Source organism: Angustibacter aerolatus (genome assembly GCF_054776675.1).
Genome location: NZ_BAAHBM010000002.1, coordinates 1 through 55,835, shown reverse-complemented (window position 1 = coordinate 55,835; position 55,835 = coordinate 1). Strand labels below are relative to the sequence as shown.

Here is a 55,835-nt window from a genome sequence, read left to right as displayed (position 1 = left end):
AGCACCAGCACCCGCGCCGTCCGCGACACGCCGTCGCCGGCCATCGCCGCCGGCGAGGAGACGCACAGCGAGAAGAGCTCCTCGGCGGGCTCGAAGAGCTGGCCGTGCCCCAGCACGGTGGCCACCGCCATCGCGGCGCTGAGGTCGTCGTACCGCGCCGGCCGGTGCCCCTCGACCAGCCCGTACGCCTCAGCCAAGGCGTCGACGGCCCGCGACGCCTGACCCAGCCGCAGGTTCGCGTCGCCGAGCAGCGACAGCCCCTTGGCCCGCCAGGCCCGGTCGCCGCCGTCGATGGTGCCCAGCAGCTGCTGGGCGACGTCGGCGGCCTCCTGCCAGCGCTTCACCTCGATCAGCGCGACGCCCCGCGTGTAGAGCAGGTAGCGCAGCGTCTGCCGGTCGCCGGCCGCCTCGGCCAGGCAGGCGGCCTCGGCCGCCGCCTGCACCGCCCGCTCGGAGAAGCCGTCGAGGTAGTGCTCGTGCGCGACGTCGGAGAGCAGGTCGAACGGCCCGAACGGGCTGGTCACCGCCACGACGGACTGCTGGTCGAGCACGCTCACGCGCCGCCTCCCGGGAGTCCGTTGTCTGGACCGGCGCACATTGTGCACCACCCGGCCGGGAGCGCGATGACCTGCCCGTGACCCGGTCGTGGTGCGGCGCTGACCCGAGGACGGGTCAGGCGGCGTCCCGCGCGGCCCGGTTGACCGCCGAGACGACCGCCTTGAGCGAGGCGGTGACGATGTTCGAGTCGATGCCGACGCCCCACAGCACCCGGCCGCCCACCGCGCACTCGACGTACGCCGCGGCGCTGGCGTCCTCGCCCGAGCTCAGCGCGTGCTCGTGGTAGTCGAGCACCCGCACGTCGACGTCGACGCCGGACAGCGCGGCCGAGAACGCGTCGAGCGGGCCGTTGCCGGCGCCCTCGAGCGTGGTGGGCGAACCGTCGACCACGACGTCGGCCTCGAGCCGGTGCTCGCCGGCGGACGTCGACAGCCGGGTGCCCTCGAGCGCGAACCGGCCCCACGGACGGGTCGGGTCGGGCAGGTACTCGTCGCTGAACGCCGACCACAGCTGGGCGGCCGACACCTCACCGCCCTCGTCGTCGGTGTGCCGCTGCACGACGCCGCTGAACTCCACCTGCAGCCGGCGCGGCAGGTCGAGGTGGTGCTCGGTCTTCATCAGGTAGGCGACGCCGCCCTTGCCGGACTGGCTGTTGACGCGGATGACCGCCTCGTAGCTGCGCCCGACGTCGCGCGGGTCGATCGGCAGGTAGGGCACGGCCCACTCAGCCTCGGCGACCGGCTGCCCCGCCGCGGCCGCCTCGCGCGCCATCGCGTCGAAGCCCTTCTTGATGGCGTCCTGGTGCGAGCCGCTGAACGCGGTGTAGACGAGGTCGCCGCCGTAGGGGTGCCGCTCGGGCACCGGCAGCTGGTTGCAGTACTCGACCGTGCGGCGGACGCCGTCGATGTCGCTGAAGTCGATCTGCGGGTCGATGCCCTGGCTGAAGAGGTTCAGGCCGAGCGTCACCAGGCAGACGTTGCCGGTGCGCTCGCCGTTGCCGAACAGGCACCCCTCGATGCGGTCGGCGCCGGCGAGGAAGCCCAGCTCGGCGGCGGCCACGCCGGTGCCGCGGTCGTTGTGCGGGTGCAGGCTCAGCACCACGCTGTCGCGGCGCGGCAGGTTGCGGCTCATCCACTCGATGGAGTCGGCGTAGACGTTGGGCGTCGCCATCTCGACGGTCGCCGGGAGGTTGATGATCAGCGGCCGGTCGGGGGTCGGGTCGATGACCTCGATCACCTTGCTGCACACCTCGACGGCGTACTCGAGCTCGGTGCCGGTGTACGACTCGGGCGAGTACTCGTAGAGGATCTCGGTGTCGGGCGTGATCGTCTCGGCGTACTTCAGCGCCAGCCGCGCCCCCGACGTCGCGATGTCGGTGATGCCGTCGCGGTCGAGCCCGAACACCACGCGCCGCTGCAGGGTCGACGTCGAGTTGTAGAAGTGCACGATCGCCCGCTTGGCACCCACCAGCGACTCGAAGGTGCGCTCGATGAGGTGCTCGCGGCACTGGGTGAGCACCTGCACCGTGACGTCGTCGGGCACGTGCCCGCCCTCGATGAGCTGCCGCACGAAGTCGAAGTCGGTCTGGCTCGCGCTCGGGAACCCGACCTCGATCTCCTTGTAGCCCATGCGCACCAGCAGCTGGAACATCGCCAGCTTGCGGGCCGGGCTCATCGGGTCGATCAGCGCCTGGTTGCCGTCGCGCAGGTCGACGGCGCACCAGCGCGGTGCCGCCGTCATCTGCCGCGTCGGCCACTCGCGGTCGGGCAGGTCGACGTCGAACGTCTCGTGGTACGGGCGGTACCGGTGCACCGGCATGCCCGAGGCACGCTGTGCGGTGGTGTTCCAGAAGGGGCGATGGGCCTGCTGCGTCATGGTCGTCCTCGCGTTCGCTCGAGCGGTGCTCGAAGGGGTGCGACCGGCACGCGGGACCACCGCGGCAGGGGGGCCGGCCTGGCTAGAGGTCCCCGCCGCGGCGAGCAAGAAGCAGTCGCTGCGCCATCGCCTGAACCCTAGCGCAACGCCCCGGTCAGCCGCCGAAGCGCTGGGTGAGCAGCGCCTCGGCGATCTGGACGGCGTTCAGCGCGGCACCCTTGCGCAGGTTGTCGTTCGACACGAAGAAGACCAGACCTCGGCCGTCGTCGACCGACTGGTCGGCGCGGATGCGGCCCACCAGGCTCGGGTCGCGGCCGGCGGCGTCGAGCGGCGTCGGGACGTCGGACAGCTCGACGCCGGGCGCGCCCTGCAGCAGCTCGGTGGCCTGCTCGGGCGAGATCGGCCGCTCGAACTCGGCGTGCACCGCCATGCTGTGCCCGGTGAAGACCGGCACCCGCACGCAGGTCGCCGACACCCGCAGGTCGGGCACGTGCAGGATCTTGCGGCTCTCGTTGCGGAGCTTCTGCTCCTCGTCGGTCTCCAGCGACCCGTCGTCGACGATCGAGCCGGCGAGCGGCAGCACGTTGAACGCGATGGGCTTCACGTAGAGGTTCGGCGCGGGCAGCTCGACGGCGCGGCCGTCGAACGCCAGGGCGGACGCCGAGTCGGCGACCTTGCGCACCTGCTCGTCGAGCTCGGCCACGCCCTTGCCGCCGCTGCCGGAGACGGCCTGGTAGCTGGCGACGCGCAGGTGGGTCAGGCCGGCGGCGCGGTGCAGCGGTGCGAGCACGGGCATCGCGGCCATGGTGGTGCAGTTCGGGTTGGCGACGATGCCCTTGGGCAGGTCGGCCAGGTCGGCGGCGTTCACCTCGCTCACGACGAGCGGCACCTGCGGGTCCATCCGCCACGCGCTGGAGTTGTCGACGACGACCGCGCCCAGGGCGGCGACCTTCGGCGCCAGCTCCTTCGAGGCACCCTTGCCGTTGCTGAACAATGCGATGTCGATGCCCGACAGGTCGGCCGCGGCCGAGTCCTCGACCTCGATCTCACCGCCGGCGAAGGGCAGCCGCGTGCCCGCCGACCGCGCCGAGGCGAAGAAGCGCACGTCGTCGAGCGGGAAGGACCGCTCCGTGAGCAGGGTGCGCATGACCCCGCCGACCTGACCGGTTGCTCCGAAGACCCCTACGCGCATGGCCCCAGTCTACGGGGCCCGGCGCGACGGGCCGGTGACCCGCTCAGAACCCGAGACGCTGCAGCTGCTTGGGGTCGCGCTGCCAGTCCTTGGCGACCTTCACGTGCAGGTCGAGGTAGACCTTCTGCCCGAGGAGGGCCTCGATCGCCCGGCGCGACCGGATGCCGACGTCCTTGAGCCGGGCGCCCTTGTGCCCGATGACGATCGCCTTCTGGCTGGGGCGCTCGACGAAGACGTTGACGCGGATGTCGAGCATCGGGTCGTGCTCGGGGCGGTCGTCGCGCGGCGTCATCTCGTCGACGACGACGGCGAGGCTGTGCGGCAGCTCGTCGCGCACGCCCTCGAGCGCCGCCTCGCGGATCAGCTCGGCGACCATGACGGCCTCGGGCTCGTCGGTCAGCTCGCCGGTCGGGTAGAGCGGCGGGCCGGGCGGCAGGTGCCCCACGAGCAGGTCGGCGACGACGTCGACCTGCTCGCCGCGCACCGCCGAGACCGGCACCACGTCGTCCCACTGCCCGAGCGCGTCGACCGCGAGCAGGTGCTCCATCAGCCGGCCGCGGTCGACGGCGTCCGACTTGGTGGCGATGGCCACGACGGGCGTGCCCCGCCCCTCCTTGCGCACCGCGGCGAGCTCCGCGGCGATGTAGCGGTCGCCCGGGCCGGGCTTCTGGTCGGCGGGCAGGCAGAAGCCGATGACGTCGACCTCGGTGAGCGTGCCGCGCACGACGTCGTTGAGCCGCTGGCCGAGCAGCGTGCGCGGACGGTGCAGCCCGGGGGTGTCGACCAGCACCAGCTGCGCGTCGGCGCGCGAGACGATGCCGCGGATGGCGTGCCGCGTGGTCTGCGGCTTGCTGGAGGTGATGGCGACCTTCTGCCCCACCAGCGCGTTGGTCAGCGTCGACTTGCCGGCGTTCGGCCGCCCGACGATGCAGGCGAACCCGGAGCGGTGCGGTGCGGCGGTCGGCTCAGGCATCCCGTGATCCTCCCACCGCGTCGGCGTGCGCGGGCTCGCCCACCCGGACGTCGCGGTCGTCCCGGTCGTCCCGGTCCTCGCGGTCGTCGCCCGGCTGGTCGGAGGGCACGAGCCGGACGACCACGGAGGTCAGCCGGTGCCGGCGTCCGGTGAACCGGTCGGCCACCAGCTCGACGCCCCCGACCACGGCCGTCGAGCCGGGGATCGGCACCCGGCCGAGGGCCTTGGCCAGCAGGCCGCCGACGGTGTCGACGTCGTCGTCGTCGAGGTCGCGGCCGAACAGCTCGCCGAGGTCGTCGACGTGCAGGTTCGAGCGCACCCGGTAGCTGCCGTCGCCCAGCGGCTCGACCGGGTCGTCCTCGCGGTCGTACTCGTCGGTGATCTCCCCGACGATCTCCTCCAGCACGTCCTCGATGGTCACCAGCCCGGCGGTGCCGCCGTACTCGTCGACCACGACGGCGACGTGGTTCTGGTCGCGCTGCATCTCGCGCAGCAGGTCGTCGACCGGCTTGCTCTCCGGCACGAAGTGCACCGGTCGCATGACCTCGCGCACCGGCACGGTCTGCTCGGAGCTGGCCTCGCGGAAGACCCGCCGCGTCACGTCCTTGAGGTACAGCACGCCGAGCACGTCGTCCGGCCCGTCGTCGACGACGGGGATGCGGGAGAACCCGGAGCGCAGGAACAGCGACAGCGCCTGCCGCAGCACCTTGTCGTGGTCGATCGTCACCATGTCGGTGCGCGGCACCATGACCTCGCGGACGATCGTGTCGCCCAGGTCGAACACCGAGTGCAGCATCTGCTGCTCGTCGGCCTCGATGACGGCGTGCTCCCCCGCCAGGTCGAGCAGCTCGCGCAGCTCGGACTCGTCGCTGAACGGGCCGTCGCGGTAGCCCTTGCCCGGGGTGACCGCGTTGCCCAGCAGCACCAGCAGCCGGGCGACCGGGCCGAGCACCCGGGCCAGCCACACCAGCACGGGCGCGCCGGCCAGCGCGACCCCCTCGGCGTGCTGCCGGCCCAGGGTGCGGGGGCTGACGCCCACCAGCACGAACGACACGACGACCATCACGGCCGCGGCGACGACGAGGGCCAGCCAGTCGCGCGCCACGAGGTGCACGCAGGCGATGGTGACGACGACGGCGGCGAACGACTCGCAGACGACGCGGACGAAGGTCGCGACGGAGACGTAGCGCGAGCTGTCGCCCGAGACCTGCAGCAGCGCGACGGAGCCGCGGCGGCGCTCCTCGGCCAGCTGGGCGGCGCGCCCGCGCGTGGTGCGCTGCACGGCGGACTCGGCTGCGGCGAGCAGTGCGGCGAGGACCACCAGCACCACCGCGAGCAGCACGAGCTGAGGGACCGAGGAGCTCATGGAGCGGTGACCGCCACGCGTCGCGTCATGGGGCGAGTCTAGGTGCTGTCGAGCGGGCCGCCCGGTGCCAGGATCGCGCTGTGGACGACGGACCGGTGACCACCCTGCACCCTGTGGACGACGCGACGCGCGAGGTCGTCGAGCGCCTGTGGCAGCTCTTCCAGGCCGACCTGTCGGCGTTCCGCGGGTCGTTGCCGGACGACACCGGGCGGTACCGGGACGAGCGGCTGCGCGAGTCGGTCGCCCGCGGCGACCTCGGTTACCTGGTGCGCACCGACGGGCGAGTGGCCGGCTTCGTGCTGGTGCGGCGCACCGACGACGGCGTCCACCGGCTGCCCGCCTTCTGGGTCGCCAGGGCGGTGCGGCGCAGCGGCGTGGGCCTGGCCGCCGTCCGGCTGCTGCTCGCCCGCCATCGCGGGCGCTGGGAGATCGCGTTCCAGGAGGACAACCCCGCGGCCGCTGCGTTCTGGCGGCAGGTCGGGCGCGACGCCGTCGGCGACGCGTCGACGGTCGAGCAGCGCCCGGTGCCGGGCCGCCCTGACGCGCCGCCCGACAGCTGGCTGTGCCTGACGGTCGGCTAGCTGCGACTAGGCCCGGGAGGCCAGGAACGTCAGCAGCAGCCGGCGCTGCAGCTCGAACATCTCGCGCTCCTCGTCGGGTTCGGCGTGGTCGTACCCGAGCAGGTGCAGGATGCCGTGGGTCGTGAGCAGCAGCAGCTCCTCGGTGGTGGTGTGCCCGGCCTCGGCGGCCTGCCGCTCGGCCACCGTCGGGCACAGCACGACGTCGCCGAGCAGCCCCGGCTCGGGCTCCTCGTCGTCGCGGCCGGGCCGCAGCTCGTCCATCGGGAAGCTCATGACGTCGGTCGGACCCGGCAGGTCCATCCACTGGACGTGCAGCCGCTCCATGGCGGGCTCGTCGACCAGCAGCACCGACAGCTCCGCCTGCGGGTGCACCCGCATCGCGTCGAGCACCGAGCGGGCCAGCGCGGCCAGCTCGTGCTCGTCGACCGCGAAGGTCGTCTCGTTGTTGACCTCGATGCTCACGTGCTCACCGGCGGGTCGTGGCCCGGCGGGCCGCGCGGTTCGGCGCGACCAGCGTCGGGTCGTGCGCGGCGTCCCACTCGGCGTAGGCGTCGACGATCTGACCGACCAGCCGGTGCCGCACGACGTCGTGGCTGGTGAGCTGGGCGAAGTGCACGTCGTCGACGTCACCCAGGATGTCCTGCACCACGCGCAGCCCGGACGTCGTGCCGGACGGCAGGTCGACCTGCGTGACGTCGCCGGTGACGACGATCTTCGCGCCGAAGCCGAGGCGGGTGAGGAACATCTTCATCTGCTCGGCGGAGGTGTTCTGCGCCTCGTCGAGGATGATGAACGCGTCGTTCAGCGTGCGGCCGCGCATGTACGCCAGCGGCGCCACCTCGATCGTGCCCGCCGCCATCAGCCGCGGGATCGAGTCGGGGTCGAGCATGTCGTGCAGCGCGTCGTAGAGCGGGCGCAGGTAGGGGTCGATCTTCTCGGTGAGCGAGCCGGGCAGGAACCCGAGCCGCTCCCCCGCCTCGACCGCGGGCCGGGTGAGGATGATCCGGTTGACCCGCTTGGCCTGCAGCGCCTGCACGGCCTTCGCCATCGCCAGGTACGTCTTGCCGGTGCCGGCGGGGCCGATGCCGAAGACGATCGTGTTGTCGTCGATCGCGTCGACGTAGCGCTTCTGGTTCAGCGTCTTCGGCCGGATCTTCTTGCCGCGGTTCGACAGGATGTTCATCGTCAGCACGTCGGCCGGGTGCTCGGTGGTCTGCTGGCGCAGCATCGAGATCGAGCGGTCGACGGCGTCGCGGCTCAGCGGCTGACCGGCGGCCACGACGACGAGCAGCTCGTCGACCAGGCGCTCGATGAGCGCGACGTCGGCGGGCGAGCCGGTGAGCGTGACCTCGTTGCCGCGCACGTGCACGTCGACCCGCGGGAAGGCGCGCTCGATGGTGCGCAGCAGCTCGTCACCGGGGCCGAGCAGCTGCACCATCGGCACGGCGGGGTCGATGACGATCGTGTGGGGCGTGCGCGCGTCGCCTGCGCGCGGGGCGTCGGGTGCGGTCGTGTCTGACATGAGCGGCCCTTGCGGCCTCGTCGCCCTCCGGATCGGTGCTGGGAACACGCCCATCGTAGACCTCGGGTGCGACACCACCCAGTGGGAAACGGTGCGCTAGCGGCCGAACGGCAGCGGCGCCCGGGTCACCGGGTACGTCGCCCAGTACAGCCGGTCGCCCGCGACCCGCAGCACCTCGCCCTGCTCGCGACCGCTGACCACCCGCCAGCGGCCGGCGCCGTCGCGGCGCAGCACCGACGGCGGGGCGGACGCCGGGGCGCCGACCGCGCGCAGCGCGACGTGCTCGCCCTCGTCGACGACGACGTCCGGGTCGTCGGTCGCGTCGCGCACGCCCGGGCCGGCCGGCACGCTGCGCCACGACAGCACGAACTCCGTGCCCTCCGTCCACCAGTGGCCGAGCAGCGGCTCGACGTCGGCGGGCACCGGGCGGCCGGGTCGCCAGGGCGCGGGCTCGTCGGGCGCGGCGTCGAGCACCGCGTCGGCGAGGTCGAGCGCGAGGGCGTCGGGTGCCGCGACCCGGCTGGTGCTGGTGAGCACCACGACGCCGAGCCCGCTGTCGCGGTGCACGACCATGCAGGCCAGGAAGCCCGGCATGGCGCCGTCGTGCCCGACGTACATCCGCTCGGAGCGGCGGTGCAGCATCAGGCCGAGGCCCCAGCCGAGCGTCCACTGACGCAGGTCGGTCATCGCGTGCAGGTGGGTCATCTCGGTGACCGTGGCGGGCGCGAGCACGGCCGGGTCGGGGTCGGCCCAGAACGACGCCCAGCGCGCGAGGTCGGTGCTCGTCGTCCACAGCTCGGCGGCCGGACCGAAGGCGTCGCCGGGGAACAGCGGCTCGGGCTGCAGCCGGTCGGCCCAGGGGTCGACGAAGTAGCCGCGGGCGACCGGCGCGGTGGGCGCGGTCGTGGTGCGGTGCATGCCGAGCGGCTCGAGCACCCGCTCGCGCAGCGCCTGCTCCCACGTCGTGCCGCGCACCTGCGCGACGACCTGGCCGAGCAGCGCGAACGCGAGGTTGGAGTAGTGCCAGCGCTCGCGCGGCGCCAGCACCTGCTCGGCGTCGGCCAGCCCGGCGATCATCGTCGCGAGGTCGGGACCGTGCAGCGACTCCCACACCTCGCCGACCGGTTCGCGCTGCAGGCCGGACACGTGCGCGAGCATCCGCCGCAGGGTCAGCCCGCCGTGCGCCGGCAGGTCGAGGTGGTCGCCGACCCGGTCGTCGAGGTCGAGCAGCCCGTCGTCGCGCGCCTGCAGCACCAGCGCCGCGGTGAACGTCTTGGTGATCGACCCCATCCGGTACTGGACGTCGGGGCCGGCGGCCAGCAGCGGCGGGTCGGCGAGGCCGTCGGGCCCGAGGTCGGCCGCGCCGGCGGCGACGTCGAGCTGCACCTCGCCGCGGCGCACCACCCGCACCACGACGGACGGCGCGCGCCACTCGCGCTGCGCCTCGAGCACCTTGCGCCGCAACGACTCCGCGTCGGGCAGCGGCGGCACGCTCACCCGGGCGGCCAGGTGAGATCGCGCCCGCCCAGCACGTGACCGTGCACGTGGAAGACGCTCTGGTGCGCGCTGGCCCCGTTGTTGAAGACCAGCCGGAAATCGCCCTGCGCCTCGTCCTGCGCGATGCGGGCGCCGAGCCGCACGACAGCGCCCAGCGCGTCGGGGTCGGCCACCGACAGGGCCGCGACGTCGCGGTGGTGCGCGCGCGGCACGACCAGCACGTGCAGCGGCGCCTGCGGGTCGAGGTCGCGGAACGCCACCGCCTGCTCGTCCTGGCCGACCACCTCGGCCGGGACGTCGCCGGAGACGATGCGGCAGAAGAGGCAGTCGGGGTCGCGCGGGCCCTCGGTGGACCGGTCGGCGGCGCCCTCGGGCGGGCTGAGCGTCATGCCGGCGAGGCTACAGACCGCAAGCAGGGTCAGGCACCCGCAGCCGTCGGCGGTGCAGGCTGGACGTCGTGGACGAGACGACGGGCGACAGCGGCCCCGACCGGCTGCGGGGCATCCTCGAGCTGGTCGAGCAGAGCCTCGACGAGCCGGAGCTGACCGGCGAGGAGCTGGCCGGGCGCGCGCACCTGTCGCGGTTCCACTTCGACCGGCTGGTGCGGGCCGCCCTCGGCGAACCGCCCGGCGCCTTCCGGCGGCGGCTGCTGCTCGAGCGCTCCGCCCACGTGCTGGCCCGCGGGGCCGGCACCGTCACCGACAGCGCCTGGGCGGCGGGCTACGGCTCGCCCGAGGCCTTCAGCCGGGCCTTCGCGCGAGCCTTCGGCGTGCCGCCGTCCGGCTACCGGGCGACCGGTCGCCGCGTGTACGACCTGCCCGCGGCGTCGGGCGTCCACTTCCACCCACCGGGCGGCCTGCGGCTGCCCAGCACCAGGAGGAGCACCGCCATGGACCTGCTGCAGCGCATGACCGACCACCACCTCTGGCTGGTCGGCGAGATCGTCGACCGCACCGCGCGGCTCGACGACGCCGTGCTCGACCGGCCGATCGAGCTGTCGGTCGAGGGCATCGACGAGCGACCGACGCTGCGCAGCGTCACGGCGCGGCTGGTCAGCCAGCTGGAGATGTGGGTGCGGGCCGTCGACGGCGGCGAGGGCATGCCGGCCGAGGGCGACACCTCGCCCGCCGGGCTGCGCGCGCGGCTGGCCGAGGTCGAGCCGGCGTTCCGCGAGCGGGTGGCGGCGCCGGCGCTGGACGGCCGCGCCGACGACACCTTCGTGGACGCGACCTGCGACCCGCCGGAGACCTTCACCTACGGCGGGGTGCTGGCGCACGTGCTGACGTTCTCCGCCGTCCGGCGCACGATGGCGATCGGCGCCCTGACCGACGAGGGCGTCGACGACCTCGGCGCGGGCGACCCGATGCGCTTCGTCGGCGGCTCGGGCGAGGACGCCAGCCGCATCACCCGCCGCTGACCCCGGCCCGGTTGGGTCAGGCCCAGCGGGTGCGCGCCGAGAGGACGGCGAGCGCGGCCGGGCCCGCGGTCGACGAACGCAGCACCTCGGGCCCGAGGCGGGCGGCGACCGCACCCGCGGCGACCAGCTCGTCGAGCTCGGACGGCGACACCCCGCCCTCGGGTCCGACCACCAGCAGCACCTCGCCGCGGGCCGGCAGGTCGAGCGCGGCCAGCGGGCGCTCGGCGTCCTCGTGCAGCACGACCGCGAGCGCCGCCTGCTCGAGCCGGGCGCGCAGCCCGCCGGCCGTCACCAGCTCGCCGACGACCGGCACCCGCGGGCGGCGCGACTGCTTGGCGGCGGCCCGCACCACCTGCTGCCACTTGCGGTGCGCCTTCGTGCCGCGGTCGCCCCGCCAGACGACCACCGAGCGGGCCGCCTGCCAGGGCAGCACCTCGTCGACGCCGAGCTCGGTGGCGGCCTCGACGGCCAGCTCGTCGCGGTCGCCCTTCGCGAGCGCCTGCACGAGCACCAGCCGCGGGTCGGGCTCGGGCACGTCGTCGAGCACGTCGACGCGCAGGTCGAGCACGCCGTCGTGCGCGGCGGTCACCGTGCAGCGGGCGACCAGCCCGCTGCCGTCGGCGACGTCGACCCGCTCGCCCGGGCCGATCCGCCGCACGGTCGCGGCGTGCCGGCCCTCGGGCCCGTCGAGCACGAGCGCCGCACCGACCGCCGCCTGCTGCAGCGACCCGGCGTCGAGCAGGAAGAGCGGGGCGCTCACGCGCGGCCGGAGAACGCGTCCCTGAGCTTGCCGAACAGGCCGCCGCCGTGGTTCTCGAGGCGGCCGTCGGGGCGCTCCTCGCCGCGCAGCGCCGCCAGCCGGCCGAGCAGGTCGCGCTGCTCGTCGTCGAGGCCGCGCGGCACCTGCACCTCGACGTGCACGATCAGGTCGCCGCGGCCGGTGCCGCGCAGGTGCGTGACGCCGAGGCCGCGCAGGGTGCGGGTCTGGCCGGGCTGGGTGCCGGGCTCGATGTCGAGCGGCTGGTCGCCGTCGAGGGTGTCGAGGTGCACGGTGGTGCCGAGCGCGGCCGCCGTCATGGGCAGCACGACGGTGGCGTGCAGGTCGTCGCCCTGGCGCACCAGCTGGCGGTGCTCGTTCACCACGATCTCGACGTACAGGTCGCCGGCGGGGCCGTTGCCGGCGCCCACCTCGCCCTCGCCGGCCAGCTGGATGCGGGTGCCGGTGTCGACGCCGGCGGGCACCCGGATGGTGAGGTTGCGGCGGCTGCGCACCCGGCCCTCGCCGGAGCACTGCACGCAGGGCTGGGCGATGACGGTGCCGAACCCCTGGCAGGTGGTGCACGGCCGGGTCGTCATGACGTTGCCGAGGAAGGAGCGCTGCACCTGCTCGATCTGCCCCCGGCCGTTGCAGACGTCGCAGCGCCGCGTGCCGGTGCCCGGCTGGGCGCCCTCGCCGCCGCAGGTCGGGCAGCCGACGGCGGTGTCCACGGCGATCTCGCGCTCGGTGCCGAACACCGCGTCGCGCAGGTCGACCTGCACCCGGATGAGCGCGTCCTGACCGCGCCGGCGCCGCGAGCGCGGGCCGCGCTCGGGGCCGCCCTGGCCGCCGAAGAAGGCGTCCATGATGTCGGTGAACGAGAAGCCCTGGCCGTTGCCGGCGAACCCGGGCAGCTGGTCGCCGCCGCGGTCGTACGCCGCACGCTTGCCCTGGTCGGACAGCACGTCGTACGCCTGGCTGACCTCCTTGAAGCGGTCCTCGGCCTCCGGACCCGCGACGTCCGGGTGCAGCTGGCGGGCCAGCTTGCGGTAGGCCTTCTTGATCTCCTCGGGCGTCGCGTCGCGCGAGACGCCCAGGGTCGCGTAGTGGTCGCTCAACGGTCCTCGTCTCAGGGGGTGGAGTCAGGTGCGGGGGTGGGAGCGGTCAGTCGTCGAGCACGCGGGACACGTACCGGGCGACCGCCCGGACGGTCGCGATGGTGGTCGGGTAGTCCATGCGGGTCGGGCCGAGCACGCCCAGCCCGCCGACGACCTCGGTGCCGCGGCCGTAGCCGCTGGTGACGACGGACGTCGTGCGCAGGCCCTCGTGGGTGTGCTCGCGGCCGATGCGGACGGCGACGGCGCTCGGGTCGTCGGACAGCTCGTTGAGCAGCCGCAGCAGCACGACCTGCTCCTCGAGCGCGTCGAGCACCGGGCCGATGGTGAGCGGGAAGTCGGGGCCGAAGCGGGTGAGGTTGTTCGCGCCGGCCAGCACCACGCGCTCCTCGCGCTCCTCGACCAGCGCACCCTCGAGCGCGCCGACGACCCGGCCGACGAGCGCGCGCTGGGTGCCGTCGAGCTGCTCGGGCAGGTCGCGCAGCCGGGCGGCGGCCTCGCTGAGCAGCAGCCCCGCCGACTCCGCGTTGACCCGCGCGCGGACGTCGGCGACCACGGCCTCGTCGAGCGCGTCGTCGACCTCGACGACCCGCTGCTCGACCCGGCCGGTGCCGGCGATGAGCACCACGAGCAGCCGCCGCTCGCCGACCGGCACCAGCTCGACGTGCCGCACCGTCGACCGCGTGAGCGAGGGGTACTGCACGACGGCGACCTGGTGGGTCAGCGACGCGAGCATGCGCACGGTGCGGTCGACGACGTCGTCGAGGTCGACGGCCCCGGCGAGGAAGCTGGCGATGGCCTGCCGCTCGACCGGGCTCATCGGCTTGACGGTGCTCAACCGGTCGACGAAGACCCGGTACCCGGCGTCCGTCGGCACCCGGCCGGCGCTGGTGTGCGGCTGGGCGATGAGACCCTCGTCCTCGAGCGCGGCCATGTCGTTGCGCACGGTGGCGCTGGAGACGCCGAGCTGGTGGCGGTCGACCAGCGCCTTCGAGCCGACCGGCTCGCGCGTCGCCACGTAGTCCTCGACGATCGCCCGCAGCACGGCGAGACGTCGCTCGTCGCTCACACCGCCCACCTGCCCCTCGTCGCCTGGCACTCGTCCTCGGTGAGTGCCAAGTCTACGTCGCCGCGAGCAGCTCCGCGGCGTCCGGGCGCGCTGCGGCGACGCGACGCAGCTCGCCCAGCACGGCGGCGGTCGCCGGCTCGGTCTGGGCACCGGCCCTGACCAGCGCGAACAGCGAGCGGGCGGCCGGCGCGCCGAGCACCGGGCAGACGACGAGCCCGGCCGGCCGCAGCGGCTGGGCCAGCCTCGGCACCAGCGCCACGCCGGCGCCCGCCGCCACGAGGGAGGCGGCGGCGTCCCAGTCGACCGTCGGGTGCCGGACGTCGGGTGTGAAGCCGGCCGCGGCGCACACCCCGAACGTGATCTGCGCGCACGCGGTGTCGCCCGCCGCCGACACCCACACCTCGTCGGCCAGCTCGGCCAGCCGGATGCCGGCCTCGTCGGCCAGCGGGTGACCGGCGGGCAGCACGACGTCGAGCACGTCGGTGAGCAGGTCGACGCGGTGGTAGCGGGGATCGTGCCGGGCGGGGGCGCCGCGGTGGTCGGCGGTGAGCACGACGTCGAGGTCGCCGGCGTCGAGCCGGGAGAACACGTCCGGCGGGTCGCACTCGACGACGCGGACGTCGAGCCCGGGCCGGTCGCGGCGCAGCGCGGCGTACGCGGGCGCGACCACCGAGGCGATGCCGGTCGACAGCGAGCCGACGCGCACCTCGCCGATGACGCCCTCCTGCCAGGCCGCGAGGTCGGCGCGGGCCCGCTCGAGCTGCTCCTGCACGAGCACCGCGTGCTGCAGCAGCACCTTGGCCTGCCCGGTGAGCCGCACCCCGCGCCCGTGCTTCTCCAGCAGCGGGGCGCCCACCTCGCGGCTTAGCCCGGCCAGCTGCTGCGACACCGCCGACGGCGTCAGGTGCAGCGCGGCCGCCGTCGCCGACACGGTGCCGCTGCGCTCGAGCTCGCGCAGCACCCGCAGCCGGCGCACGTCGATCGTGAAGTCGCGGCTGTTCGGTCTCATGAACGGATCGTAGATGGACTGAACGGTCGGCGACAGGGACCATCGAGGTGTGAGCCGCCGCGCAGCCTGGATCTTCGTCACCCTCGGGATCGCCTGGGGCATCCCCTACCTGCTGGTCAAGGTGGCGGTCGGCGAGCTGTCGCCCACCGAGCTGGTGCTCGCGCGCACCGCCCTGGGCGCCGCGCTGCTGCTGCCGGTCGCGCTCGGCCGCGGGCAGGTGCTGCCGGTGCTGCGCCGCTGGCGGCCGGTGCTGCTCTACGTGGTCGTCGAGATCGCGCTGCCGTGGGTCGCCCTGAACCACGCCGAGCAGACCCTGCCGAGCTCGACCACCGGCCTGCTCATCGCCGCCGTGCCGCTGGCCGGGCTGGCCGTGGCCTTCGTGACCGGCCGGGCCGAGCGCCTGGCCGCCGCGAACTGGGCCGGGCTGCTGCTCGGCCTGCTCGGCGTCGGTGCGCTGGTCGGCTTCGAGGTCGACGGCGGCGACGTGCCGGCCGTGCTCGCCCTGCTGGTCACCGTCGCCGGGTACGCCGTCGGCCCGGCGATCCTGGCCCGCGCCCTCGGCGACCTGCCCGGGCTCGGCGTGGTCGCGGTCTCGCTCACCGCCACCGCGCTCGCCTACGTGCCGGTGGTGCTGCTGGTCGACGGCGTGCCGCAGGGCCTGCCGTCCGGCCGGGTCGTCGCCTCGGTGGTCGTGCTCGCCGTGGTGTGCACCGCGGCGGCGTTCCTGCTGCTCTTCGCGCTGGTCGGCGAGATCGGCCCGGTGCGCGCCACCACCATCACCTACGTGAACCCGGCCGTCGCGGTGGTCGCCGGCGCCGTCGTCCTGCACGAGCCGGTGACCGTCTGGACCGTCGTCGGCTTCGTGCTCGTGATCGCCGGGTCGGTGCTGGTCAACCGCCGCCCGGCACCGCCCGCTCCCTCGGCCGGGCCACCCAGCGCGCCTGCGGTCGACGTCACCGGGGCGCCCGTACAGTCGGCGGGTGCCACCCGCTGACCCGTCCGACCCGCTCGATCGATACGGCCGCGACGTCCTCGCCGGCGACTGGAAGGTCCCGCCGCGCGGCCGCACCACCGACGTCGTCGCCGAGACCGGGCTGGTGGTCGAGGACGCCGAGACCGGCTGGTGCGGCGCCGTCGTCCGGCTGGAGAAGGCCGGCGGCGTGCACGTGGTGCACCTCGAGGACCGCCGCGGGCGCACCCGGGGCTTCCCGCTCGGCCCGGGGTTCCTGCTCGACGGCGCACCGGTGCGGCTGACCGCCCCGCGCGCCGCGGCCGCACCCGTCGTCGCCCGCACCGCGAGCGGGTCGACGGCCGTGCAGGGGCTGCGGGCCCGCACCGCGCGGGCGTCCCGCATCTGGGTCGAGGGCAGGCACGACGCCGAGCTGGTCGAGAAGGTCTGGGGCGACGACCTGCGGGTCGAGGGCGTGGTCGTCGAGCGGCTCGACGGCGTCGACGACCTGGCCGCCGCGGTGCGCGACTTCGCCCCCGCCCCCGGGCGCCGGCTGGGCGTGCTGGTCGACCACCTCGTCCCCGGCTCGAAGGAGTCGCGGCTGGTGGCCGAGGCGGTGGCGCAGCCGCGGTTCCGGCCGCACCTGCTCGTCGTCGGCCACCCCTTCGTCGACGTCTGGCAGTCGGTGCGCCCCGCGGCGCTCGGCATCGACGCCTGGCCGCAGGTGCCGCGGCACCTGGAGTGGAAGCGCGGCGTCCTGGCGCACCTCGGGTGGCCGCACGAGACGCAGACCGACGTCGCGCGCGGCTGGCGCCGCATCCTCGGCGCGGTCGGCACGTACGCCGACCTCGAACCCGAGCTGCTCGGCCGCGTCGAGGAGCTCGTCGACTTCGTGACGGCGGACGGCGACGACCGCTGAGCGGTGCGTGACGGCGCCGCGCGGGTCCCGGCGAACGTGTATCCCGGGCGCGTCGGCCGCCTCTAGTGTGTCGGCTGCACGTGCAGCCGGCCGCGTCGCACGACGACGGTCACTCGACTCGGAGGACACCCGTGACCGACCACCAGCCCGAGCCCGGCCCGAGCCTGAGCAAGGAGCCGAGCGCCCAGGTGCCGCCGCAGGGCGCCGCCCCGCAGGCCGGCTACCAGCAGCAGCAGGGTGGCTACCAGCAGCCCGCCGGCTACCAGCAGCCCGGGCAGCCCTACCCGGCTCCCGGCGCCGGCCAGGCGCCGCTCAGCCCGGCCGAGGACCGGCAGTGGGCGATGCTCGGGCACCTCGGCGCCATCATCCTCGGCATCGTGTCGCCGCTCATCGTCTGGCTGGTCTTCAAGGACCGCTCGCGCTTCGTGGACGACCAGGGCAAGGAGGCGCTGAACTTCCAGATCACCGTGCTCATCGCCTGGGTCGCGGCCTCGGTGCTCGCCGCCGTCGCGATCGGGTTCGCGCTCTACCCGATCATCTGGATCGGCAACCTCGTGCTCTGCATCATGGCCGGCCTGGCCGCGAACAAGGGCGAGGCGTACCGCTACCCGTTCGCGCTGCGCCTGGTGAAGTGACCCAGCCCCACCCGCAGCAGCCGCCGGGCGGTCCCCAGTGGGGGCCGCCCGGTGGTGTGCCCGGCGCGCCGTGGCGACCGCCCATGTCGCCGGCCGACGAGCGCACCTGGGCGACGCTCGCCCACGTCGCGCCGTTCGCCGGTGGGTTCGTCGGCCTGCCGCTGCTCGGGCCGCTCGGCATCTGGCTGGCCTACAAGGACCGCAGCCCGTGGGTGCGCCACCACGCGGCGAGCGCGCTGAACTTCCAGCTCGTGCTGCTGCTCGTGTTCGCGGTCGGCACCGTGCTGTCGGTCGTGGTGGGCGTGCTGACCCTGGGCATCGGGCTGCTCGTCGTGGTGCCGCTGCTGCTGGTCGTGGCGCTCGTCGGCACCGGCTACCAGGTGGTCGCCGCGGTGGTCACCTCGCGCGGCCAGGACTTCAGGTACCCGCTGACACCGCAGTGGGTGCGCTGAGCGAGCCCGCAGCCGGCTCGTCGTCCGGCAGCAGGGCGCGCACCACGGTGTCGGCGAGCAGGCGGCCGCGCCGGGTGAGCACCACGCGGCCGGTCACCGCCGCCCGGCCGTCGACCAGCCCGTCGGCCACCAGCCCGGCCACCGCCCGGCGTCCGCCCGGCGACAGCACCGCGACCTCGAGCCCCTCGACCAGCCGGACGCCGAGCAGCACCCGCTCCTCGTGCCGCTGGGTGTCGTCGAGCACCTCGCGCGCCTGAGCCGGGCTGGCCCCGCCCGCCAGCCGGTCGGCGTACGCCCGCGGGTGCTTCACGTTCCACCAGCGCACCCCGCCCACGTGGCTGTGCGCGCCCGGGCCGAGGCCCCACCAGTCGCCGCCCGCCCAGTAGCCCACGTTGTGCCGGCAGCGGGTGCGCTCGGACGTCGACCAGTTGCTCACCTCGTACCACCGCAGGCCGGCGGCGGTCAGCACCTCGTCGGCCAGCTCGTACTTGTCGGCCTCGTCGTCGTCGTCCGGCAGCACCAGCTCGCCGCGGCGCACCCGGCCGGCCATGCGGGTGCCGTCCTCGACCACGAGGGCGTACGCCGACAGGTGGTCGGGCGCGCAGGCCAGCGCGGCGTCGAGGCTGGCGCGCCAGTCGTCGAGCGACTCCCCCGGCGTGCCGTAGATCAGGTCGAGGCTGACGTCGAGACCGGCCGCCCGCGCCCACGCCACCGCCTGCGGCACCCGCTCTGGGTCGTGCGTGCGGTCGAGGGTGGCCAGCACGTGCCGCACCGACGACTGCATGCCGAAGCTGACGCGGGTGAACCCGTGCTCGCGCAGCGCCTGCAGCGACGCGGGCGTCACCGAGTCCGGGTTGGCCTCGGTCGTCACCTCGGCGTCGGCGACCAGCCCGAAGCGGTCGCGCACCCCCTGCAGCAGCAGCCCGAGGTCGTCGACCGGCAGCACCGTGGGGGTGCCGCCCCCGACGAACACGGTGCCCACCTCGGGCGCCGCGTCGCCCAGCACGCGGCCGGCCAGGGCCAGCTCGCCGAGCGCGGTGCGGGCGTACGACGCCTGGTCGGCGCCGCCGCCGAGCTCGGTCGCGGTGTAGGTGTTGAAGTCGCAGTAGCCGCAGCGCACCGTGCAGAACGGCACGTGCAGGTAGAGCCCGAACGGCCGGCTGCCCAGGCCGGCCAGCGCCTGCGACGGCAGCGCGCCGTCCTCGGGCGCGGGGTCGCCGTCCGGCAGGGCACTGGGCACGACGTCCATGCTCGCACTCCGTAGAGTCGTGCCCATCACCCGCTCCGCAGCCCGTGCCGTCCCCTGGCTGGCCGCCGTCGTCGTCGTCACCGGCGTGGGCCCGCTGGGCACCGACACCTACCTCGCCGCGATGCCCGAGATGCAGCGCGAGCTGGGCACGTCGAGCGCCGTCGTGCAGCTCACCCTCACCGCGTTCATCGTCGGCAGCGCCCTCGGGCAGATCGGCGCCGGGCCGGTGAGCGACGCCCGCGGACGTCGCCCGGTGCTGCTCGTCGGCACCGTCGCGTTCACGGTGCTGTCGCTGCTGTCGGCGTTCGCCCCGACCGGTCCGACGCTCGTCGCCATCCGGCTGGTGCAGGGGCTGGTCGCCGGCTTCGGCGTCGCGGTCGGGCGGGCCTGCGTGAGCGACGTCTGGCACGGACCGGAGGCGGCGCAGCGCTTCGGCACGCTCGCCTCGATCACCTTCGTGGCGCCCGTGCTGGCGCCCGCGCTCGGCGGCGTGGTGCTGGCGCACGGCACCTGGCGGCTGGTGTTCGGCGGGCTGGCGCTGGTGGGGGTGCTCATGGTGGTCGCCGTGCTGGTCGGCATCCCCGAGACGCTGCCGCCCGAGCGCCGGCAGGCCGGTGGCCTCGCCGCGACCGGACGCCGGATGGCCGACCTCGCGACCGACGCGCCGTTCATGCGGCACGTCGTCGTGCAGTGCCTCGCCACCGCCGGGTTCTTCGTCTACATCGGGGGCTCGTCGTTCGTGCTGCAGCACGTCTACGGCATCAGCGAGACCACGTACTCCCTGGTGTTCGCGAGCAACGCGGTGGCGATGGTGCTCGTGACGGTGCTGTTCCGGCTGACCGTGCGGCGGTTCGGCCCGGCGCGGCTGCGGGCGACCGGTGTCGCCGTCGCCGCCACCGCGGCCACCGCCCTGCTGGTGCACGCCCTCACCGCGCCCGGCGGCGGGTCGTTCGCGCCCACCTGGGTGCTGCTGTCGGTCGTGACCGGGGCGATGGGCCTGTCGATCCCCGGCACCCAGGCGCTGGCGCAGGAGGCCGGTGCCCGCTCAGCCGGCACCGCGTCGGCGCTGCAGGGCGGGCTGGCGTTCCTCGTCGGGGCGGGCAGCACCCCGCTCACCGGGCTCGTGGGCGACCGCAGCCTGGTGCCGATGGCCGCGCTGATGTGCGGTCTGCTGCTCACCTCGCTCGTGGTGCTGCGGGTGTGGCGGCCGGTGCGTCAGCCCGAGGCCGTCGCGGCGCCGTAGCGGTCGCGCGTCCGCAGGGCCCAGGCGCTCACCGGCGTCATGAGCAGCGCGACCCCGCCGAGCAGCGCGCCCAGCACCCACCAGCCCGGCCGCCCCCACTCGACGCAGAGCAGCGTCAGCACCACCGGCGAGAGCATGTTCGACGCCGCGAACCCGGTCGAGCCGAACCCCTGGTACTGGCCCTGCCGCTCGGCGGGTGCCAGACCCATCGAGATCCCCCACTGCCCGGCCGAGCCGATCATCTCGCCGGCCACCTGCAGCAGCGCCCCGGCGAGCAGCACGACGACCGCCACCCAGGTCGGCACCCCGGCGGCCAGCGAGTAGACCGCGCACGCCGCCGCCATGAGCAGCCCGGCCCGACCGAACGCCCTCGCGGCCTGCGGCACGGTGTCGGTGCCGCGGGCCACCCGCACCTGCAGCAGCACGACCGTGACCGTGTTGACCAGCAGCAGCACCGAGACCATCCAGGTCGGCGCCGACGTCCGGGCCGACAGCCACAGCGGCACACCGACGTCGATCAGCCCGAAGTGCATCGCGAAGACGGCGTTCAGCGCGACGACCGCCACGAACGGCCGGTCGCGCAGCACGAGCAGCGCGGTGCCGGGCGCGCGCGGCACCGGCGGCACCTTCGGCAGTCCACCCAGCGCGAGGGCGGTGCCCAGGTAGCTGGCGGCGTTCACCACGAAGACGCCCACGTAGGCCCAGCGGGTGTCGACGGCCAGCGCCAGGCCGCCGAGCAGGGCGCCGAGGGAGATGCCGACGTTGGTGACCGCCCGCAGGTAGGCGCGCATCCGCACCCGGTCGCCGCTGGCCTGCGACGCGGTGGCGATCAGGCCGTTGCGCACCGCGTTCGTGGCGCTGTCGACCGCCCCGATCAGCGCCGCGACGACCACCAGCCCGGGCAGCGTGCGCACGGTCGCGTAGACCAGCATCAGCACGGTCATCACCACCAGCAGCAGTCGCAGCACGCGGCGCTGACCGAACCGGTCGCCGAGGTGGCCGGCCGGCAGGCCCACCACGAGGCGGAACGCGCCGGCGACGGTGAGCGCGAGGCCGAGCTGCGCCGGGCGGATGCCGACGACCCGGGTGAAGTAGAGCGCGCTCACCGTGTAGAAGGCGCCGTTGCCGACCGTGTTGACGAGCGTGGCGAGCGAGAGGGTGCGCAGCGCCGGGTCGTCGGGCCGGGCGGCGCGCAGCGCACGGCCCAGTGCCTCGACGGGGGCCGACGTCACGAGCCGGCGGTCGCCCGGGTCACGGCACGCCGAGCGGCCCGGCGCAGGTCGGGGTGCAAACGCGGGGACCCCGACTGCTCGGCGTCCAGCAGCGCCGCCGCGTGCTCGAGCGCCAGGTGCGGGAACGTGTCGGCGACCGTGACGCCGTGGTCGGGGCGGTCGAGCACCTCGACGCGTGCGCCCGCCACGACCGACCCGGTCTCGAGCACGCGCAGGTAGGCACCCAGCGCGCCGACGGCGGTGAACCGCCTGACCCAGCGCGGCTCCTCCATCCAGGCCGCGAAGGTGCGGCACGGCTGGCGCGCCGACGTCACCTGCAGCACGCAGCCGCCGCCCTCGTCGTCCGCGATGCGCCACGTCTCGCCGACGACCGCGCCGCTCACGTCGACCCCCTGCAGCCGCAGGTTCTCGCCGAAGACGCCGGCGGGCAGGTCGCGACCCAGCTCGGCCGCCCACCGCTCGACGTCCTCGCCGGCGTACGCGTAGACCGCCTGCTCGGGGCCGCCGTGGTGCTTCGTGTCGCACTGCGTGTCGCCGGCGAGACCGAGCTCGCCCACCGCGACGGCACCCGCCACGGCCCGCTTGTCGATCGCCGTCTGCTCCCCCGGCCGCCCGCCGTCCGGCTGCAGCTGGTGCACCACGCAGACGGCTTCGACCTGGCTCATGCCGTCGATTCCACCACGACGCGGCGCCGCGGCACGACCGGGTTCGGGGTCCTGTGGAGAACCGTGACGCTGTCGGTGGTGGCGTCTAGCCTGGCGATCACTTCGAAGGAGGCAACGAAGATGACCCGACCCCTGTGCCACATCGTCCCGCCCTACCTGGTCGACCGGCTCGGCGCCGACCCGCTGGCGCTCGTGCGCGAGCGACGGCTGCTGGTGTCCGGCACCCGCCCGCTGGCCACCGTGCTGGCGCGGGCCGCCGACGCCGACCCGGGCACCGGGCCGCAGCGCACGATCTCCGACGCGCACGGCACCGAGACGCTGCCCGGCGACCAGGTGCGCGCCGAGGGCGGTGACCCGACCGGCGACGCGGCGGCCGACGAGGCGTACGACGGGCTGGGCGCGACGTGGTCGCTGTTCAGCACCGCCTACGGCCGCGACTCGCTCGACGGGCAGGGCCTGCCGCTCGACGCGACCGTGCACTACGGGGAGCGCTACGACAACGCCTTCTGGGACGGGTCCCGCATGGTGTTCGGCGACGGCGACGGCACCACGTTCAACCGGTTCACCATCAGCGTCGACGTCATCGGCCACGAGCTGACGCACGGGGTCACCGAGAAGACGGCGAACCTGACCTACCAGGGGCAGTCCGGAGCGCTGAACGAGAGCGTGAGCGACGTCTTCGGGTCGCTGGTGAAGCAGCACCTGCTCGGGCAGAGCGCCGCGAGCGCCGACTGGCTGATCGGCGAGGGGCTGTTCACCGACGCCGTGCAGGGCGTGGCGCTGCGGTCGATGAAGGCACCGGGCACGGCGTACGACGACCCGACGCTGGGCAAGGACCCGCAGCCGGCGAGCATGGCCGACCTCGTCGACACGAGCGACGACAACGGGGGCGTGCACATCAACTCCGGCATCCCCAACCGGGCCTTCTACCTGGCGGCCACGGCCATAGGCGGCAACGCCTGGGAGGGTGCCGGCGCGGTCTGGTACGACACGCTGACCGGCGGCTCCCTCGAGCCGGACGCCGACTTCGCGACCTTCGCGGCCGCGACCGTGACCGCCGCGACGGCTCGCTTCGGCGAGGGCTCGCCGCAGGCCGCCGCGGTCGCCGACGCCTGGGCGCAGGTCGGCGTGCTGAGCAGCAGCAGCTCGGGCGACGCCGGGCAGCCCACCACGAGCGGAGCCGGCGGTCCGGGCGGGTCGGGGGGAACCCCGCAGCTCGACCTCGCCGGCCGCACGGTGCGGGTGCGCCGGTCTGGCGGGTTCACCGGCGTGCCGCTCGAGCGCGAGGTGCGGCTCGACGAGCTGCCCGACACCGAGGCGCAGCGCTGGCTGCAGGTGCTCGGCTCGGGCGAGCTGCTCGACCTGGCGGCCGCGTCCGGCGAGCCGGCACCCGACCGGTACGTCTACCAGGTGGTCAGCCCGCAGCCGGGGCTGCTCGACGCGGGCACGGGGCTCGACGTCCGGGCCGGCGAGCAGCAGCTGCCCGGCGCCGTCCGGTCGCTGCTCGACGACACGCTGCGGGGGCTGTGATGCCGGCGGCGGTGCTCGACCACGTGGGCCTGCAGTGCGCCGACTACCCGGCGAGCCAGCGGTTCTACGACGCCGTGCTGGGCGAGCTCGGCCTGACCCGGCTGATGGACGTCGGCGTCGCCTGCGGGTACGGCGCCGACCACCCGGTGTTCTGGATCGGCCTGCACGAGACCGGCACGGGGTTCCGCGAGTCGCACCTGGCCTTCGCCGCGGCAGACCGAGCGGCCGTCGACGCGTTCGTGGCGGCAGCCGTCGCCCACGGCGGCGAGGTGCTGCACGAGCCTCGGGTGCGACCGGAGTACCACGAGCACTACTACGGCGGCTTCGTGCGCGACCCCGACGGCAACAACGTGGAGGCGGTCTGCCACCGGCCGGGGTGAGACCCGACCGCTACTTCTTGTCGGGCACGGCCTCGTTGCTCAGCGCGGCGATGAACGCCTCCTGGGGGACCTCGACGCGGCCGACCATCTTCATCCGCTTCTTGCCCTCCTTCTGCTTCTCCAGCAGCTTGCGCTTGCGGGTGATGTCACCGCCGTAGCACTTGGCCAGCACGTCCTTGCGGATCGCGCTGATCGTCTCGCGGGCGATGACGCGCGCGCCGATGGCCGCCTGGATCGGCACCTCGAACTGCTGCCTGGGGATGAGCTTGCGCAGCTTGCCGGCCATCATCACGCCGTACGCGTAGGCCTTGTCCTTGTGCACGATCGTGCTGAACGCGTCGACGCCCTCGCCCTGCAGCAGGATGTCGACCTTCACCAGGTCGGCCACCTGGTCGCCGTCCGGCTCGTAGTCGAGCGAGGCGTAGCCGCGGGTGCGCGACTTCAGCATGTCGAAGAAGTCGAACACGATCTCGGCGAGCGGCAGCGTGTAGCGCATCTCGACGCGGTCCTCAGACAGGTAGTCCATGCCGCGCAGCACCCCGCGCCGGGTCTGGCAGAGCTCCATGATCGCGCCCACGTAGTCGCTGGGGGCGAGGATCGTCGCCCGCACCACCGGCTCGCGGACCTCGGCGACCTTGCCGGTCGGGTACTCCGACGGGTTCGTGACGACCAGCTGCGAGCCGTCGTCGAGGGTGACCTCGTAGACCGCGCTGGGCAACGTGGAGATGAGGTCGAGGTCGAACTCGCGCTCGAGGCGCTCGCGGACGATCTCGAGGTGCAGCAGGCCGAGGAAGCCCACGCGGAACCCGAAGCCGAGCGCCGCCGACGTCTCGGGCTCGTAGACCAGGGCCGCGTCGTTCAGCTTCAGCCGGTCGAGGGCGTCGCGCAGGATCGGGTAGTCCGACCCGTCGATCGGGTAGAGGCCGCTGAACACCATCGGCTTGGGGTCGCCGTAGCCCTCGAGCGCCTGGGTCGCCGGCTTGTGCGCGTTGGTGACGGTGTCGCCGACCTTCGACTGGCGCACGTCCTTCACGCCGGTGATGAGGTAGCCGACCTCACCGACCCCGAGGCCCTTGGTGGGCTCGGGCTCCGGCGACGAGACGCCGATCTCGAGCAGCTCGTGGTGCGCGCGCGTCGACATCATGACGATGCGCTCGCGCGGGCTGAGCTGGCCGTCGACGACGCGCACGTACGTCACGACGCCGCGGTAGGTGTCGTAGACCGAGTCGAAGATCATCGCGCGGGCCGGCGCGGCGGCGTCGCCGGTGGGCGCCGGCACCTGCCGCACGATGGCGTCGAGCAGCGGCTCGACCCCCACGCCGGTCTTGCCCGACACCAGCAGCACGTCCTCGGGCTCGCCGCCGACGAGGTGGGCGAGCTCGGCGGCGTACTTCTCCGGCTGCGCGGCCGGCAGGTCGATCTTGTTCAGCACCGGGATGATCGTGAGGTCGTTCTCCATCGCCAGGTACAGGTTGGCGAGGGTCTGCGCCTCGATGCCCTGCGCGGCGTCGACCAGCAGCACAGCGCCCTCGCACGCGGCCAGCGAGCGCGACACCTCGTAGGTGAAGTCGACGTGCCCCGGGGTGTCGATCATGTTCAGCGCGTGGGTCGTGCCGTCGAGCTCCCAGGGCATCCGCACGGCCTGGCTCTTGATCGTGATGCCGCGCTCGCGCTCGATGTCCATCCGGTCGAGGTACTGCGCCCGCATCGCGCGCGGGTCGACCACGCCGGTGATCTGCAGCATGCGGTCGGCCAGCGTCGACTTGCCGTGGTCGATGTGGGCGATGATGCAGAAGTTGCGGATGACATCCGGCGGGGTCGCGGACGGCGCGTGGGCCGTGCGGGCCATCGGGGACACGTGCAGCAGACCTCGGCAGACGGTTGGCTCGGGTGCGCGGCCGGGCGGGCCGCAGCGGACGCCGCAAGTCTCCCACGGCACGGCCGTCCCCGACGCGCTGCCGCACCACGACCGGCCCACCTCCCGCCGAGCTGCCGCTTCCGGGGCACCGGGCCGCGCCCCGGACCCCGACGGGTGGCAGCTCGGCAGCCGCTCGACGGCATCCACGCGCCGCCAGGCGCGGTGGTGGGTGCGGGCGGGTCAGCCGGCGCGCCGCCAGCCGGTCACGACGGCGGCGCGCGCTGCCGCCTCGGTCGCGCCGCGCACGGCCAGCGGACCGTCCGGACCCTGCTCGTGCAGGACGCCGAGCAGCACGTGCTCGGTGCCGATCGCGCCGTGCCGCAGCTGCTGCGCGGTGTGCACCGCGTGCGCCAGCGCCGCCCTGGCGGTGCGGTCGAGGCGCGGGCGCCGGGTGGGTCGACGGCTGGGGCCGCCGAGCGGGGTGCCGTGCTGCTGCTCGAAGCGCCGGGCGACGTCCGCGACGTCGATGCCGAGGCCCTGCAGCGCGGCCGCGTCAGCAGCGGACAGGCCGGCCGGCCCCACGGCGTCCGGCGGCCCGAGCACCCAGCAGACGGCGTCCGGCGGCAGTCCCAGCCCGGCGAGCACCTGTGCGGCGCCGCTCCCCGGGTCGGCGACCACGGCCAGCAGCAGGTGCCGGCCGGTGATCGACGCGGCGCCCTCCTGCCGGGCGAGCGGCTCGGCGGCCGTGACGGCGGCGCGGGCGCGGGCGGTGAACCGTTCCAGCATCAGCCCCTCCTGCAGGGTCGGTCGGCGTGCTTCTTGTGCACGGCCTGCCGCGAGACACCCAGGGCCTCGGCGACCTGCTGCCACGACCAGCCCCGGTCGCGGGCGCTGCGCACCTGCGCGGCCTCGAGCTGCTCGACCAGCCGGCGCAGCGCGGCCACGGCGCGCAGGCCGGTCGCCGGGTCGGCGTCGGCGGCGTCCGTGACGGCGGTCGCTGCGGCGCCGTGCAGGTGCGCTTCGCTCATGCGCGTCAACATACGTTGACCGCCATGTCGCGTCAACCCTCGTTGACGCCTGGAACTCAGGTGCCCGCGGCCGGCCGGGCTGCGATGCGCTGGCAGGTGCTGGTGACCGAGGCGGTCGCCGGCCGGCTCCCCCAGCCCTGGACCGACGTCGACCTCGAGGCCGTGCACGACGCCTGCCTGCGCGTCGCGGAGGCCCTGACCCCGTCGCCGCCGGGCCTCGACGTCGGCACGCTGGCGGACGCGTTCGCCGGCGACGCGCAGGTGACCGACTGCTTCCGGCGACTGCTCGACGGCACGCTGCGGCTGACCGGCGGGCAGCCGGACTGGGTGCTCGACCGGTCGCGGCAGCTGCAGCACCTGGTCGACACCGCCGCCGGCGCGCTCGTCGGCACGACGGGGTGCCACGGCGACCTGCGGGCCGACAACGTGCTCGTCGACGGCACCCGCGCCACCCTCGTCGACTGGAACTGGCTGCGCCCGGGGCCCGCGTGGGCCGACCTGGTCGGCGTGCTGCCGCTCGCGCGGGCCGACGGTCTGGACGCCGAGGCCTGGCTGCGGCGCAGCCCGCTCACCCGCGACGTCGACCCGGACCACGTCGACGCGTGGCTGGCGACGGTGGCCGCCTACATGCTCGCGAACGCGGACCAGCCCGTCTGGCCCGGAGGACCCGCGTCGGTGCGGGTGCACCAGCGCCGCTACGCCCGCACGTTCCTCGACTGGCTCGGCGCCCGGCGCGGCTGGGACGCGCGCTGAGGGTCGGGCCTCGTGACCGGACGGCGGGATCGGCGCGCATTTCGCCCGGCGGCACCGCGCTGGTAACCTCGGAGATCGCGTGCACGCCCAGGTCGTGCCGAACGCCCGACCGCACAGTCGCACACACCGAGAACGAAAGAGCACTCGTGGCCAACATCAAGTCCCAGATCAAGCGCATCACGACGAACGCCAAGCGCACGGAGCGCAACAAGGCGGTCAAGAGCGAGCTGCGCACCTACGTCCGCAGCGTCAAGACGGCCATCGAGGCCGGCGACGCCGCGCAGGCGGGCACCGCCCTCGCCGCCGCGAGCCGCAAGCTCGACAAGGCCGTCAGCAAGGGCGTCATCCACAAGAACCAGGCTGCGAACCGCAAGTCGTCGCTGGCCAAGCAGGTCTCCTCGCTCTGACGACGAGCCGCCTCACGCAGCTCGAGGACGGCGTCACCCGAACGGGGTGGCGCCGTCTCTGCGTGTCCGCGGCACGCAGCAGTCACCCCTGACGAGCTGGACGCTCCCCCGCCGGACCCCATCGCCGTGACGTGCCCCGCCGCACCGACCGCAGCCCCGGCAGGTGCTTGGTGCCTCGACTGCAGCCCCGGCAGGTGCTTGGTGCCTCGACCGCAGCCCGGGCATGTGCCGTCGCCTCGACCGCAAGGTCAGCAGGTGCCCCCGCCCCGGACGCAGCGACGTCAGGTGCATGCCGCGCCGTCCGCAGCGCGGGCAGATCCGCCGTCCGCGCAGCGCGGGCAGACGCCGACGGACAGCCGCACCGCGGGAAGCGTGCCGTCGCCCGGGCGCACCGCGACGGGTGTCAGCCGTGCAGCGCGCGAGCGGCACCGACGTCGAGCACGGCTCGCTCGATGGCGTAGAGCGGGTCGCCGGCGCGGCGGGCCGGGTCGGGTAGTCCGCCCTTGACGGCGAGGTCGGCTGCGGCGACCGCCTGGATGGCGACGGCGAGCCCGGCCTCCGACCAGCCGCGCAGCTGCCGGCGGGCCTTGTCGACCTGCCAGGGGGCCATGCCCAGGTCGCGGGCGGCGTCCGCGGAGCGCACGGTGCCGGCCGCCGACACCTTGGCCAGCGACCGCAGGCCGAGGGCGAGCACGGCGACGATCGGCACCGGGTCGAGGCCGGTCGCCAGCGCATGACGCAGCAGCGCCAGCGCGGTGTCGGTCTGCCCGCCGAGCACCGCGTCGCTCACCTTGAAGCCCGTCGCCTCGACGCGCCCCCCGTAGTACCGCTCGACGGTCGCGGCGTCGATCTCCGGCGCCGCCTGCCCCGAACCGGCCGGCGGCAGCGTGTCGCTCATCAGCTGGCTGCACGCCGACGCGAGCTCGCGAAGGTCCTGGCCGACGGCCTCGACGAGGGCGCCGACGGCATCGGGCTCGATGCGCCGCCCGCCCCGCCGCAGCTCCTGCACCACGAAGCTCGCGCGCTCGCCGTCGTTGGTGATGGCGGCGCACTGGTGCACCCCGGCCCCGGCGGCGCGCGCTGCGTCGAGCAGCCCCTTGCCGCGCTGGCCCGACCGGTGTCGCAGCACCAGGACGACGTCCGGCACGGGCGCGGCCACGAGCGCCCGGGCGTCGGTGATGAGCTCGTCCGACGCGTCCTCGAGCCCGTGCAGCACGACTACTTTCGACTCGCCGAAGAGCGACGGCGAGGTGTGCACGGCGAGGTCGCCCTTGGCGTAGCCACCCGGCAGCACGTCGACCAGCTGTGTCGCCGGGTCGGCCGACCGCGCCGCCTCGACGACGGCGCGCACCGCCCGCTCGGCCAGCAGGTCCTCGGGACCGGTGACGAGGTGCAGCGGGCCCGACGGGTCGGCCGGCGCCGCCGGCGCAGCGGCACGCGAACGGGCACGGGGCGGGGTCACGGCACGACGCTACCCGCCCCCGCCGACAGCCCGGACGCACCCGCGCCGCCCCTGGTGGGCGGGGCGTCGTGTCGGCGGGGGCCGCTGGCGACGAGGCTCGGCACGCCCGATCGCACGACCACCGCCAGGTCCCCGAGCACGTCGGTGCGGGCGACGCGCGCGCCGACGCCTCCGAGCAGCCGCATCGCGGAGGGCGCCGGGTGGCCGTAGTCGTTGCCGGCCCCGACGCTCACCAGCGCCAGCCGCGGGTGCGACTGCCGGATCAGGGCCGGGTCCTGCTTGGCGCTGCCGTGGTGCGCGACCTTCAGCACGTCGACGGCCGGCCCACCGGTGACGGCGCGCATCGAGGTGGCGACGGCACGCGCCGCCTCCGGCTCGACGTCGCCGAGCAGCAGCAGCCGCAGCCCGGCGACCTGCACCAGCAGCACGATGCTGGCGTTGTTCGGCACCGACCCCGACCGCACCACGCGCTGCGGCCAGAGCACCTGCCAGCGCAGCGGTCCGTCGCCCGCCTGCTCACCTGCCCGGACGACGCGGACCGCGACCCCGGCGGCCGCCGCGAGCGCCCGCACCCGCCGCGCCTGCTGCGGCGGGTCGTCGACCACCGTGACGCCCAGTCCCCCGACCCGTCGGCCGCGCAGGACGCCTGGCAGCCCGTCGACGTGGTCGGCGTGGAAGTGGGTGAGCAGCACCAGGTCGAGCTGCCGCACCTGCAACCGGCGCAGGCAGCGGTCGACGTCGCCGGGGGTCGGCCCGGCGTCGACCAGCACCGCCCGGCCGGGGCCGGTGGACAGCACCAGCGCGTCCCCCTGCCCGACGTCGCAGGCGACCAGCACCCATCCACGTGGCGGCCACGAGGAACCGCCCGGCACCGGTGCGCGCACCGCGACGGCGGCCCCGACGGCGGCGCACACGACGAGGCGCGCGGCCGCTGGTCGACGCGCCGCCCAGCGCAGCACCGTGGGCCCGGCCAGCAGGGCCGCCAGGCTGAGTGCCGCCAGGACGAGGGCTCCGGCCGCGCCTCCGGGCCACCGGACCTGCCCGCCCGGGACGCCGGCCAGCGTGCGCGCCGTCCACGCGACGACGGTGCAGCCCAGACCCCCGACGCGCGCGAGCCCCGCGGCACCGCCGTCCCAGACGGGGCCGAGCACGGTGGCGGCCAGGCCCAGCACCGTGACCGGCGCGACGATCGGCGCCGCGACGAGGTTGGCCGGCAGCGAGACCAGGCTGACGGCGCCCGAGAGCAGCACCACGACCGGCCCGCACAGCACCTGGGCCGCGAGCGGCAGGGCCACGGCGGTGGCGAGCGGGCCGGGGAGCCGACGTGCGAGGACGGCAGTGAGGCCAGGTGCGACCAGCAGCAGGCCGAGGGTCGCGAGCACCGACAGGGCGAACCCGGCCGACCGGGACAACCACGGGTCGACGACCAGGAGGACGACGACGGCGGCCCCGAGCGCCGGGGCGGCCGCCCGTCGTCGACCGGACCCGACGGCGAGCAGTCCCACCGCGCCCATGACGGCGGCGCGCAGCACGCTCGGTTCGGCACGAGCTAGCAGCACGAACGCGCCGAGCACGGCCGCCGCCACGACCAGCCGCGTCCGCCGTCCGAGCCCGAGGCGGGCGCCCAGACCGACCGCGAGGACGCAGACGAGCGTGGTGTTGCTGCCCGACACGGCCGACAGGTGCGTGAGGCCGGTCGCCTGCATGGCCGCAGCCAGGTCGGGCGGCTGCGCCGAGGTGTCACCGACGACCAGTCCCGGCAGCAGGCCGCGCGCGTCCGGCGGCAGCCCGGCGCAGGCACGCGCGAGCCCGTCGCGCAACGACTGCAGCGTGCGGTCCAGCGGACGCTGTGCGTGCAGCACGCGCGGGGGCCCGCGCGGCGCGAGCGTCGCCGACACGTCGTCGCCGGGGCGGGCGGGGCCCAGCCTGCCGGTGACCTGCACCTGCTGGCCGAGCCGGAGCGCCGACCAGCTCGGATCGGCGAACACGAGCACCCTGCTGCGCGACGCCGACGCCGACCCGCGCCCCTCGACGCGGTGCAGCCGCAGTCGCACCAGCACCAGGTCGCGTCCCCCGCCGGCGGCGTCGTGGCGGGCGATCCGCCGAGGGTCGCTCGCCACGGTCGCGACGACGCGCACGGTGGCCGTGTCCACCGCGAGCCGCGGCACCAGCCCGGCGTCGCGCGAGGACGCCTGCAGCCCGGCTGCCCCGACCACGAGGCCGCTCGCGGCGAGCGCCAACGCGACCGGCCACCGCAGACCGTGGGCACGCGAGGACCCCCGGAGGCTCGAGCCCGCGGCAGGCCGCTGCGGTGGCGACGCGTCGGGGTCGGCCGAGGGCCCGACCACTGGCGCTGCGGCCGCGGGCGACGCGGGCTCCCGGCCCGGCGCTGACGCGGACCGGCGCACGACCAGGACGCCCGCCGCGACCAGGAGCCCGAGGAGTCCGGCCACGACCCGGCCCGTCGCCGGAGCCGACAGCGAGGAGGCGCCCGCGCCCCAGGCGGCCAGGGCCGGCACCAGCAGCCGCAGGTCGGACGCCGACCGCTCGCCGCTCACACCCGCACCAGCGGGCGCAGCCGTCCGAGCACCGCGTCGCCGATGCCGCTGACCTCGCCGAGCTCGTCGACGGAGCTGAAACGACCGTGCTCGCCCCGCCAGTCGAGAATGCGTTGCGCCAGCACGGGTCCGACGCCGGGCAGGGTGTCGAGCTCGGTGGCACCGGCCTGGTTGAGGTCGATCGGCTGGGTCGGACCGGTCGGGCTGCCACCGGCGGCGGGCGCGGCGGCGGGCGCGGTGAGCGTCTCGCCGCGGGACGGGACGACGACCTGCTCGCCGTCGACCAGCGGTCGGGCGAGGTTCACCTGGGCGACGTCGGCTCCACCGCGCACACCGCCGGCCGCCTCGATCGCCTGCTCGACCCGCGCCCCGGCCGGCAGGCGCTGCACCCCCGGGTGCCGGACCCGGCCGACGACGTCGACCACCACGACCGGCCCGCCCGTCGCGCTGGCGGCCGCGGCACCCCCGCCCCCTGGCGAGGGCGGCACGGTCGGCGTGGGGGGACCCGCGGTCGAGACTGCACCGGTGTCCGTGGCGGCCGGCCCGCCCCCCGACCCCGACGTGCCTGTCGAGCCCGCCGGGGCGGCGGTCACCTGCACGACCGGTGCCAGGGGCACCGGCCGCGCGGCCCGGCGATCGAGCGCCACTCTGACGCCCAGCACCGACAGCACCACGGCGGCCACGACGAGCAGGCCGAGCACGGTGCGCGGTGAGACCCCGGTGCGGGCCGCCGTCAGCTGCAGGGCGTCGTGCCACCGACGACGCGGCACGACGGCGGCCGGGTCGAGCAGGGGGCGGCTGCCGGCCGGGCCGCGGCGGTGCGAGCCGGGGTCGGTGTCGAAGACGTCGTCGCGATGCATGGCGGGGACGCTAGGCAGCCGGCAGCCCCACCCGCGATGACGCTCGACGGGCTGTGGACCGAGGGGCGCGTCCACAGCGGCGGGCTGTGGACGGACGACCTCGTCCACAGCGGCGCGGCGCGGCCGACCTGCCCGTCCACCACGGCACGAGGGTGGGGCCCGTGCCCGTGGACAGCGGCACGGCGAACCCAGCGCGGGAGGTGCCCGCGGCTCACGGACCCAGAGGTGGCGCAGACCCGTGCAAGAGACCGAGGACGTGCACCGCAGCAGCCCACGCCCGGTGTGCACACGCGTCCTCGTCCTCGTGCGGCAGGTCCTGCGGCGCCGCCGACCTGCTCGACCGGACAGCGGCCGGGGCCCGGCGAGCGCGGTGGCAGGTCCGGCGGACCCGCGGTGGTCAGGAAGCGCGTGCCCTGCGGGCCATCCAGCGCAGCACGAGGTTGCTGCGGTGCCGCCCGAGCACCACGAGCACCAGCGCGATGCCGAAGAGCCGCGACCAGAGGCCGGCGTCCGACCCCGGGGCCGGCGGCACGACGAGCGACACGCCGAGCAGGGTGAGCGCCCCCGCGGACGACGCGCCGCCCATCCAGCGGGTGACCAGCAGCACGACGCCGAACACGACGGCCACCCCGAGCACCCACAACGGAGCCAGCACGAGCAGGACGCCGAGCGTCGTCGCGACCCCCTTGCCGCCGCGCCCGCGCAGGTACGGCGAGGTGACGTGCCCGAGCACCGCGGCGAACCCGACCGCGAAGGCGAGCGGCCGGTCGAGCAGCAGCAACCCGGCGAGGGCGGGCAGCACGCCCTTCACCACGTCGAGCAGCCCGACGGCGACGCCCCAGCGGCGGCCGAGCGCGCGTGCCACGTTGGTCGCGCCGGGGTTGCCAGACCCGACGGCCCGCAGGTCGGCGCCGTACCGCCGGGCCACCAGCGCCGCGGGGCTGACGGCACCGAGCAGGTACGACGCGAGGAGCAGCGTCACCAGCCGGACGACGGTCATCGGACCGGTGCCACCACCAGAGCCACCATGCCGGGGCCGACGTGCACGGCGACCGCCCCGCTCACCTCGACCGTGCGCACCCGGGCACCGGGCAGCCGGTCGGCGAGCAACCCCACCAGCTGCTCGGCCCGCGCAGGGGTGTCGAGGTGCTGCACGGCGACGTCGACGGCATCGGCACCACCCGCTGCCGCAGCCACCTGTCCCGCCAGCTCGGCCAGCCGGGCCAGCGCGCGACCCGTCGTGCGCACCCGCTCCAGCGGCGCGATGATCCCGTCGTCGAGGTGCAGCAGCGGCTTGATGGCCAGCGCCGTGCCGAGCAGGGCCGACGCGGCGCCGATCCGTCCGCCGCGCCGCAGGTGCTCGAGGGTCGTCACGGTGAACCACGCGCGGGTGCGCGCGGCGCGCTGCAGGGCGGCCGCCTCGAGCTGGGCCAGGGCTCCGCCGGCGGCGGCCTCCTGCGCCGAGGTGAGCGCCAGGAACCCGAGTCCCATGCCCATCGACCGCGAGTCCACGACCCGGACGGGCACCGGCGACTCGCGAGCGGCCAGCACGGCGGACTCGTAGGTGCCCGACATCGCCGCCGAGATGTGCAGCGACAGCACGGCGTCGGCGCCCGCGGCGGCTGCGTCCCGGTAGGCGTCGAGCAGCACCTGGGGACTGGGCCGCGACGTCGACACCTGGGTGCGCGACCGCTGCGCGGCCACGACGGAGTGCTGGTCGGCGTCGACGCCGTCGTCGTGCGGGACGCCGCCGAGCACCAGCTGCAGCGGCACGACGCGGACGCCGGCCGATGCAGCCACGTCTGGCGCGAGGCAGCTCGTGGAGTCGGTCACCACGGCGACGGTCACGACCTGACCCTAGGGCGTCGTCGTGCCCGGACGACCCGTCGCTCGCCGCCGTCGGGACGCGCCACCGAGCCGCGCTGCCCCTGCACCGCCGACCCGGACCCGGGTCGCACGGCAGCCGCGCGGGAGGCCGACCACCTCGACCCGAGCCCGACCGACCACCGCGACGGCCTGACCCGAGCCCCGACCCGAAGCGACCGACCACCCGACCGACCACCCAGCCGACCACCCGACGAGGAGCCACCCGTTGCGATCAGCCGCAGCAGCCGCGCTGCCGACCGCTGTCCGTCTCCATCCGCGCCGATCAGGCGGGGACGACGTTCACGAGCCGGGGCGCGCGCACGACGACCGTCCGGACGCCGCGACCGGCGAGCGCGGCGACCACCTTGTCGCTCGCCAGCGCCAGCTCGCGCAGCGTGTCGTCGTCGACGTCGGCGGGCACCTCCAGCCGGTCGCGCACCTTGCCCTGCACCTGCACGACGCAGGTCACCGTGTCGTCGACCAGGTACGCCGGGTCGGCCACCGGGAAGGGCTCGTGCGCCAGGGACCCGCCGTGCCCGAGGCGCTGCCACAGCTCCTCGGCCAGGTGCGGCGCGACGGGCGCGGTCATCAGCACCGTGGCCTCGGCGAGCGACCGCGGCACGGCGGGCAGCTTCGTCAGGTGGTTGTTCAGCTCGATGAGCTTGGCGACCGCGGTGTTGAAGCGCAGCTCGGCGTAGTCGCGGGTGATGCCGTCGATCGCACGGTGCAGCGCCTTCAGGTCGGCCTGCGACGGCGCGACGTCGGTGACCGTGACGGCGCCCGTCTCCTCGTCGACCACGTTGCGCCACAGGCGCTGCAGGAACCGCAGCGACCCGACGACGGCACGCGTCTCCCAGGGGCGGGAGGCGTCGAGCGGCCCCATCGACATCTCGTAGACGCGGAACGTGTCGGCGCCGTACGCGTCGTACATGTCGTCCGGGGTGACGATGTTGTTGAGCGACTTGCCCATCTTGCCGTACTCGCGCACCACGGTCTGGCCCTGCCAGGTCCACGTGCCGTCCGGGCCCTCCTCGACCTCGGCGGCCGGCACGGTCTGCCCGCGGTCGTCCCGGTAGGCGTACGCCTGCACGTACCCCTGGTTGAACAGCCGGCGGAACGGCTCGTCGCTGCTGACCTCGCCCAGGTCGAACAGCACCTTGTGCCAGAAGCGCGCGTACAGCAGGTGCAGCACGGCGTGCTCGACGCCACCGACGTACAGGTCGACGCCACCGGTGTCGGGGCCGCCGTTCGGCGCGGTGCCGCGCGGACCCATCCAGTAGGCCTCGTTCTCGCGGTCGACGAACGCGTCCTGGTTCGCCGGGTCGAGGTAGCGCAGCTCGTACCAGCAGGACCCGGCCCACTGCGGCATGACGTTCAGCTCGCGGCGGTAGGTGCGCGGACCGTCGCCGAGGTCGAGCTCGACGTCGACCCAGTCGGTGGCGCGAGCCAGCGGCGGCACCGGCTCGGAGGTGACGTCGTCGGGGTCGAGCTGCTGCGGGCTGTAGTCGTCGACCTCCGGCAGGGTGACCGGCAGCATCGACTCGGGCAGGGCGACGGGCGCACCGTCCTCGTCGTAGACCACGGGGAACGGCTCACCCCAGTAGCGCTGCCGGCTGAACAGCCAGTCGCGCAGCCGGTAGGTGACGGTGCCCTCGCCAGAACCCTTGCGCTGCAACCACTCCACGATGGTGCGCTTCGCCTCGGCGACCGGCAGCCCGTCGAGCGACACCTCGTCGTTCGACGAGTTCACCGCAGGCCCGTCACCGGTGAAGGCGTCGCCCTCCCAGCCCTCGGGTGGCTGCACGGTGCGGACGATCGGCAGGTCGTACTTCGCGGCGAACTCCCAGTCGCGCTCGTCCTGGGCGGGCACCGCCATGATCGCGCCGGTGCCGTAGCCGGTCAGCACGTAGTCGGCCACGAAGACCGGCACCTGGGCCTCGTTCACCGGGTTCACCGCGAACGAACCGGTGAAGACGCCGGTCTTCTCGCGACCCTCGGCCTGGCGCTCCAGGTCGCTCTTGGCCGCGGCCTGCGCGCGGTACGCGGCCACCGCCTCGCGCGGCGTCGCGGCACCACCGGTCCAGGCGTCGCGGGTGCCGTCGGGCCAGGCAGCCGGCACGAGGTCGTCGACCAGCGGGTGCTCGGGCGCGACCACGACGAAGGTGGCGCCGAACAGGGTGTCGGGCCGGGTCGTGAACACCTCGATGCCGGTGTCACCGCCCGCCACCCCGAACCGCACGCGAGCACCCTCGCTGCGCCCGATCCAGTTGCGTTGCATGAGCTTCACGGCCTCGGGCCAGTCCAGCCGGTCGAGGTCGTCGACCAGCCGGTCGCCGTAGGCGGTGATGCGCATCATCCACTGCCGCATGCTGCGCTTGAACACCGGGAAGTTGCCGATGTCGCTGCGGCCGTCGGCGGTGACCTCCTCGTTGGCCAGCACCGTGCCCAGGCCGGGACACCAGTTGACGGGCGCCTCGGCGACGTACGCCAGGCGGCGGGAGTCGACGAGCTCGCGCTGCTCGCGGCGGCTCAGCTCGGCCCAGGGGGTACCGCCCGGCGGGGTGCGCTCACCCGACTCGTACTGACGCACCAGCTCGTCGACGTGCCGAGCCCTGCCCCGGCCGCCGTCGGCCTCGGCGTCGAACCAGCTGTTGTAGACCTTCAGGAACACCCACTGGGTCCAGCGGTAGAAGTCCACGTCGGTGGTGGCCGGCGAGCGCCGCGGGTCGTGCGCCAGCCCCAGCCGCCGCAGCTGGCGCCGCATGTTCACGATGTTGTCCTCGGTGGTCTTCCGCGGGTGCTGGCCGGTGCGGACGGCGTACTGCTCCGCCGGCAGGCCGAACGCGTCGTACCCCAGCGCGTGCAGCACGTTGCGGCCCTGCATCCGCTGGAAGCGACCGTAGACGTCGGTCGCGATGTACCCCAGCGGGTGCCCGACGTGCAGCCCCTTGCCCGAGGGGTACGGGAACATGTCGAGGATGTAGAGCTTCTCGCGGCCGGCGACGCCCTCGGGGTCGGCCCACGGTCCGGCCGGGTTCGGGGCGACGAAGGTGCCCTCGGACTCCCAGCGGTCCTGCCACTGCTGCTCGACGCGGGCGGCCAGCGCGGCCGTGTAGCGGTGCGCCGGCTGGTCGGTGACGCTCTGGGGGCTCTGCTCGGTGGTGCTCATCGTCGTCCTGTCCTCTGGGGCGGCCTCGTGGGCCTCGCTGCGACCGGGCCGAACGCACGAAGACCCCTCACGCAGGAGGGGTCTGCCGCGCTGACGGCGGATCGGCGCCCGGGGGGCCGTGCCGCTGGTTCGGTCAGCGCGGCCGGCGAAGGAGCAGGACGGCTCGCACGCGTCGAGGATAGCGCAGCGCCCGTCGCGAGCAGCCGGTGGCGCCGGCCGCAGAGCCTGCGGTCAGACCTGCTCGGGCCAACCGCCGGCACGCCGGGAGTCGGGCGGCCGGGGGCTGGGGTCGTGCCGCACCGGCTGGTACGCGGGGGCGGAGGCCTCGCGGCGCAGGGTGCGCCGCACGTGCATCTCGCGGTCGGCGACGCGCAGCAGCGAGTCGACGTCGCCCTCGTCCCACGGCTCGAGCACGGCGCCGCCGGCACTGATCCGGGCCTGCCAGATGGAGCGGTCGACGGTGGTGGTCTCGACGCAGCGGGCGCGCACGCGACGCTCGATCTCCAGCGGCGCCAGCCCGGTGCCGGGCCCGAGCACCACGAACTCGTCGTCGCCCCAGCGGGCCACGGCGTCGGTGGCGCGGGTCGAGCGGGTGATGGCCTCGGCGACCGTCAGCAGCACCTCGTCGCCCGCCTCGTGGCCCAGCTCCGTGTTCACCCGAGCCAGCCCGTCGACGTCGACGAACACGCAGTAGACGGCGTCACCGCGGCGGCGCGCCGACTCGAGGATCTGCCCCGCGAGCATGGCCAGGCCCTTGCGGTTCGCCAGCCCGGTCAGCGGGTCGTGCACCGAGGCGACCTCGGCGAACGAGCGGACGTCGGCGTTCTCGGCGAGGAGGCGGTCGTGCCGCTGCCGGGCGACGACGCTCGACAGCGCGGCCACGGCGAGCGTGGCGAGCAGCATCCCCCAGGTCAGCAGCTCGGACGCCGTCCAGGTGTGCCCGTCGACGACCAGGAGCACCGGCGCCACCAGCCAGACGGCACCGACCACGCCGAGTCCGACGTGCAGCCAGAGCCGGCGCACCGAGCCGACCGCCGACGCGGCGCACGCCGCGACGAGCACGGCGGTCCAGCCCGGCTGACGGGTGAGCGCGAGCGCCACCGCGCCGGTCAGGGCGAGCGCCAGGGCCAGCGCGTCGAAGCGGCTGGGCCGCTCCGAGCGGACGTCGGACGGCGTGGCGGGGGCTGTCACCCGAGCGGTGTCGTCACGTCGGACCCGTGTCTTGACCCCTGCACCCCGATCGGGCGAGCGATGCCCTCAGCGCCGGCTGATCTGCGCGGACAGCTCGCGCACGTGCTCGACGAAGGCCGGCCGGGTGACCGACCAGCGCTGCGCCTCGGTCTCGGCGGCCAGCACCTCCGCGTGCGACGTCGCCTCGCCGGCCGCGCGCAGGGTGGCGAGCACCCGCCGGGCGAGGGCGGGCTCGACGTCGTCCAGCCGCGCACCGAGCGCGATCGCCGTCTCGAGCAGGTCGCCCGGCTCGGTCACCTGCGCGACGAGGCCGTGCTGCAGGGCCTGCTGGGCGTCCCAGCGCTCCCCCAGCAGCACCGCGAGCACCGCCTGCTGGTGGCCGACGGCCCGCTCGAGCAGCCACGTGTGGCCCCCGCCGGGGTGCAGCCGCAGCCGGGTGAACCGGGTGTCGAAGCGGGCGGCCGTGGAGGCGATGCGCACGTCGCACGCGAGCGCCAGGTTCATGCCGGCACCGACCGCGGGCCCGTTGACCGCGGCGATCGTGAGCAACGGCGTGCGGAGCACCCGCAGGAAGCCTTCGTACACGTGCTGCACCGCCGAGAAGTCACCCTCGGCGGAGCGCTCGAGCGTGCTCAGCTCGGCGCCGGCGCAGAAGGCGCTGCCGGCCCCGGTGACGACCAGCGCGCGCACCCCGCCGTCGTCCTCGAGACGCTGGACGGCGTCCGCGACCGCGTCGACCGCGGCGGCGGACAGCACGTTGCGGCGGTCGGGGTCGTCGAGCACGAGGACGCCGACGCCGCCCACCTGCTCCACACGCACGGGCTGCTGGGTCACGCGCGGCAACGTACCCCGCCCTCGCGCGGCCGGCGGCCACGCGCGGCGGTCGAGCAGGCGGTCGATCGTCGGAGGCGTCAGTCCCAGACGTCCGGCAGCCGTCCTTCCGCCCACGGCGAGGTCGACGGCCCGACCAGGCCGGGGTGGGTCCAGGCCGCGAGCTCGACCTGCAGACCGTCGGGGCCGGTCACCCGGGCGCGCCGCACGAACGGCCGCTCCTCGCACGGGCAGGTCAGCCGTGCCCCGGCGGCCAGCGCATCGTGCACGGCCAGGTCGAGCTCGTCGGCGCTCGGCAGCTGGAGCACCAGGTCGGCACCGGCGAGGCAGGCGGTGTCGTGCGCCGGGCCGCCGACCACGTGCAGGTCGCCGAGCAGCACGAGCGTCAGCGCGCCGTGGGTGACCCGGCGCTCGACCCGGCGCCCGGTGGTGGCGACGAGCAGCGCGGCGGTGGCGTCGGCGTCTGACACGACGAGTCGGGTGCTGGTGGCGCGCACGGGGCTCCCTCCCGCCGGGCCGCGGCGCCCGGCGTGCCGCCACCCTGCCGCACCGGGCGCCGCCCGCGCAGCCCCTTCGCCGTACCGTTCGCGGGATGACGGTGCTGCGCTCGGTGTCGCTGTCCGTGCTCGCGGCGGTCGCCGAGATCGGCGGCGCGTGGCTGGTGTGGCAGGGGGTCCGCGAGCACCGTGGCCTGCTCTGGGTGGGCGCGGGCGTCGCCGCCCTGGGCGCGTACGGCTTCGTCGCCACGCTGCAACCCGACGCGCCGTTCGGCCGGGTGCTGGCGGCGTACGGCGGGGTGTTCGTCGCGGGGTCGCTCGTCTGGGCGATGGTCGCCGACGGCTTCCGCCCCGACCGCTTCGACCTGGCTGGGGCGCTGGTCTGCCTGGTCGGCGTCGGGCTGATCATGGACGCACCCCGCTCGACCTGACGCGTTCCGCTGCGGCCGGCCGCCGGGTCGCGCGACGATCGCGCGGTGGCCACCGACACCGTCTCGGCACCCGCACGCGGCCGACTGGTCGTCGTGGCGCGCCTGGGCGCCGCCTCCCTGCTGCTCGCCGGGCTGGCCGCGCTGGCGGCGGTGGAGCCGGGTGGCTGGGTGCTGCTCGACCGGCTGCTCGTCGCCCCCAGGTGGTACGCGGCGGCCGCGGGCGCCGCGGCCCTCGCGGCCTGCTGGACGGCGAGCGCCGGGCACCGCGGCCAGCAGGCGGTGCGGGTGCTCGTCGGCCTCGCGGCGGGCGGCCTCGCGCTGGCGCTGGCGTTCGACCTGCTGCTGGGGCAGTACGGCTCGCGCGGCGACGAGGTGGCGTCGGTGCGGGCACCGGGGGGAAGGCTCCAGGTGCGGGTCTGGGAGGGGAACCTCGGCATCGACACCGTCTGGCGGCTGCGCACCGAGACGACGGACGGCGTCAGGTCGTGGGACGCCGGGTGCCTGAACGCCGACGCCTTCGAGAACGCCTTGCGCGGGGTCGAGTGGCGCGACGGCCACACCCTGGAGGTCACGACGGACGACGGCCGGGTGCTGACCGTGCCGGTCGACGCCCGCACCGGTCGGCCGGCGCGACGGGTCGAGGTCGGGTTCTGCTGAGCGCAGCCGGGGTCCGCCGGTCCCCGGATCGACGGGTCTCTCGCGCAGCCGCGGCGGCGGGCGCAGGCTGGTCGGGCGAGCGGCGCACGGCCGCGCGCAGAGAGGCACACATGGCATCGCACGACCTGCCCGGCGGCACCTACCGCGTGGGCGACCTCGAGCTGCACCGCGTCGGCTACGGGGCGATGCAGCTGGCCGGCCCCGGCGTGTTCGGCCCCCCGGCCGACCGCGACGCCGCCGTCGCCGTGCTGCGCGAGGCGGTCGAGCTCGGCATCGACCACGTCGACACCAGCGACTTCTACGGACCGCACGTCACGAACGAGATCATCCGCGAGGCGCTGGCTCCCTACCCCGAGCACCTGCACCTGGTGACGAAGGTCGGTGCCCGGCGCGACGCGCAGGGCGGCTGGCCGCACGCCCGCACCCCCGACGAGCTGCGCAGCGCGGTCCACGACAACCTGCGCAACCTGGGGCTCGAGCGGCTCGACGTCGTGAACCTGCGGATGGGCGCCGTCGACGGTCCCGAGCCGGGCAGCATCGCGCCGCAGGTCGAGGCGCTCGCCGAGCTGCAGCAGCAGGGCCTGATCCGGCACCTGGGCCTGAGCACGGTCGACGCCGAGCAGCTCGCCGAGGCCCAGGCCATCGCGCCGATCGTGTGCGTGCAGAACATGTACAACATCGCGCAACGGTCCGACGACGCGCTGGTCGACCTCACCGCCGCCCAGGGCATCGCCTACGTGCCGTACTTCCCGCTGGGTGGCTTCTCGCCGCTGCAGTCGGAGGCCCTGCACGCCGTCGCCGCCCGGCTCGAGGCGACCCCCATGTCGGTCGCCCTCGCCTGGCTGCTGCAGCGCTCCCCCAACATCCTGCTCATCCCGGGCACGTCGTCCGTCGCGCACCTGCGCGAGAACGTCGCCGGCGCCGGCCTCGCGCTGCCGGCCGACGCCGTCGCCGAGCTCGACGCCATCGGCGCCTGAGGTCCGTCGTCCCGACGCGCGGGCAGAACCCGCCGCCGAGCCCCCAGGTGGGGGTGAGCCTGCGCTTCTGCCCGCGCGCCGGGACGCACCTGCCCTACCGTGCGGTCGTGGCCGACGACAGGGACGCCGGCGAGGCTCCAGTGGGGGTGGACGGCTGATGCACGTGCCCGATCTGCACTGGCTGGTCCAGCGGCCCCGGCTCACCGCCGTGACGTGGGTGCTCCACGCGGTGGTCGACGTGACGACCATCCTCACGATGCTGGAGCTGCGGCACCACCACCTCCGCTGGTTCCAGTGGGTCGCGTACGCCCTCGTCGTCGCGGTGGTGGTCACCGCCTTCCAGTGGTGGGAGACGCATCGCCCGCTCCCCCCGGCACCTGGCCGGACGTCGCGCGCCGAGGGGTCGGGCCGGTGAGCGAGCGGGTCACGCGGTTCGCGACGCACCCGCCGCCCGCGCTGCGGCTGCTGGCGGTGCCGCTGCTGGCCCTGATGGTCTGGTCCCTGGCCGAGCACCGCGGCCTCGGTCACGGCCTGCTGGCCGCGGCGGTCTACGGCCCGGTCCTGATCCCCTTCGCGGTGGCGCCCGTTCGCGTGAGCGCGTGGAGCCGGCGGCACCCGCACCTCGACGGCGCGGTGCTCGGCCCGCTGGTGCTGGGCGCCGTGGCGTTCCTGACGCACCAGCCGATCTGGGTGGCGGTGCTCGCCGGCGTGGTGGGCAGCGGCCTGGGGGTCGCGCTCGGCGAGCGGCGTCGACGCCGGGTCGGGCGGTGAGCGATGAGCGGCCCGCGTCGGGCACCGGCGCGCCGCGGCCGGGGCACGGGCGCTCGTGGTGGGCGTCGACGCGACCGCGGACCCTGCTGGTGCTCGGCGTGCTCGGCGCCGTGCTCGCGGTGGTGCAGCTCGCGCTGGGCGCGGCCCGCGGCCACCGGCTGAACGCACTGAGCGGCCTCTTCTGGCTCGCGTGGAGCGCCTACCACCTGCGGGCCTGGCGTCGGCGCCGTCGCGACGACGTGCGGCGATCGTCCGGGCGGGGTTGACGGACGGCAAGGGCGACGACAGACTGATCCGGACAACAACAATCCGCTTTCAGGAGTCGCCTGTGTCCGCACCCTCGTCCCGACCGCCCGCGACCGACTCGGTCCCCCGACCCCGCGACGTCCAGGACGTCGACGTGGTGGTGGTCGGGGCCGGCCCGACGGGGGCGACGGTGGCCGGCGACCTGGCGCGGATGGGCCGGTCGGTGGTGGTGCTCGACAAGTGGCCCGCGGTGAACCCGGCCAGCCGCGCGTTCGCCACGCAGCCGCGCACGCTCGAGCTGCTCGACAGCCGGGGCGTCGCCGAACCGCTGCTGGCGCGGGCCGGGCGGGCCGAGACCGTGCACCTGTTCGCCGACCGCCCGCTGCGGCTCAGCGAGCTGCCCACCCGCTTCCCCTTCGTCATGGTGCTGCCGCAGGCCGAGGTCGACCAGGCGCTCGAGGACCGCGCGCGCGCCGAGGGTGCGCAGGTGCTGCGCGGCCACGAGGTCGTCGCGCTGCACCAGGACGACGCGTGGGTGACGGTGACGGCTCGGCCGCGCGACGACGACGACCCGGCGCACGCCCGCACCGTCCGGGCGCGGTACGTGGTGGGGGCCGACGGCGCGCACAGCACGGTGCGCGAGCTGGTCGGGGCGCAGTTCCCCGGCGAGGAGGTGCTGTCGTCGGTGGTGCTCGCCGACGTCCGGCTGTCCGGGCGCCCGCGCGGCGCCGGGCTGGTGCTGGGCAGCACGCCGTCCCGCTTCGGGTTCCTGGTGCCCTACGGCCGCGGTGACGGCGAGGGGGCCTGGTACCGGGCGATGCTCTGGGACCGCGACCACCAGGTGTCGGACGCCGAGCCGGTCGGCGAGGCGGAGATCGTCGACGGGCTGCGCCAGTCCATGCGCCAGGACCTGGGCGTGCTCGAGGTCGGCTGGCACTCGCGGTTCCACTGCGAGGAGCGGCAGGTGCCGACGTACCGGTACGGGCGGGTGCTGCTGGCCGGCGACGCGGCCCACGTGCACACGCCGATGGGCGGGCAGGGCATGAACACCGGCGTGCAGGACGCCGTCAACCTGGCCTGGAAGCTCGACGCCGCCCTGCGCGGCGCGGACGACGAGGTGCTCGACAGCTACCAGGTCGAGCGGCACCCGGTGGGCGCCCACGTCATCGAGGCCTCGGGCAAGATGATGCGCGGCATCACCCTGCGCCCCCGCCTCGCCCGCGCCGTGCGCGACACCGTGTTCGGCGTGCTGATGCGGCTGCCCCGCACGCGTGGCGGCATGGCGGCGAACTTCGGCGGCCTGACGATCCGCTACCCGGCCGGCCCTGGCGACCACGAGCTGGTCGGCACCCGCGCGTCGTCGGTGCCGCTCGACGGCACGACGGTCGAGCAGGCGCAGCGGTACCTCGGCTTCCTGCTCGTGCACGCCCGGGACGACGCGGCAGCCGGCGACGCCCGGGTCGGCCACGACGTCGCCGACCTGGCGCACGCGCGGCGCACCGACGCGGGGCCGGCCCTGCTGGTGCGCCCGGACGGGTACGTCGCGTGGGCGGGCGACGACGACGGCTGGCTGGCCGTGCTGGCTCGTTGGGGCGGCACCCGCGAGCAGGCGCCGGCCGCGGTCGCCGCACGGTGACGGTGCCGGCGGGACCGCCCCGGGTGCGCCGCGACGTCGCACGCAACCGCGAGCTGCTGCTCGGCGCCGCCGACACCCTGCTGGCCGAGCGCGGCCTGCGGTTCACGCTGCACGACCTGGCCGCGGCGTCCGGGCTGGGCGTGGCCACGGTCTACCGGCACGTGACCGACCGCGACGAGCTGCTCGCCGCCCTGGTGCGACGCCGGTTCGAGACGATGCGCGACCTGCTGACCGGTGCCGAGCAGCACGCCGACCCGGTCGAGGCGCTGCGGCAGGGCGTGCTCGCGGTGTGCCGCTTCCACGCCAGTGACCGCGCTGCCCGCGAGGCGCTGCTGTCGGACGCCGCCCGCGACCGCGAGCTCGCGGAGCAGACCCTGCGCCCGGTGGCCCAGCGGCTCGTGCAGCGCGCGCTCGAGAGCGGCCGGGTGCGACCCGACGTCCGCGAGAGCGACCTGCCGATGCTGTTCCTCGCGGCGGGGGCGCTGGCCTCGGCCACCGTCCCCGTCCGCGAGGACCTGTGGCAGCGCTACGTCGACGCGCTGCTCGATGGCCTGCTGCTGCACGACGCCGACCGCCGCGGCGGGCAGGTGCCGGCGCCCAGCCCGGTCGAGCTGCGCGCGGTGCTCGACGGCATCCGGCGGGCCCGCTGACCGGCGGCGGTCAGGCGGCGAGGAACCGCTCGTAGAACGCGCGGGGGTCCTCGGCCAGCGACGCCTTCACCAAGGCGCTCCAGTCGTCGACCACGACCTCGAGGTCGCCGGCCTCGACGGCGTCGAGGGTGCGACGAGCCACCTCCGCCGGGTCGGTCTTCGGCCCGTCGATGCCGCTGGCCATGTCGGTGTCCGCCAGGCCGAGGTGCACCGACGTGACCCGGGTGCCCTGGCCTGCGAGCTCGAGCCGAAGGGCGTTGCTCATGGCCCAGTTCGCGGCCTTCGAGACGGCGTACGCACCGGCACCCGGCGCGGCGAACCACGACAGCGCCGAGGCCACGTTGACGACCGCGCCGCCGCCGTTCGCCCGCAGCACCGGCGCGAAGGCCCGCACCATCTCCAGCGTCCCCCAGAAGTTCACGTCCAGGGCGGCCCGGACGCCGTCGAGGTCGCCCAGCAGCTCGGCGCCGGTCGAGATGCCGGCGTTGTTCACCAGCAGGTCGACGTCGCCGGCCAGCTCGGCGGCCGCGCGGACGGCGGCGGGGTCGGTGACGTCGAGCGCGACCGGCGTGGCGCCGGGCAGGTCGAGCGTCTCGGGACGGCGGGCGGCGGCGTAGACGGTGGCGCCCCGCTCGAGCAGCTGGCTGGCGAGGTGGCGGCCGATGCCGCGGTTGGCTCCGGTGACGAGTGCGGTGGTCATGCGGCTACGCTAAGACCTCACGCTGACGTCAGGTGCAAGTCCTGTGGCGAGCGACACGGAGGACGCATGCGGATCGGGCAGGTCGCCGAGCAGGCCGGGGTCAGCGTGCGCGCGCTGCGCTACTACGAGGAGCAGGGTCTGCTGGCCGCCGAGCGCACCGCCGGCGGGCAGCGCGACTACCCGCCGTCCGCCGTCGACCGGGTGCGGTTCATCCAGAACCTCTACGCCGCCGGGCTGAGCAGCCGGGCCGTGCTGCGCATCCTGCCCTGCATGGAGCACGGGGTGCTCACCGACGAGATGCACGAGCGGCTGCTCGCCGAGCGCGCGCGGGTCGAGACGCAGCTGGCCGAGCTGACCGAGACCCGCGACAAGCTCGACGAGGTCATCCGGCTGGGTCAGGCGCACCGCGCTGCGACCGGCGGGCACGACGACGTCGCAGGCTGCGCGCTCACGGGCTGACCCGGTTCGCTGACGGCCGGGTCACGAGGCGCCGGCCCGCGCCGCCAGGTGCCGGTCGACCAGGTCGCGGTTTGCCAGCAGGTCTGACGCCGCACCGGACCAGACCACGCGGCCCGAGCCGAGCACCACCACGCGGTCGGCGAGGCCGGTGACGAACGCCAGGTCCTGCTCGGCGAGCAGCACCCCGACCTCGAACACCTGCGGCAGCCGGGCGATGGCCAGCTCCAGCTGCTCCACGACGAGCGGCGCGAGACCCTCCGTCGGTTCGTCGAGCAGCAGGAAGTCGGGGGCCGTCATGAGCGCGCGGGCGATGCTGACCGCCTGCTGCTCGCCGCCGCTCAGCGCGTAGCCCGCACGACCGAGCAGCCCCTCGACGAGCGGGAGGTGCGCGACCACCCGGTCGAGCTGGTCGGCGGGCGCCTGCTTCGTGCGCGCCAGCTCGAGGTTCTCGCGCACGCTGAGGGCGGTGAAGACCCGACGGTCGTCCGGCACCCAGGCCACGCCGAGCCGGCAGATCCGGTACGTCGACAGGCCCCGCACCTCGCGGTCGCCGACGCGCACGCTGCCGCTGACGGTCACGCCGGGCTCGGCCACGACCGACTTCAGCAGCGTCGACTTGCCGGCGCCGTTGCGCCCGAGCAGGCCCACCGTCTCGCCGCGCCGCAGCTCGAGGTCGACGTCGGTGAGCGCCCGCGCCAGTCCGTACGACGCCGTCAGGCCACTGATCCGCAGGGTCGTCACGCCCGCTCCCCCGTCCGGCTGCCACCGAGGTAGATCTCCCGCGTCTGCGGCGCGTCGCGCACGACCTCGGGCCGGTCGTCGAGCACGACCCGTCCGCCGGCCATCAGCACCACGCGGTCGGCCAGGGCGAACACGACGTCCATGTCGTGCGCGGTGACGACGACGGCCAGCTCGGGCCGCTCGCGCCGCAGGTCGCGCAGGATGCCGATGGTGCGCGGCAGGTCCTCGGGCGCCATGCCCGCGGTCGGCTCGTCGAGCAGCAGCAGGCGGGGCCGCTGCACGGTCGCCATCGCGATCTCCAGGTTCTTCCGGTCGCCCTGCGAGAGCGCCGCACCGGTGGTGGTGCGCCGTCCCTGCAGGCCGGCCGCGGTCAGGGCCTCGTCGACCGCGTCGTCCGGCCGGCTCGGGCCGGCCCAGAACCGGCGGTGCCTCCCGGCCGCCGCGTCGCACGCGAGCACGACGTTGCGCTCGACCGACATCGTCGGGAAGCAGCGCGCGACCTGGAACGTGCGGGCCACCCCGCTGCGGGCCAGCCGCCGCGCGCCGGCGCGGGTGACGTCCTGACCGAAGAGGTGCACCGAGCCGGCGTCCGGCGTCTGCTCCCCGGCCATCACCGAGAACAGCGTGGTCTTGCCGGCGCCGTTGGGCCCGATGAGGGCGACGGTCTCGCCGGCGTCGACCGTGAGCGACACACCCTGGACGACGGGCGGCCCGCCGTAGTGCTTGTCGATCCCGCGCAGCTCCAGGACGCTCACGACGACCTCCGGCGCCGGACCAGGGCGGTGACGGGCTCGGCGAGGCCGAGCAGGCCCCGCGGCAGCACCACCACGACGACCAGCAGGATGAGCCCGAGGACCAGCGAGTGGTGGGTGGTCTCCCCGAACAGCCGGTCGTCGAGCAGCACGAACACGATCGCCCCGACGGCCGCCCCCCAGAAGCGGTGCAGCCCGCCGAGCAGCAGCATGACGATGATCTGCCCGCTGAACGTGAACGTCAGCGTCGTCGGCGTGACGATCCCCTGCTGCTGGGCGAAGAGCACGCCCGCGACCCCGGCCACCGCACCCGAGAGGGTGAAGGCGCTGAGCCGCAGCGCCCGCACCGGCAACCCGATCGCGGCAGCCTTCACCGGGTCGTCGCGGACGGCGTTGAGCCCCGCGCCGTAGGGCGAGAGCTGCACGCGCCGCAGCACGCCGAGCAGCACCGCCACGACGACGACCGTGTACCACCACAGGTGCTGGCCGTCGGTCAGGTCGCGACCGGCGAGCGTGCCGGCCGGGATGCCGTAGACGCCGTTGTCGCCCTGCAGCAGATCGAGCTTGAACGTCAGCAGGTACGCGACCTGGCCGACCACGAGCGTCAGCAAGGCGAACTCCACCCCGACGATGCGCGCGCCCAGCGCGCCGACGGCCACCGCGGCGGCGGCTGCCACCACCGTGCCCGCCAGCACGACGAGCAGCGGCGAGAGGTCGTGGTCCTTCAGCAGCCCGGCCGCGTAGGCACCGGCCCCGAAGAAGGCGGCGTGGCCGAAGCTGTAGACGCCGCTCCACCCGAGCAGCACGCCGAGGCTCGCCGTCAGCAGCGCGTACACGACCCCGAGGGTGAGCACGAACTGCAGGCTCTGGTCGACGAGCAGGTGGATCAGCGAGAGGACCACCGCGAAGACCAGCGGCTCGAGCAGCGCGCGACGGCCGCTGCGCACCGGCTGGACCGTGCGCCGCACCGGCGGCGCCGCCGCCGTCCGGACGCTCTTGAGCAGGCTCATCGGCTCAGGCCCTCCGTGTGCGGGCGTCGCCCAGCAGCCCCTGGGGCCGCACCAGCAGCACCACGGCGACCAAAACGTAGAACGTGAAGCCGGTGAGCGCCGGCACCCACGCCACCGCGGCCGTCTCGGCGACGCCGACGAGCAGCGCGGCGACCAGCGAGCCGGCGACCGAGCCGAGACCGCCGACGATGACCACCGCGAAGCACTGCAGGACGAACGCGTTGCCCAGGCTCGGCGAGACCGACACGTTGGGCACCATCAGCCCGCCGGCGAACCCGGCGAGCAGGCTGCCGAGCGCGAAGACCAGCACCAGCACCGCGCGGGCGTCGACGCCGATCGCCTGCGCCATCGTCGCGTCCTGGGCGATGGCGCGCACCGACCGCCCGGTGCGGGTGCGGTGGATGAGCAGCCGCAGCAGCACCGCGACCACGGCTTCCATGCCGACGAGCACGACGTCGTACCGGCTGACCACGGCCCCGAGCAGGTGCACGTCACCGGCCAGCAGGTCGGGCTGGCGCTGCGAGCGGTTCCCGGTGCCCCACACCAGCTCGCTGAGACCCTCGAGCGTCAGCAGCACGGCGTAGGTGCCGAGCAGCATCGTCATGTGGTCGGCGCGGTAGAGGCGCCGCACGACGCCGACCTCGGTCAGCAGACCGACGACGGCCGCGAGCAGGGCCCCGGCGAGCACCGCCAGCACGAACGCGAGCAGCGAGGGCGTGCGACCGCCGAGCAGGCTGGTCGTGAGCAGCGCACCGAGCACGAAGAAGGCCCCGTGCGCGAAGTTCAGCACCCCGATGACGCCGTAGATCAGCGTCAGGCCGCTGGCGACCAGGAAGATCGGGACGCCGTAGGCCACGCCGCCCAGCAGCACCGACACCAGCTGGGCCACGGTCAGCCCTCCGGCTTCACGATCTCGGTCTCGAGGAAGCGGACGTCCTCGGTGGCCTCGGGGTCGCCGACGCTGAGGTTCACGACCACCGGGGTGTCGGCCTGGTGGGTCGTCGCGTCGATGGTCAGCCGGCCCGCCGGCGAGTCGAACTGGACGCCGGGCAGCGCCTTCAGCACCGCCTGGTAGTCGGCGGAGCCGGCCTTCGCGATCGCCGTCGCGTAGGCGTGCACGGCCAGGTAGGCGTCGTACCCCCAGCTCTCCGGCTGCTGCTTCGTCTTGGCGACGAAGTCCTTCACGAACGCGGCGTTGGCCGGGCTGTCGTAGGCCGAGTACGTGTAGTCGTAGGCGTTCCACACCTTCGGCGCGCGCCCACCGAGCGTGCGCGCGACCGGGTAGTAGCCGCCCGGCTGCACGATCACGGCGTACTTCGACGCGAGGGCGAGGTCCTGCGCCTGCTGCAGGAAGCTCGCGGTGCCGGCGCCGTACGTGCCGAGGTAGAGCGCGCTCCGGCTGCGGTCGCCCGCGTCGGCGGCCAGGGCCTGCACGTAGGGCTTGAAGTTCTGCTCGCCCAGCGGCACGAAGGTCTCGCGCTTCGTCGCGAGGGCGACGCCGCTCGACCGCAGCGTCTGCTGGTACAGCTTCCACTCCGTGGTGCCGGTGACGTAGTCGTAGCCGAAGGCGCTGTAGCTGGTGACCTGCGGGTGCTTCTCGGCCACCACGCGGGCGAGGCTGACGACCATCGCCGTGTCGTTGTTGGAGGTGCGGAAGAAGTTCGGGAAGGGCGCCTTGGCGCCCCGCACGCCGGTCAGCCCGTCGTTGGCGCACCCCGTGGCGACCATGACGACCTTCAGGCGCGGCAGCTGCGGCGCCGTGGCCAGGCAGTTCGCGCTCGACAGCAGGCCGAGCTGCAGCTGCACGCCGTCGGCGGCGTACCTGCGGATCGCCGCGGCCGCGGTGGCGGAGGACGCGCCCTCGTCGGCGCTCTCGAGGGTCAGCTGCTTGCCGAGGACGCCGCCGGCGGCGTTGATCTGGTCGACGGCGACCTGCGCACCGGCGACCTGGTTCGTGCCGATCTGGGACTGTGCCCCGCTGATCGGCCCGATGAGGCCGAGCCTGATGGTCTTCGCCTCGGCACCCGCCCCCGATCCCCCGGACCCTCCGCAGGCGGCCAGCGCGACGGCGGCGGCGCTCAGCCCCGCCGCCAGCGCGACGGCCTCGAACGACCTCTTCCTCATGACGTTCCCCTTCTGAGCCGGACGACGGGGCGCGCGTCCGCCGGCGCGGTCCGCGGCCGGAGCGCACACGGAGGACATTGGTTGACAAGTGTTCACAAGTCAACTCGGACGCGTCGCGCGTCCTTGTCCGGCGTCAACCCGTCGCCGCGACGTGCGGCTGGAAGGGCCCTACCGAGTGCGGCGGGGCAGGCCGTCGACCGCGGCCTGCGCGATCCCGAGCAGCACGGCCTCGTCGGTGCCGGCCTCGCCGAGCGCCTCGATGCCCCGGTGCACGGCGAGCAGCAGACCCGCGAGCCGCTCGACGTCGGCGTCGGCGTCGAGGTCGCCGCTGCGCCGGGCGGCCGCCAGGTCACGTGCCAGCGCCGCCCGGAGCCCCTCGAACGCGGTGCGCGACCTGGCCGACACCACGTCGTCCCGCTCGGCCAGCTCGGCGGCACCCTTGGCCAGCAGGCAGGCGCGGTGGCCGGGCTCGGCGCTGGTGCGGGCGTGGTCGAGCAGGAAGGCGGTCAGCCGCGGCAGGGCCTGGTCGTCGTCGCCGCCGAGCTGCTCGACCGCCGACCCCACGGCCGCCGTGCAGTAGTCGTCGAACACCCGGTGGAACAGCTCGCGCTTGCCACCGAACGCGCCGTACAGGCTGCCCTTGCCCAGGCCGGTGGCCGCGGCGATGGTCTCCATGCTGGTGCCGGCGTACCCGGTCGCCCAGAACTGCTCGCGCGCGGTGCGCAGCACGCCGTCCTCGTCGAACTGCCTGGGTCTGCCCACCCGCTGATGCTAGGCGTTCTTGACCGCTCCGTCCACAACGATCTACGTTGTGGACGCCTCGTTCCAGAACGGGGCTCCGACGAGAGAGAGCGAGCAGCACGATGAGCGGGATCCTGGACGGCAAGGTGGCCGTGGTCACCGGCGGCACGAGCGGGATCGGGCTGGCGATCGCCCGCCGGTTCGCGGCGGAGGGCGCACGGGTGGTCGTCACCGGACGCCGGCAGGCGCAGGTCGACGAGGCGGCCGCGGAGCTCGGGCCGCAGGCGGTCGGGGTGCGGGCCGACGTCGGCGACCTGGCCGACCTCGACGCCCTGTACGAGGTCGTCGCCGAGCGGGCCGGGCGCATCGACGTCCTGGTCGCGAACGCCGGCGGCGCCGAGCGCGCCGTGCTGGGCGAGATCACCGAGGAGCAGTTCGACGCCACCTTCGCCGCGAACGTGAAGGGCGTGCTGTTCGGCGTGCAGAAGGCGATGCCGCTGCTCGTGCCGGGCGCGTCGGTGATCCTCATGGGCTCGACGGCGTCCGTCCGGCCCGACCAGGGGCTGGAGGTCTACGGCGCGACCAAGGCCGCGGTGCGCAACCTCGCCCGCAGCTGGACGCTGAACGCCCGGGCCAACGGGTTCCGGGTCAACGTGCTGAGCCCCGGCCCGACCCGCACCCCCGGCCTGCTCGGCATCGTCCCCGAGGACCAGCAGGAGGGGTTCGCGCAGGCGCTGGGCGACGCGCTGCCGGCCGGCCGCCTCGGCGACCCCGACGAGATCGCGGCGGCGGCGCTGCTGCTGGCCTCGGACGCCTCGGCCTTCGTCAACGGCGCCGAGTGGTTCGTCGACGGTGGTCGCACCAGCGTCTGACGAGCGCCCCGGACGTGGAAAGAGCCGCTCCGCAGCGTGGCGGAACGGCTCTGACCTCGGGTGGAGCTGAGGGGATTCGAACCCCTGACCCCTTGCATGCCATGCAAGTGCGCTACCAGCTGCGCCACAGCCCCGAGCTCCCCTGGAGGAGCGTGGCGATACTACCCGGTCGTCGGGCCCGAGGTCCAAACCGGGGTCAGCTCTCGTCGCCGATCACGTCGCCGGGGAGCGTGCCGGCGTTGTGCTCCTCGAGCGTCCAGCGGTCGCGGTACTCCTGGACGATGCTCCAGTGGCAGTTGCCGAGACCGGTCAGCACCGGCCAGTGCTCGCGCGGGACGCCGAGGAGGGTCTGCAGGCCGCTGGTGATGGCGCCCCCGTGCGAGACGACGACGAGCAGCGCGCCCTCGGGCAGGGCGCGAGCGTGCTCGTCGACGGCCTCGGCCACCCGGGCCCCGACCTCGTGGCGCAGCTCGCCGTCGCCGCCGGGACGCACGTCGTGACCCGAGCGCCAGGCCGCGCGCTCGGCGCCGTACCGCCCGTCGATCTCCTGCATGGTCATGCCCTGCCAGCTGCCGGCGTACGTCTCGCGCAGCCGCTCGTCCTTCGTGACGGGCAGGCCGGTGCGGGCGCCGAGGGCCGCTGCGGTGTCCCAGGCGCGGCACAGGTCGGAGGCGACGACGGCGTGCGGGTGCAGCTTCACCAGACGCTTCGCCGCGCGGGCCGCCTGGGCGCGCCCGGTCTCGTCGAGGCCGATGTCCTCCTGCCCCTGGAACCGCCCCGCCGCGTTCCACGCCGTCTGGCCGTGCCGCAGCAGCAGCACCTGACGGCGGGCGCTCACCGGCGGTCCGCCGGCTCGCCGACGCCGGACTCGGGACGACGCCCCCGCGCGTGCTCGGGCAGCTCGATCGACGGGCAGTCCTTCCACAGCCGCTCGAGCGCGTAGTAGGTGCGCTCCTCGTCGTGCTGCACGTGCACCACGACCTCGGCGTAGTCGAGCAGCACCCAGCGGCCCTCGCGCTCGCCCTCGCGGCGCAGCGGCTTGGCGCCGTGGGCGCGCAGCGCCTCCTCGACGGCGTCGACGATGGCGCCGACCTGCCGGTCGTTGGGCGCCGAGGCGACGACGAACGCGTCGGTGATGACCAGCTGGTCGCTGACGTCGATGGCGACGACGTCGGTGGCGAGCTTGTCGGCGGCCGCCTCGGCGGCGGCGAGGACGAGCTCGCGCGCGCGGTCGGACGCGGTCACAGGGACTCCTTGCTGAGGGGGTGAGCAGATCGGGTGCAGCACCCGATCATCCCACGCCCGCTCAGTGCCGCGCGAAGTCCGCGCCCAGCACCACGACGACGTCCGCGACGGTCGGCGCGCTCTCGCTGATCCGCAGCGACGTCCTGGGCAGCCCCAGCGCCGTCGCCACCGCCAGGCCGCGCCGGCGGCTGGCCGAGGTGCCGTCGCCGATGAGCACCTGCGAGGTCTCGACGCCGAAGCCGTCGACGTTGCCGCCACCGACGTAGCGGTACCCGGCCTCGACCAGCTCGCCGCGCGCGCTCTCGCCCAGCCCGGGCGTGCCGACGCCGTTCTGCACCAGCACCTTCAGCCGGCCGCCGGGCGGCACCGGCAGGGCGGCGCCGGGCAGCCGCTGCGCGACCATGGTCGCCGCGGCGGCTTCGTCCAGGCCGTACGCCTCGGTGTCGCCGCCGGTGTCGATCTCGTGCACCGGCAGCACCGTCGAGCCCATCCGGCCGGCGCGCGCCGCGTCGTGCACGTCGCCGGTGACGGTCAGCACGGCGTCGAGCGCCGCCTTCGTCGGGGGGTGCGACAGGCTGGTGACCAGCGCGAGGCGCGAGGCCCGGTCGGCCGGCAGGCCGGCGAGCACGGCGGTCAGCACGTGGTCCTGCCGGGCCAGCCGAGCGGCCTCCGGCTCGTCGGACCCCAGCATCACGGCGTACGCCGCCGCCTGGGCACCGGTCAGGTGCTGGGCCGGGCCGGCGGGCACCAGGATCCGCGAGCCCGACCTCGCCCCCTCGGTCACGTCGACGTCGACGTCGACCGTGACGCCGCCGACGCCGTCGACCAGCGTGACGAGGTCGGACCGCGACAGCTGCCAGGTCGCGTCGACCCGCAGGCCGAGCGCGTCGGCCACCGCCCGGCCCGGCGCCTCGGGGCCGGGCACGAGCGCCTGCGCGACCGCGATCCGCCCGGCGACCGGCACGTCGAGCAGCAGCCGGCTGGGCACCATGACCTGCTGCGCGTCGCCCTGCGGGGTGCCCGCGAGCACCGCCACGCCGGTGAGCCGGTCGTCGTCCGAGAGCGCGACGGCCACCACGCGCTGCACCGGCACGGACGCCGCCACCGCGGTCGTCCGAGCCGGCTGGTCGTCGTGGCCGGCGAGCGCCCAGGCGGTGC

The 55,835-nt window shown here is 75.1% G+C and carries 59 protein-coding genes and 1 tRNA gene (1 of these 60 running past the window's edge); 21 read left to right on the top strand and 39 right to left on the bottom strand.

Annotated elements, in window-relative coordinates; all coding sequences use genetic code 11:
• From ACYVI6_RS00960 to ACYVI6_RS00940, 5 genes are all read right to left on the bottom strand, one after another.
• On the bottom strand, positions 1–557 hold the beginning of the coding sequence (locus tag ACYVI6_RS00960) for a diguanylate cyclase (RefSeq protein ID WP_460444575.1). 1,045 nt of this gene lie to the left of the window's left edge; only the first 557 of its 1,602 coding nucleotides appear in the window; its start codon is at positions 555–557; the stop codon falls past the left edge of the window.
• 115 nt (positions 558–672) lie between these two features.
• Positions 673–2,433 (bottom strand): 2-isopropylmalate synthase, encoded by a 1,761-nt coding sequence (leuA, locus tag ACYVI6_RS00955; RefSeq protein WP_460444574.1) that lies wholly within the window; start codon positions 2,431–2,433, stop codon positions 673–675.
• Positions 2,434–2,587: 154 nt separating this feature from the next.
• Positions 2,588–3,625 (bottom strand): aspartate-semialdehyde dehydrogenase, encoded by a 1,038-nt coding sequence (locus tag ACYVI6_RS00950; protein WP_460444573.1) that lies wholly within the window; start codon positions 3,623–3,625, stop codon positions 2,588–2,590.
• A gap of 43 nt (positions 3,626–3,668) precedes the next feature.
• Positions 3,669–4,598, bottom strand: coding sequence for a GTPase Era (gene era / locus ACYVI6_RS00945; protein WP_460444572.1), 930 nt, complete (start codon positions 4,596–4,598; stop codon positions 3,669–3,671).
• On the bottom strand, positions 4,591–5,964 hold the full coding sequence (locus ACYVI6_RS00940) for a hemolysin family protein (RefSeq protein WP_460444571.1): 1,374 nt from the start codon (positions 5,962–5,964) through the stop codon (positions 4,591–4,593). The genes era and ACYVI6_RS00940 overlap by 8 nt, the downstream gene beginning before the upstream one ends.
• An 80-nt stretch (positions 5,965–6,044) precedes the next feature.
• On the opposite strand from ACYVI6_RS00940, the gene ACYVI6_RS00935 reads away from it, so the two are divergent.
• A complete protein-coding gene (locus tag ACYVI6_RS00935) occupies positions 6,045–6,545 on the top strand; it encodes a GNAT family N-acetyltransferase (protein WP_460444570.1) in 501 nt (166 codons plus the stop codon).
• Between the two features lie 6 nt (positions 6,546–6,551).
• On the opposite strand, the gene ybeY is transcribed toward ACYVI6_RS00935, so the two are convergent.
• The 4 genes from ybeY to ACYVI6_RS00915 all read right to left on the bottom strand — a co-directional run bounded on the left by ybeY (position 6,552) and on the right by ACYVI6_RS00915 (position 9,953).
• Positions 6,552–7,007 (bottom strand): rRNA maturation RNase YbeY, encoded by a 456-nt coding sequence (ybeY, locus tag ACYVI6_RS00930; protein WP_460444569.1) that lies wholly within the window; start codon positions 7,005–7,007, stop codon positions 6,552–6,554.
• A gap of 4 nt (positions 7,008–7,011) precedes the next feature.
• On the bottom strand, positions 7,012–8,067 hold the full coding sequence (locus ACYVI6_RS00925) for a PhoH family protein (protein ID WP_460444568.1): 1,056 nt from the start codon (positions 8,065–8,067) through the stop codon (positions 7,012–7,014).
• A 96-nt stretch (positions 8,068–8,163) separates the two neighbouring features.
• The gene (locus ACYVI6_RS00920) at positions 8,164–9,564 is read right to left on the bottom strand and encodes a serine hydrolase domain-containing protein (protein ID WP_460444567.1); all 1,401 of its coding nucleotides are present in this window, start codon (positions 9,562–9,564) and stop codon (positions 8,164–8,166) included.
• Positions 9,561–9,953 carry an HIT domain-containing protein gene (locus ACYVI6_RS00915; RefSeq protein ID WP_284287616.1) on the bottom strand — a complete coding sequence of 131 codons (393 nt, stop codon included), beginning with the start codon at positions 9,951–9,953 and terminating at the stop codon, positions 9,561–9,563. The genes ACYVI6_RS00920 and ACYVI6_RS00915 overlap by 4 nt, the downstream gene beginning before the upstream one ends.
• A gap of 68 nt (positions 9,954–10,021) precedes the next feature.
• Between ACYVI6_RS00915 and ACYVI6_RS00910 the strand changes: the two genes are divergently transcribed.
• The gene (locus tag ACYVI6_RS00910; RefSeq protein ID WP_460444566.1) at positions 10,022–10,981 is read left to right on the top strand and encodes a helix-turn-helix domain-containing protein; all 960 of its coding nucleotides are present in this window, start codon (positions 10,022–10,024) and stop codon (positions 10,979–10,981) included.
• A 16-nt stretch (positions 10,982–10,997) separates the two neighbouring features.
• Here the strand turns inward: ACYVI6_RS00910 and ACYVI6_RS00905 are convergent, their stop codons facing one another.
• From ACYVI6_RS00905 to ACYVI6_RS00890, 4 genes are read right to left on the bottom strand one after another with little or no spacing between them, the layout of a single operon-like run.
• On the bottom strand, positions 10,998–11,741 hold the full coding sequence (locus tag ACYVI6_RS00905; RefSeq protein WP_460444565.1) for a 16S rRNA (uracil(1498)-N(3))-methyltransferase: 744 nt from the start codon (positions 11,739–11,741) through the stop codon (positions 10,998–11,000).
• Positions 11,738–12,856 (bottom strand): molecular chaperone DnaJ, encoded by a 1,119-nt coding sequence (gene dnaJ / locus ACYVI6_RS00900; protein WP_460444564.1) that lies wholly within the window; start codon positions 12,854–12,856, stop codon positions 11,738–11,740. The genes ACYVI6_RS00905 and dnaJ overlap by 4 nt, the downstream gene beginning before the upstream one ends.
• A gap of 46 nt (positions 12,857–12,902) precedes the next feature.
• Complete coding sequence (gene hrcA, locus ACYVI6_RS00895; RefSeq protein WP_460444563.1) at positions 12,903–13,922, bottom strand: heat-inducible transcriptional repressor HrcA; 1,020 nt, start codon at positions 13,920–13,922, stop codon at positions 12,903–12,905.
• Between the two features lie 52 nt (positions 13,923–13,974).
• Positions 13,975–14,931: a LysR family transcriptional regulator gene (locus tag ACYVI6_RS00890; RefSeq protein ID WP_460444562.1), complete on the bottom strand. Its 957-nt coding sequence runs from the start codon at positions 14,929–14,931 to the stop codon at positions 13,975–13,977.
• Positions 14,932–14,980: 49 nt separating this feature from the next.
• Here ACYVI6_RS00890 and ACYVI6_RS00885 point away from each other — a divergent pair, with 49 nt between their 5' ends.
• From ACYVI6_RS00885 to ACYVI6_RS00870, 4 genes are all read left to right on the top strand, one after another.
• Entirely contained in the window at positions 14,981–15,925 is a 945-nt protein-coding gene (locus ACYVI6_RS00885) for a DMT family transporter (RefSeq protein ID WP_460444561.1), read from the top strand.
• Positions 15,912–16,799 (top strand): DUF3097 domain-containing protein, encoded by an 888-nt coding sequence (locus ACYVI6_RS00880; RefSeq protein WP_460444560.1) that lies wholly within the window; start codon positions 15,912–15,914, stop codon positions 16,797–16,799. The genes ACYVI6_RS00885 and ACYVI6_RS00880 overlap by 14 nt, the downstream gene beginning before the upstream one ends.
• 131 nt (positions 16,800–16,930) lie before the next feature.
• Positions 16,931–17,434 (top strand): DUF4870 domain-containing protein, encoded by a 504-nt coding sequence (locus tag ACYVI6_RS00875; protein WP_284287625.1) that lies wholly within the window; start codon positions 16,931–16,933, stop codon positions 17,432–17,434.
• Positions 17,431–17,886 carry a DUF4870 domain-containing protein gene (locus ACYVI6_RS00870; RefSeq protein ID WP_460444559.1) on the top strand — a complete coding sequence of 152 codons (456 nt, stop codon included), beginning with the start codon at positions 17,431–17,433 and terminating at the stop codon, positions 17,884–17,886. Before ACYVI6_RS00875 ends, ACYVI6_RS00870 begins: the two co-directional genes overlap by 4 nt.
• On the opposite strand, the gene hemW is transcribed toward ACYVI6_RS00870, so the two are convergent.
• A complete protein-coding gene (gene hemW / locus ACYVI6_RS00865) occupies positions 17,852–19,126 on the bottom strand; it encodes a radical SAM family heme chaperone HemW (protein WP_460444558.1) in 1,275 nt (424 codons plus the stop codon). The two genes, ACYVI6_RS00870 and hemW, sit on opposite strands and share 35 nt — an antisense overlap.
• A 28-nt stretch (positions 19,127–19,154) precedes the next feature.
• Here hemW and ACYVI6_RS00860 point away from each other — a divergent pair, with 28 nt between their 5' ends.
• Complete coding sequence (locus tag ACYVI6_RS00860; RefSeq protein ID WP_460444557.1) at positions 19,155–20,378, top strand: multidrug effflux MFS transporter; 1,224 nt, start codon at positions 19,155–19,157, stop codon at positions 20,376–20,378.
• Here the strand turns inward: ACYVI6_RS00860 and ACYVI6_RS00855 are convergent.
• On the bottom strand, positions 20,351–21,610 hold the full coding sequence (locus ACYVI6_RS00855) for an MFS transporter (RefSeq protein ID WP_460444556.1): 1,260 nt from the start codon (positions 21,608–21,610) through the stop codon (positions 20,351–20,353). The two genes, ACYVI6_RS00860 and ACYVI6_RS00855, sit on opposite strands and share 28 nt — an antisense overlap.
• Entirely contained in the window at positions 21,607–22,275 is a 669-nt protein-coding gene (locus tag ACYVI6_RS00850) for an MOSC domain-containing protein (protein ID WP_460444555.1), read from the bottom strand. The genes ACYVI6_RS00855 and ACYVI6_RS00850 overlap by 4 nt, the downstream gene beginning before the upstream one ends.
• A 120-nt stretch (positions 22,276–22,395) precedes the next feature.
• Between ACYVI6_RS00850 and ACYVI6_RS00845 the strand changes: the two genes are divergently transcribed.
• Positions 22,396–23,805, top strand: a complete 1,410-nt coding sequence (locus ACYVI6_RS00845; RefSeq protein ID WP_460444554.1) for a protealysin inhibitor emfourin — start codon at positions 22,396–22,398, stop codon at positions 23,803–23,805.
• Between the two features lie 11 nt (positions 23,806–23,816).
• Positions 23,817–24,185: a VOC family protein gene (locus tag ACYVI6_RS00840; RefSeq protein ID WP_460444553.1), complete on the top strand. Its 369-nt coding sequence runs from the start codon at positions 23,817–23,819 to the stop codon at positions 24,183–24,185.
• A gap of 10 nt (positions 24,186–24,195) precedes the next feature.
• On the opposite strand, the gene lepA is transcribed toward ACYVI6_RS00840, so the two are convergent.
• The 3 genes from lepA to ACYVI6_RS00825 form a co-directional block, all read right to left on the bottom strand.
• Positions 24,196–26,043 carry a translation elongation factor 4 gene (gene lepA / locus ACYVI6_RS00835; protein ID WP_460444552.1) on the bottom strand — a complete coding sequence of 616 codons (1,848 nt, stop codon included), beginning with the start codon at positions 26,041–26,043 and terminating at the stop codon, positions 24,196–24,198.
• 240 nt (positions 26,044–26,283) lie between these two features.
• Complete coding sequence (locus ACYVI6_RS00830) at positions 26,284–26,829, bottom strand: Clp protease N-terminal domain-containing protein (protein WP_460444551.1); 546 nt, start codon at positions 26,827–26,829, stop codon at positions 26,284–26,286.
• Entirely contained in the window at positions 26,829–27,071 is a 243-nt protein-coding gene (locus ACYVI6_RS00825) for a helix-turn-helix domain-containing protein (RefSeq protein WP_460444550.1), read from the bottom strand. The genes ACYVI6_RS00830 and ACYVI6_RS00825 overlap by 1 nt, the downstream gene beginning before the upstream one ends.
• 24 nt (positions 27,072–27,095) lie before the next feature.
• Between ACYVI6_RS00825 and ACYVI6_RS00820 the strand changes: the two genes are divergently transcribed.
• Positions 27,096–27,824 (top strand): phosphotransferase, encoded by a 729-nt coding sequence (locus tag ACYVI6_RS00820; RefSeq protein WP_460444549.1) that lies wholly within the window; start codon positions 27,096–27,098, stop codon positions 27,822–27,824.
• 146 nt (positions 27,825–27,970) lie between these two features.
• A complete protein-coding gene (gene rpsT / locus ACYVI6_RS00815) occupies positions 27,971–28,231 on the top strand; it encodes a 30S ribosomal protein S20 (RefSeq protein WP_460444548.1) in 261 nt (86 codons plus the stop codon).
• A 403-nt stretch (positions 28,232–28,634) separates the two neighbouring features.
• Here rpsT and holA read toward each other — a convergent pair whose 3' ends face one another.
• From holA to ACYVI6_RS00770, 9 genes are all read right to left on the bottom strand, one after another.
• Positions 28,635–29,693 (bottom strand): DNA polymerase III subunit delta, encoded by a 1,059-nt coding sequence (holA, locus tag ACYVI6_RS00810; RefSeq protein ID WP_460444547.1) that lies wholly within the window; start codon positions 29,691–29,693, stop codon positions 28,635–28,637.
• On the bottom strand, positions 29,690–31,933 hold the full coding sequence (locus tag ACYVI6_RS00805; RefSeq protein WP_460444546.1) for a ComEC/Rec2 family competence protein: 2,244 nt from the start codon (positions 31,931–31,933) through the stop codon (positions 29,690–29,692). Before ACYVI6_RS00805 ends, holA begins: the two co-directional genes overlap by 4 nt.
• A gap of 314 nt (positions 31,934–32,247) precedes the next feature.
• On the bottom strand, positions 32,248–33,111 hold the full coding sequence (locus tag ACYVI6_RS00800) for a helix-hairpin-helix domain-containing protein (RefSeq protein ID WP_460444545.1): 864 nt from the start codon (positions 33,109–33,111) through the stop codon (positions 32,248–32,250).
• A gap of 397 nt (positions 33,112–33,508) precedes the next feature.
• The gene (locus ACYVI6_RS00795) at positions 33,509–34,111 is read right to left on the bottom strand and encodes a glycerol-3-phosphate acyltransferase (RefSeq protein WP_460444544.1); all 603 of its coding nucleotides are present in this window, start codon (positions 34,109–34,111) and stop codon (positions 33,509–33,511) included.
• Positions 34,108–34,959, bottom strand: coding sequence for a DegV family protein (locus tag ACYVI6_RS00790; protein ID WP_460444543.1), 852 nt, complete (start codon positions 34,957–34,959; stop codon positions 34,108–34,110). Before ACYVI6_RS00790 ends, ACYVI6_RS00795 begins: the two co-directional genes overlap by 4 nt.
• A gap of 301 nt (positions 34,960–35,260) precedes the next feature.
• Complete coding sequence (leuS, locus tag ACYVI6_RS00785) at positions 35,261–38,146, bottom strand: leucine--tRNA ligase (protein ID WP_460444542.1); 2,886 nt, start codon at positions 38,144–38,146, stop codon at positions 35,261–35,263.
• Positions 38,147–38,377: 231 nt separating this feature from the next.
• Positions 38,378–39,337: a GGDEF domain-containing protein gene (locus ACYVI6_RS00780; protein ID WP_460444541.1), complete on the bottom strand. Its 960-nt coding sequence runs from the start codon at positions 39,335–39,337 to the stop codon at positions 38,378–38,380.
• A 66-nt stretch (positions 39,338–39,403) separates the two neighbouring features.
• Positions 39,404–40,171, bottom strand: coding sequence for an enoyl-CoA hydratase-related protein (locus tag ACYVI6_RS00775; protein WP_460444540.1), 768 nt, complete (start codon positions 40,169–40,171; stop codon positions 39,404–39,406).
• A gap of 77 nt (positions 40,172–40,248) precedes the next feature.
• A complete protein-coding gene (locus ACYVI6_RS00770; protein WP_460444539.1) occupies positions 40,249–40,665 on the bottom strand; it encodes a hypothetical protein in 417 nt (138 codons plus the stop codon).
• A gap of 95 nt (positions 40,666–40,760) precedes the next feature.
• Between ACYVI6_RS00770 and ACYVI6_RS00765 the strand changes: the two genes are divergently transcribed.
• The 8 genes from ACYVI6_RS00765 (at position 40,761) to ACYVI6_RS00730 (ending at position 46,033) form a co-directional block, all read left to right on the top strand.
• The gene (locus ACYVI6_RS00765; RefSeq protein WP_460444538.1) at positions 40,761–41,096 is read left to right on the top strand and encodes a YnfA family protein; all 336 of its coding nucleotides are present in this window, start codon (positions 40,761–40,763) and stop codon (positions 41,094–41,096) included.
• Positions 41,097–41,141: 45 nt separating this feature from the next.
• Complete coding sequence (locus tag ACYVI6_RS00760) at positions 41,142–41,753, top strand: hypothetical protein (RefSeq protein ID WP_460444537.1); 612 nt, start codon at positions 41,142–41,144, stop codon at positions 41,751–41,753.
• A gap of 110 nt (positions 41,754–41,863) precedes the next feature.
• On the top strand, positions 41,864–42,730 hold the full coding sequence (locus ACYVI6_RS00755) for an aldo/keto reductase family oxidoreductase (RefSeq protein WP_460444536.1): 867 nt from the start codon (positions 41,864–41,866) through the stop codon (positions 42,728–42,730).
• A gap of 163 nt (positions 42,731–42,893) precedes the next feature.
• Positions 42,894–43,145 (top strand): hypothetical protein, encoded by a 252-nt coding sequence (locus ACYVI6_RS00750; protein WP_460444535.1) that lies wholly within the window; start codon positions 42,894–42,896, stop codon positions 43,143–43,145.
• Positions 43,142–43,501, top strand: a complete 360-nt coding sequence (locus ACYVI6_RS00745; RefSeq protein ID WP_284287662.1) for a hypothetical protein — start codon at positions 43,142–43,144, stop codon at positions 43,499–43,501. Before ACYVI6_RS00750 ends, ACYVI6_RS00745 begins: the two co-directional genes overlap by 4 nt.
• Positions 43,498–43,767, top strand: a complete 270-nt coding sequence (locus tag ACYVI6_RS00740; RefSeq protein ID WP_460444534.1) for a hypothetical protein — start codon at positions 43,498–43,500, stop codon at positions 43,765–43,767. The genes ACYVI6_RS00745 and ACYVI6_RS00740 overlap by 4 nt, the downstream gene beginning before the upstream one ends.
• Before the next feature lie 62 nt (positions 43,768–43,829).
• Positions 43,830–45,383 carry an FAD-dependent monooxygenase gene (locus ACYVI6_RS00735; RefSeq protein ID WP_460444533.1) on the top strand — a complete coding sequence of 518 codons (1,554 nt, stop codon included), beginning with the start codon at positions 43,830–43,832 and terminating at the stop codon, positions 45,381–45,383.
• Positions 45,384–45,385: 2 nt separating this feature from the next.
• The gene (locus tag ACYVI6_RS00730; protein WP_460444532.1) at positions 45,386–46,033 is read left to right on the top strand and encodes a TetR/AcrR family transcriptional regulator; all 648 of its coding nucleotides are present in this window, start codon (positions 45,386–45,388) and stop codon (positions 46,031–46,033) included.
• Positions 46,034–46,043: 10 nt separating this feature from the next.
• Here the strand turns inward: ACYVI6_RS00730 and ACYVI6_RS00725 are convergent, their stop codons facing one another.
• A complete protein-coding gene (locus ACYVI6_RS00725) occupies positions 46,044–46,733 on the bottom strand; it encodes an SDR family oxidoreductase (protein WP_460444531.1) in 690 nt (229 codons plus the stop codon).
• Positions 46,734–46,799: 66 nt separating this feature from the next.
• Here ACYVI6_RS00725 and ACYVI6_RS00720 point away from each other — a divergent pair, with 66 nt between their 5' ends.
• A complete protein-coding gene (locus tag ACYVI6_RS00720) occupies positions 46,800–47,192 on the top strand; it encodes a MerR family transcriptional regulator (RefSeq protein WP_460444530.1) in 393 nt (130 codons plus the stop codon).
• A gap of 21 nt (positions 47,193–47,213) precedes the next feature.
• Here ACYVI6_RS00720 and ACYVI6_RS00715 read toward each other — a convergent pair whose 3' ends face one another.
• The 6 genes from ACYVI6_RS00715 to ACYVI6_RS00690 all read right to left on the bottom strand — a co-directional run bounded on the left by ACYVI6_RS00715 (position 47,214) and on the right by ACYVI6_RS00690 (position 52,581).
• Positions 47,214–47,933, bottom strand: a complete 720-nt coding sequence (locus tag ACYVI6_RS00715; RefSeq protein ID WP_460444529.1) for an ABC transporter ATP-binding protein — start codon at positions 47,931–47,933, stop codon at positions 47,214–47,216.
• Entirely contained in the window at positions 47,930–48,688 is a 759-nt protein-coding gene (locus ACYVI6_RS00710; RefSeq protein ID WP_460444528.1) for an ABC transporter ATP-binding protein, read from the bottom strand. The genes ACYVI6_RS00715 and ACYVI6_RS00710 overlap by 4 nt, the downstream gene beginning before the upstream one ends.
• Positions 48,685–49,695: a branched-chain amino acid ABC transporter permease gene (locus tag ACYVI6_RS00705; RefSeq protein ID WP_460444527.1), complete on the bottom strand. Its 1,011-nt coding sequence runs from the start codon at positions 49,693–49,695 to the stop codon at positions 48,685–48,687. Before ACYVI6_RS00705 ends, ACYVI6_RS00710 begins: the two co-directional genes overlap by 4 nt.
• A gap of 4 nt (positions 49,696–49,699) precedes the next feature.
• The gene (locus tag ACYVI6_RS00700; protein WP_460444526.1) at positions 49,700–50,584 is read right to left on the bottom strand and encodes a branched-chain amino acid ABC transporter permease; all 885 of its coding nucleotides are present in this window, start codon (positions 50,582–50,584) and stop codon (positions 49,700–49,702) included.
• A 2-nt stretch (positions 50,585–50,586) separates the two neighbouring features.
• Positions 50,587–51,819, bottom strand: coding sequence for an ABC transporter substrate-binding protein (locus tag ACYVI6_RS00695; protein WP_460444525.1), 1,233 nt, complete (start codon positions 51,817–51,819; stop codon positions 50,587–50,589).
• Positions 51,820–51,987: 168 nt separating this feature from the next.
• Positions 51,988–52,581: a TetR/AcrR family transcriptional regulator gene (locus tag ACYVI6_RS00690; RefSeq protein ID WP_460444524.1), complete on the bottom strand. Its 594-nt coding sequence runs from the start codon at positions 52,579–52,581 to the stop codon at positions 51,988–51,990.
• Positions 52,582–52,682: 101 nt separating this feature from the next.
• Here ACYVI6_RS00690 and ACYVI6_RS00685 point away from each other — a divergent pair, with 101 nt between their 5' ends.
• Complete coding sequence (locus ACYVI6_RS00685; protein WP_460444523.1) at positions 52,683–53,432, top strand: SDR family NAD(P)-dependent oxidoreductase; 750 nt, start codon at positions 52,683–52,685, stop codon at positions 53,430–53,432.
• Positions 53,433–53,493: 61 nt separating this feature from the next.
• Here the strand turns inward: ACYVI6_RS00685 and ACYVI6_RS00680 are convergent.
• The 4 genes from ACYVI6_RS00680 to ACYVI6_RS00665 all read right to left on the bottom strand — a co-directional run.
• Positions 53,494–53,566, bottom strand: a tRNA-Ala gene (locus ACYVI6_RS00680).
• Between the two features lie 62 nt (positions 53,567–53,628).
• The gene (locus tag ACYVI6_RS00675) at positions 53,629–54,270 is read right to left on the bottom strand and encodes a histidine phosphatase family protein (RefSeq protein WP_460444522.1); all 642 of its coding nucleotides are present in this window, start codon (positions 54,268–54,270) and stop codon (positions 53,629–53,631) included.
• On the bottom strand, positions 54,267–54,677 hold the full coding sequence (gene rsfS, locus ACYVI6_RS00670; RefSeq protein ID WP_460444521.1) for a ribosome silencing factor: 411 nt from the start codon (positions 54,675–54,677) through the stop codon (positions 54,267–54,269). Before rsfS ends, ACYVI6_RS00675 begins: the two co-directional genes overlap by 4 nt.
• A 61-nt stretch (positions 54,678–54,738) precedes the next feature.
• A partial coding sequence (locus ACYVI6_RS00665) for a LytR C-terminal domain-containing protein (RefSeq protein WP_460444520.1) occupies positions 54,739–55,835 on the bottom strand: 1,097 nt, incomplete at its 5' end.

What these genes read in the sequence shown, in the direction of transcription:
- leuA (WP_460444574.1), bottom strand. Translation starts at nt 2,433, where the DNA reads ATGACGCAGCAGGCCCATCGCCCCTTCTGGAACACCACCGCACAGCGT.
- ACYVI6_RS00950 (WP_460444573.1), bottom strand. Translation starts at nt 3,625, where the DNA reads ATGCGCGTAGGGGTCTTCGGAGCAACCGGTCAGGTCGGCGGGGTCATG.
- era (WP_460444572.1), bottom strand. Translation starts at nt 4,598, where the DNA reads ATGCCTGAGCCGACCGCCGCACCGCACCGCTCCGGGTTCGCCTGCATC.
- ACYVI6_RS00940 (WP_460444571.1), bottom strand. Translation starts at nt 5,964, where the DNA reads ATGAGCTCCTCGGTCCCTCAGCTCGTGCTGCTCGCGGTGGTGCTGGTG.
- ACYVI6_RS00925 (WP_460444568.1), bottom strand. Translation starts at nt 8,067, where the DNA reads ATGTCAGACACGACCGCACCCGACGCCCCGCGCGCAGGCGACGCGCGC.
- ACYVI6_RS00915 (WP_284287616.1), bottom strand. Translation starts at nt 9,953, where the DNA reads ATGACGCTCAGCCCGCCCGAGGGCGCCGCCGACCGGTCCACCGAGGGC.
- ACYVI6_RS00890 (WP_460444562.1), bottom strand. Translation starts at nt 14,931, where the DNA reads ATGAGACCGAACAGCCGCGACTTCACGATCGACGTGCGCCGGCTGCGG.
- ACYVI6_RS00850 (WP_460444555.1), bottom strand. Translation starts at nt 22,275, where the DNA reads ATGAGCCAGGTCGAAGCCGTCTGCGTGGTGCACCAGCTGCAGCCGGAC.
- ACYVI6_RS00845 (WP_460444554.1), top strand. Translation starts at nt 22,396, where the DNA reads ATGACCCGACCCCTGTGCCACATCGTCCCGCCCTACCTGGTCGACCGG.
- ACYVI6_RS00830 (WP_460444551.1), bottom strand. Translation starts at nt 26,829, where the DNA reads ATGCTGGAACGGTTCACCGCCCGCGCCCGCGCCGCCGTCACGGCCGCC.
- ACYVI6_RS00825 (WP_460444550.1), bottom strand. Translation starts at nt 27,071, where the DNA reads ATGAGCGAAGCGCACCTGCACGGCGCCGCAGCGACCGCCGTCACGGAC.
- ACYVI6_RS00820 (WP_460444549.1), top strand. Translation starts at nt 27,096, where the DNA reads ATGTCGCGTCAACCCTCGTTGACGCCTGGAACTCAGGTGCCCGCGGCC.
- ACYVI6_RS00800 (WP_460444545.1), bottom strand. Translation starts at nt 33,111, where the DNA reads ATGCATCGCGACGACGTCTTCGACACCGACCCCGGCTCGCACCGCCGC.
- ACYVI6_RS00795 (WP_460444544.1), bottom strand. Translation starts at nt 34,111, where the DNA reads ATGACCGTCGTCCGGCTGGTGACGCTGCTCCTCGCGTCGTACCTGCTC.
- leuS (WP_460444542.1), bottom strand. Translation starts at nt 38,146, where the DNA reads ATGAGCACCACCGAGCAGAGCCCCCAGAGCGTCACCGACCAGCCGGCG.
- ACYVI6_RS00765 (WP_460444538.1), top strand. Translation starts at nt 40,761, where the DNA reads ATGACGGTGCTGCGCTCGGTGTCGCTGTCCGTGCTCGCGGCGGTCGCC.
- ACYVI6_RS00755 (WP_460444536.1), top strand. Translation starts at nt 41,864, where the DNA reads ATGGCATCGCACGACCTGCCCGGCGGCACCTACCGCGTGGGCGACCTC.
- ACYVI6_RS00725 (WP_460444531.1), bottom strand. Translation starts at nt 46,733, where the DNA reads ATGACCACCGCACTCGTCACCGGAGCCAACCGCGGCATCGGCCGCCAC.
- ACYVI6_RS00720 (WP_460444530.1), top strand. Translation starts at nt 46,800, where the DNA reads ATGCGGATCGGGCAGGTCGCCGAGCAGGCCGGGGTCAGCGTGCGCGCG.
- ACYVI6_RS00705 (WP_460444527.1), bottom strand. Translation starts at nt 49,695, where the DNA reads ATGAGCCTGCTCAAGAGCGTCCGGACGGCGGCGGCGCCGCCGGTGCGG.
- ACYVI6_RS00695 (WP_460444525.1), bottom strand. Translation starts at nt 51,819, where the DNA reads ATGAGGAAGAGGTCGTTCGAGGCCGTCGCGCTGGCGGCGGGGCTGAGC.
- ACYVI6_RS00685 (WP_460444523.1), top strand. Translation starts at nt 52,683, where the DNA reads ATGAGCGGGATCCTGGACGGCAAGGTGGCCGTGGTCACCGGCGGCACG.